The sequence below is a fragment of the Erysipelatoclostridium sp. An15 genome (genome assembly GCF_002160675.1).
In the GTDB taxonomy this organism is placed as follows: domain Bacteria; phylum Bacillota_I; class Bacilli_A; order Erysipelotrichales; family Coprobacillaceae; genus Thomasclavelia; species Thomasclavelia merdavium.
In genome coordinates this window covers 1-42,601 of the sequence record NZ_NFLA01000024.1, presented here as the reverse complement: position 1 = coordinate 42,601, position 42,601 = coordinate 1, and the positions used below count along the sequence as shown (strand labels likewise).

The 42,601-nt window shown below is 27.6% G+C and carries 42 protein-coding genes; 3 read left to right on the top strand and 39 right to left on the bottom strand.

All coding sequences use genetic code 11. The features are described from left to right. Positions 1 to 256 precede the first annotated feature (256 nt). Positions 257 to 574 (bottom strand): PTS sugar transporter subunit IIB, encoded by a 318-nt coding sequence (locus B5E92_RS08895; protein ID WP_087301396.1) that lies wholly within the window; start codon positions 572 to 574, stop codon positions 257 to 259. Between the two features lie 156 nt (positions 575 to 730). Here B5E92_RS08895 and B5E92_RS08890 point away from each other — a divergent pair, with 156 nt between their 5' ends. Continuing rightward, a complete protein-coding gene (locus B5E92_RS08890; RefSeq protein WP_087301394.1) occupies positions 731 to 1,018 on the top strand; it encodes a hypothetical protein in 288 nt (95 codons plus the stop codon). A gap of 497 nt (positions 1,019 to 1,515) precedes the next feature. Here the strand turns inward: B5E92_RS08890 and B5E92_RS08885 are convergent, their stop codons facing one another. Next, a complete protein-coding gene (locus tag B5E92_RS08885; protein ID WP_087301392.1) occupies positions 1,516 to 2,397 on the bottom strand; it encodes an Abi family protein in 882 nt (293 codons plus the stop codon). A 140-nt stretch (positions 2,398 to 2,537) separates the two neighbouring features. Here B5E92_RS08885 and B5E92_RS15915 point away from each other — a divergent pair, with 140 nt between their 5' ends. After that, positions 2,538 to 2,669, top strand: a complete 132-nt coding sequence (locus tag B5E92_RS15915; RefSeq protein ID WP_255375794.1) for a hypothetical protein — start codon at positions 2,538 to 2,540, stop codon at positions 2,667 to 2,669. Here B5E92_RS15915 and atpC read toward each other — a convergent pair. The 36 genes from atpC to B5E92_RS08705 form a co-directional block, all read right to left on the bottom strand. Next, positions 2,661 to 3,062, bottom strand: a complete 402-nt coding sequence (atpC, locus tag B5E92_RS08880; RefSeq protein ID WP_087301390.1) for an ATP synthase F1 subunit epsilon — start codon at positions 3,060 to 3,062, stop codon at positions 2,661 to 2,663. The two genes, B5E92_RS15915 and atpC, sit on opposite strands and share 9 nt — an antisense overlap. Beyond that, the gene (gene atpD, locus B5E92_RS08875) at positions 3,055 to 4,461 is read right to left on the bottom strand and encodes a F0F1 ATP synthase subunit beta (protein ID WP_087301388.1); all 1,407 of its coding nucleotides are present in this window, start codon (positions 4,459 to 4,461) and stop codon (positions 3,055 to 3,057) included. The genes atpC and atpD overlap by 8 nt, the downstream gene beginning before the upstream one ends. Before the next feature lie 11 nt (positions 4,462 to 4,472). After that, positions 4,473 to 5,330: an ATP synthase F1 subunit gamma gene (gene atpG / locus B5E92_RS08870; RefSeq protein WP_087301387.1), complete on the bottom strand. Its 858-nt coding sequence runs from the start codon at positions 5,328 to 5,330 to the stop codon at positions 4,473 to 4,475. A gap of 6 nt (positions 5,331 to 5,336) precedes the next feature. After that, positions 5,337 to 6,860, bottom strand: coding sequence for a F0F1 ATP synthase subunit alpha (gene atpA / locus B5E92_RS08865; protein WP_087301385.1), 1,524 nt, complete (start codon positions 6,858 to 6,860; stop codon positions 5,337 to 5,339). Positions 6,861 to 6,869: 9 nt separating this feature from the next. After that, positions 6,870 to 7,403, bottom strand: a complete 534-nt coding sequence (locus B5E92_RS08860; protein ID WP_087301383.1) for a F0F1 ATP synthase subunit delta — start codon at positions 7,401 to 7,403, stop codon at positions 6,870 to 6,872. Continuing rightward, positions 7,403 to 7,906 carry a F0F1 ATP synthase subunit B gene (atpF, locus tag B5E92_RS08855; protein WP_087301381.1) on the bottom strand — a complete coding sequence of 168 codons (504 nt, stop codon included), beginning with the start codon at positions 7,904 to 7,906 and terminating at the stop codon, positions 7,403 to 7,405. Before atpF ends, B5E92_RS08860 begins: the two co-directional genes overlap by 1 nt. Before the next feature lie 30 nt (positions 7,907 to 7,936). Beyond that, on the bottom strand, positions 7,937 to 8,170 hold the full coding sequence (gene atpE, locus B5E92_RS08850) for an ATP synthase F0 subunit C (RefSeq protein WP_004610792.1): 234 nt from the start codon (positions 8,168 to 8,170) through the stop codon (positions 7,937 to 7,939). Positions 8,171 to 8,220: 50 nt separating this feature from the next. Then, entirely contained in the window at positions 8,221 to 8,892 is a 672-nt protein-coding gene (locus tag B5E92_RS08845) for a F0F1 ATP synthase subunit A (protein WP_087301379.1), read from the bottom strand. Between the two features lie 24 nt (positions 8,893 to 8,916). Continuing rightward, positions 8,917 to 9,294, bottom strand: coding sequence for a hypothetical protein (locus B5E92_RS08840; protein ID WP_087301377.1), 378 nt, complete (start codon positions 9,292 to 9,294; stop codon positions 8,917 to 8,919). Continuing rightward, the gene (locus tag B5E92_RS08835; RefSeq protein ID WP_087301375.1) at positions 9,287 to 9,496 is read right to left on the bottom strand and encodes an AtpZ/AtpI family protein; all 210 of its coding nucleotides are present in this window, start codon (positions 9,494 to 9,496) and stop codon (positions 9,287 to 9,289) included. The genes B5E92_RS08840 and B5E92_RS08835 overlap by 8 nt, the downstream gene beginning before the upstream one ends. Positions 9,497 to 9,504: 8 nt before the next feature. Next, positions 9,505 to 10,128: a uracil phosphoribosyltransferase gene (gene upp, locus B5E92_RS08830; protein ID WP_087301373.1), complete on the bottom strand. Its 624-nt coding sequence runs from the start codon at positions 10,126 to 10,128 to the stop codon at positions 9,505 to 9,507. Between the two features lie 11 nt (positions 10,129 to 10,139). After that, a complete protein-coding gene (gene glyA, locus B5E92_RS08825; protein WP_087301371.1) occupies positions 10,140 to 11,378 on the bottom strand; it encodes a serine hydroxymethyltransferase in 1,239 nt (412 codons plus the stop codon). Between the two features lies 1 nt (position 11,379). Further along, positions 11,380 to 11,823: a ribose 5-phosphate isomerase B gene (gene rpiB, locus B5E92_RS08820; protein WP_087301369.1), complete on the bottom strand. Its 444-nt coding sequence runs from the start codon at positions 11,821 to 11,823 to the stop codon at positions 11,380 to 11,382. Further along, the gene (locus B5E92_RS08815) at positions 11,820 to 12,425 is read right to left on the bottom strand and encodes an L-threonylcarbamoyladenylate synthase (RefSeq protein WP_087301367.1); all 606 of its coding nucleotides are present in this window, start codon (positions 12,423 to 12,425) and stop codon (positions 11,820 to 11,822) included. Before B5E92_RS08815 ends, rpiB begins: the two co-directional genes overlap by 4 nt. Before the next feature lie 130 nt (positions 12,426 to 12,555). Further along, on the bottom strand, positions 12,556 to 12,855 hold the full coding sequence (locus B5E92_RS08810) for an MGMT family protein (RefSeq protein ID WP_087301365.1): 300 nt from the start codon (positions 12,853 to 12,855) through the stop codon (positions 12,556 to 12,558). Between the two features lie 84 nt (positions 12,856 to 12,939). Further along, a complete protein-coding gene (locus B5E92_RS08805) occupies positions 12,940 to 13,641 on the bottom strand; it encodes a hypothetical protein (RefSeq protein WP_087301363.1) in 702 nt (233 codons plus the stop codon). Between the two features lie 83 nt (positions 13,642 to 13,724). Next, positions 13,725 to 14,507, bottom strand: coding sequence for a glycosyltransferase (locus B5E92_RS08800; RefSeq protein WP_087301361.1), 783 nt, complete (start codon positions 14,505 to 14,507; stop codon positions 13,725 to 13,727). Positions 14,508 to 14,515: 8 nt separating this feature from the next. Continuing rightward, a complete protein-coding gene (gene pssE, locus B5E92_RS08795; RefSeq protein ID WP_087301359.1) occupies positions 14,516 to 14,992 on the bottom strand; it encodes a PssE/Cps14G family polysaccharide biosynthesis glycosyltransferase in 477 nt (158 codons plus the stop codon). Continuing rightward, complete coding sequence (gene pssD, locus B5E92_RS08790; protein ID WP_087301357.1) at positions 14,992 to 17,457, bottom strand: PssD/Cps14F family polysaccharide biosynthesis glycosyltransferase; 2,466 nt, start codon at positions 17,455 to 17,457, stop codon at positions 14,992 to 14,994. The genes pssE and pssD overlap by 1 nt, the downstream gene beginning before the upstream one ends. Before the next feature lie 14 nt (positions 17,458 to 17,471). Then, complete coding sequence (locus B5E92_RS08785) at positions 17,472 to 18,968, bottom strand: LTA synthase family protein (protein WP_239406436.1); 1,497 nt, start codon at positions 18,966 to 18,968, stop codon at positions 17,472 to 17,474. Positions 18,969 to 19,065: 97 nt separating this feature from the next. Next, positions 19,066 to 20,649 (bottom strand): DUF2142 domain-containing protein, encoded by a 1,584-nt coding sequence (locus tag B5E92_RS08780; protein ID WP_087301354.1) that lies wholly within the window; start codon positions 20,647 to 20,649, stop codon positions 19,066 to 19,068. A 59-nt stretch (positions 20,650 to 20,708) separates the two neighbouring features. Further along, a complete protein-coding gene (gene rfbD / locus B5E92_RS08775) occupies positions 20,709 to 21,551 on the bottom strand; it encodes a dTDP-4-dehydrorhamnose reductase (protein WP_087301352.1) in 843 nt (280 codons plus the stop codon). Positions 21,552 to 21,614: 63 nt separating this feature from the next. Continuing rightward, complete coding sequence (locus B5E92_RS08770) at positions 21,615 to 23,072, bottom strand: flippase (protein ID WP_087301351.1); 1,458 nt, start codon at positions 23,070 to 23,072, stop codon at positions 21,615 to 21,617. Then, positions 23,062 to 24,231: a glycosyltransferase family 1 protein gene (locus B5E92_RS08765; RefSeq protein WP_239406435.1), complete on the bottom strand. Its 1,170-nt coding sequence runs from the start codon at positions 24,229 to 24,231 to the stop codon at positions 23,062 to 23,064. The genes B5E92_RS08770 and B5E92_RS08765 overlap by 11 nt, the downstream gene beginning before the upstream one ends. Then, positions 24,228 to 25,205 (bottom strand): glycosyltransferase family 2 protein, encoded by a 978-nt coding sequence (locus tag B5E92_RS08760; protein ID WP_087301349.1) that lies wholly within the window; start codon positions 25,203 to 25,205, stop codon positions 24,228 to 24,230. The genes B5E92_RS08765 and B5E92_RS08760 overlap by 4 nt, the downstream gene beginning before the upstream one ends. A gap of 52 nt (positions 25,206 to 25,257) precedes the next feature. Further along, positions 25,258 to 26,037 carry a glycosyltransferase gene (locus B5E92_RS08755; RefSeq protein WP_087301347.1) on the bottom strand — a complete coding sequence of 260 codons (780 nt, stop codon included), beginning with the start codon at positions 26,035 to 26,037 and terminating at the stop codon, positions 25,258 to 25,260. Between the two features lie 13 nt (positions 26,038 to 26,050). Then, positions 26,051 to 27,037, bottom strand: coding sequence for a glycosyltransferase (locus tag B5E92_RS08750; protein ID WP_158095210.1), 987 nt, complete (start codon positions 27,035 to 27,037; stop codon positions 26,051 to 26,053). Continuing rightward, positions 27,027 to 27,395, bottom strand: coding sequence for a DUF2304 domain-containing protein (locus B5E92_RS08745; RefSeq protein ID WP_087301343.1), 369 nt, complete (start codon positions 27,393 to 27,395; stop codon positions 27,027 to 27,029). Before B5E92_RS08745 ends, B5E92_RS08750 begins: the two co-directional genes overlap by 11 nt. Beyond that, on the bottom strand, positions 27,385 to 28,113 hold the full coding sequence (locus B5E92_RS08740; protein ID WP_087301341.1) for a glycosyltransferase family 2 protein: 729 nt from the start codon (positions 28,111 to 28,113) through the stop codon (positions 27,385 to 27,387). Before B5E92_RS08740 ends, B5E92_RS08745 begins: the two co-directional genes overlap by 11 nt. Before the next feature lie 542 nt (positions 28,114 to 28,655). Continuing rightward, the gene (locus B5E92_RS08735; protein ID WP_087301339.1) at positions 28,656 to 30,599 is read right to left on the bottom strand and encodes a DUF2142 domain-containing protein; all 1,944 of its coding nucleotides are present in this window, start codon (positions 30,597 to 30,599) and stop codon (positions 28,656 to 28,658) included. 64 nt (positions 30,600 to 30,663) lie between these two features. Next, complete coding sequence (locus B5E92_RS08730; RefSeq protein WP_087301337.1) at positions 30,664 to 31,533, bottom strand: glycosyltransferase family 2 protein; 870 nt, start codon at positions 31,531 to 31,533, stop codon at positions 30,664 to 30,666. A 17-nt stretch (positions 31,534 to 31,550) separates the two neighbouring features. Continuing rightward, entirely contained in the window at positions 31,551 to 33,734 is a 2,184-nt protein-coding gene (locus B5E92_RS08725; RefSeq protein WP_087301335.1) for a glycosyltransferase, read from the bottom strand. A gap of 20 nt (positions 33,735 to 33,754) precedes the next feature. Further along, on the bottom strand, positions 33,755 to 34,528 hold the full coding sequence (locus B5E92_RS08720; protein ID WP_087301333.1) for an ABC transporter permease: 774 nt from the start codon (positions 34,526 to 34,528) through the stop codon (positions 33,755 to 33,757). Between the two features lie 14 nt (positions 34,529 to 34,542). Beyond that, positions 34,543 to 35,658 (bottom strand): ABC transporter ATP-binding protein, encoded by a 1,116-nt coding sequence (locus B5E92_RS08715; protein ID WP_204245253.1) that lies wholly within the window; start codon positions 35,656 to 35,658, stop codon positions 34,543 to 34,545. Between the two features lie 118 nt (positions 35,659 to 35,776). Then, the gene (locus B5E92_RS08710) at positions 35,777 to 38,518 is read right to left on the bottom strand and encodes a glycosyltransferase (RefSeq protein WP_087301331.1); all 2,742 of its coding nucleotides are present in this window, start codon (positions 38,516 to 38,518) and stop codon (positions 35,777 to 35,779) included. A gap of 16 nt (positions 38,519 to 38,534) precedes the next feature. Then, entirely contained in the window at positions 38,535 to 39,899 is a 1,365-nt protein-coding gene (locus tag B5E92_RS08705; protein ID WP_087301329.1) for an exopolysaccharide biosynthesis polyprenyl glycosylphosphotransferase, read from the bottom strand. Positions 39,900 to 40,192: 293 nt separating this feature from the next. Between B5E92_RS08705 and B5E92_RS08700 the strand changes: the two genes are divergently transcribed. Further along, a complete protein-coding gene (locus B5E92_RS08700; protein WP_239406434.1) occupies positions 40,193 to 40,516 on the top strand; it encodes a phosphatase PAP2 family protein in 324 nt (107 codons plus the stop codon). Between the two features lie 661 nt (positions 40,517 to 41,177). Here B5E92_RS08700 and B5E92_RS08695 read toward each other — a convergent pair. Further along, positions 41,178 to 42,601, bottom strand: a 1,424-nt coding sequence (locus tag B5E92_RS08695; protein ID WP_204245252.1) for a GBS Bsp-like repeat-containing protein, incomplete at its 5' end; no start/stop codon positions are given.

Sequence of the window (42,601 nt, the reverse complement as noted above, 5' to 3'; positions counted from 1 at the left end):
TTCATATTTATTTAATATCACAGGTCCATCTTATCGAATCAAAGATAAATTAAATCCTAAAAAAACTGAGAACACTTAATTGCAACAAATTGGTCAAATTATCTTGACTTTTATATCTTTAGAGTTCATTGATAAGACTTGTTGAGGGTGCTGTAAAATATACTTGGCTATTATTTGTTCATAATTAGATAACTTATCTAAGTTATTTTGTAATTCTACAAAGATATTGATCATTTTATTTTTCTACAACAACTGCTTATTTACTATTAAACTGTTCAATTGTATCGAGAGCATCTTGTAATACCTTTTCACCATTCATCAAACCATAATCACGCATATCAATCACTTTTACTGGTAATTTATTTTCTGCATGATCAGTTAACATTTTAATATGATGACGCACTTGCGGTCCTAATAAAACAATATTCCAATCCTGAAGAATTCGTTCTGCCTCAGTAACCCCCACTGCTTTAATTTCTACTTCTAAATCTTTTTCTTGAGCTGCTTTTTCCATTCTAGTAACTAATAAGCTAGTTGACATTCCAGCATTACACGCTAACAAAATTTTAATCATAATATTTTCCTCCTTTTATTTTCAAGAAAATATTATCATTTTTTATAAAATAAATATGTTTTTAAAAATAAATCGGAAAAAATTATATTATTTTTTTTAATATTAATAAAAATATTGAGAAAATATTTCTTTTATTAAAAATAACTAGCTTTTTGGGTGAAAAAAATACATTATGATTTAACAAATAATTGTTTTCAAACAACATGGATAGAGGTTAAAAACGATTTAATTCTTGCTGATATTTCTAAAGATAGAGAAAATATAAAAAAATCTATTGAAATACTTGAAGCAGTAGAACAAAAGCAATTTTTAGGTCTGCACACAGTTTATACAAGAGATAAAGTAAATTTTATAACAAAGGAATTTATTTTAACCCTAGACCAATTAAAAAGCAGCTGTTTAAAATTGCTAATAAAAGCAAGATATATTAAATTACTTCTTTAAATTTTAACGAGCTATATATATTCATCCAGATAAACATGAACAAGAAAAAATTGAATTACTAATGATGTTAGACTCGCATACCGGTTATACAATTATGTTTATTCCAAAAAATTATTTATCAATTGTACCTTTTCTGACTTTTACTAAATTTAATTTTTAAATATTGTTCTAAAGAGCAAATAGTATATTTATTGTGAAATTCTTTAAATTTCAAATTAGGAACATACTTTTAAAACATAAAATATTTATCTATTATATGGATTAATCACAAAATATAATTTATTCATGAAAATTAACTGTGCTTAGCATTTTATATTTGAAATAAACATTTTAATTTTACTCTTTAATATTTAGTATTAATAAAATATATAGTGTATATTAATTCTTAATAATAACTACTAAATAATTTAATTGTTATTAATTAATTTTCATATAGAAAAAGTAGAGCAACGCAGGCGTTGCTCTACATAAAACTTTCGTTTTTGTCCTTCATCATATTATATGTATTTTTCGCATAAATAGTCAACAATTTTTTTAACAAATTCATAATTTGATGTAAATATATTATCGTTAATAAAATATTCACTATGTTTAACAAATCTTACATTTATTAAATCTTGTAAGATGTGCAATTGTTTTTCTTTTAATATAGGACTGCTACAAACTTCATTAAATAAAAATAAAGTTGCTATAAAATCATGTATAATTGGATTAGCAATTTTTTTCTTTCTCGTATTTTTACTAATATTAGGAATTTCTGTTAATAAAGATACTAGTTTTTTATTAGGTTCTATAATATTTTTCTTACCGTTAAATAAGTGTGTATGCGTATATGCTTTTCTTAAGGTATTTAATAAGCAATTATTATGAGCTGAAGCATTTCTAATAAATTTTAATGGCCATAGTAGATTATTTATTGTTTGAGATTTATTTTCTGGATAAAGTTCATAATATAATTCAAATAATTTAATAAAATCGCCAAAAGATAACACTTCTACAATGTTCCACACAGCCCAATTATTTTCATACTTATGAATTAGATCAGCACAAGTAGAATCATTCTTTTTGAAATCAATATTGCGTTTAATATAAGGATATTTTTGAAAAAACTGACTAATAATATTATATCCATCTTCTTTATCATTATTTGTTAAATCATTGATTAATTTTACCTTTAAAAAATGCTCTGTATCTAACGATAATTTAATAATATACTCTCTTAAGTACATATCAAGTTTAGATAATTCTACTAAGTATTCAAAATCTAAATGAATATATTGCTTTTTTGATTCATTATATTCAAAAGATTTAGCAAAAGATTTTATCTTAAAATAATATGTATTATATGTTAAATATTGCAATGCTGAATGCTCATCCATAATTTCTAATTTAATGTTTTATTTTTTAAATTTTCTATTTGTTGGTAAACTGAATACTTTTTTCGCAATGAAATCACCTCTAAAATATTTTATCACTATTTTGTCAAATAAAGCAGATGAATTTGAGATTTTCTTTACTCATGATAAAATATTATGTTTTTGCTTTATTAGAAGCCTATTCAACTAATTCATTATCTTTGAATCAATTATCTAATGTAAAAAAAGAGCAACAACATAGTGCTCTTTTTAAAGATAATATCAACTTAGTTTAGTTCTTTAACTCTAATTCGATTAATTGCTTTCTTTAGTGCAACTTCAGCTCGCATTAAATCAGTATGTTCAGTTGGATGATGGATTCTTTCTTCAGCACGAGCTTTAGCTTCTTTAGCTCGATTTAAATCAATTTCTTCTTTTGATTCGATTGAATCTACTATTAATTTGGTTTCATTATCATTTACATAAATAAAACCATTTCCAACAGCAAATTCATAACGCTGATTATCAATAATATAACTCATCATTGAAATTTCAACACCAGTTGCAAGCGGAATATGATGAGCTAGTATTCCAATCTGACCACCAGTTGAGCGAAGATTTAACTGATTGACTTCCACTTCTTGATAAACTCCTTTAGGAGTTATGATTTTAAGCTTAAATTTACTCATTTTCTAATGTCTTCGCTTTTTCAATTGCTTCTTCAATAGTACCAACGTTGTGGAAAGCCTGTTCTGGTAAATCATCATATTTACCTTCAAGAATTTCTTTAAATCCTTTTATTGTATCACTAACGCGAACATATTTTCCATCCATTCCTGTAAACTGACTTGCTACAGTAAATGGTTGTGATAAGTAATTACGCACTCTACGAGCTCTTGCTACTGTTAACTTATCTTCTTCACCTAATTCGTCCATACCTAAAATTGCAATAATATCTTGTAATTCTTGGAAACGTTGTAAAATTTGTTGCACACCATGAGCAACTTCATAATGTTCTTTACCAACAACTAATGGATCAAGAGCTCTTGATGAAGAATTTAATGGATCTACTGCTGGATAAATTCCTAATGCTGCAATAGAACGATCTAATACAACTTTAGCATCTAAGTGAGCGAAAGTTGTTGCTGGTGCAGGGTCAGTTAAGTCATCTGCTGGTACATATACAGCTTGAACAGATGTAATTGAACCATTTTTTGTTGAAGTAATTCTTTCTTGCAAAGCTCCCATTTCTGTTGCCAAAGTTGGCTGATATCCAGCTTGAGATGGGACACGACCTAACAAGGCAGAAACTTCAGAACCTGCTTGAGTGAAACGGAAAATATTATCAATGAACAATAAGACATCTTGTCCTTGGCTATCACGGAATTCTTCAGCCATTGTAAGACCTGTTAATCCTACTCTTAAACGAGCTCCAGGTGGTTCGTTCATTTGACCAAAAACAAGTGTTGTTTTTGAAAGTACACCACTTTCTTTCATTTCATAATATAAATCATTTCCTTCACGACTACGTTCTCCAACTCCAGCGAAAACAGATAGACCGCCATGTTCAGTAGCGATATTATTAATAAATTCTTGAATTAATACTGTTTTTCCTACTCCGGCTCCACCGAATAAACCGATTTTTCCCCCTTTAATGAAAGGACAAATTAAATCGACAACTTTAATTCCGGTTTCCAAAATTTCAGTTTCAGTTCTTTGTTCAGAATATGATGGGGCACTACGATGAATTGGCATTTTTTTAACGTCATCACCTAATGCTTCTTTTCCATCAATTGGTTGTCCTAAAACATTAAACATTCTTCCTAATGTTTGATTTCCTACTGGTACAGTAATTGGGTGTTTAGTATCAACTGCATCCATACCTCTTCTGACACCATCAGTTGGTCCCATAGCAATACAACGAACAATATCATCTCCGATATGTTGCGCTACCTCAACTACTAGTAGTTCATCTCCATTTTGAATTTCAATCGCCGTATTTAAAGCTGGTAGATTACTATCACCATTAAATTGGATATCGATTACTGGCCCTTTAGCACTAATTATTTTACCAATATTTTGTGACATACGGCACCTCCTTATTGTGCATTAGCCCCTGCCACGATTTCACTAATTTCATTAGTAATCGCAGTTTGTCGAGCTTGATTATATTTTAATAATAACTGTTCTGTAAGTTCATCGGCATTATCAGTAGCATTTTCCATTGAAGTTCTTCTAGATGCATTTTCACTAGTTACTGATTCAATAATATAACCATAAATAACTGCTTGTAAATACATTGGAATTAAGCTATTTAAAACTTCTTCAGGACCTGGTTCAAATAATGTTTCTTTTTTAGAAAGCTCAATATCTTCAAAACTATCAGCATCAATTGGTAATAAAGTAACAATTCTAGGTTTGAAAGTTAAATTGTTTATAAATTCAGTATAAACAATTTTAATTTTACTAATTTCTTGATTACAATACATATTTGTTAGTTCTGTTACTAATCTAGTAACATCTTTAAAATTAAATGTAGTATTTAAATCTTCGAATTTAGTATCTGTTATACCTTGATGATTCTTTTTTAAGTAACTTGATGCTTTAGAACCAATACTATAAACATAATCATCAGCTTTAATTACATCTTTGATTTCTTTAAATACGTTTGCATTATAACCACCACATAATCCTAGACTTGAAGCAATAACGATATATGCTTCTTTAGTTACATCTTTGTTTTCTTTTAAATAAGCACTATCATTATTTCCTTTACAATTAGCTAATAGCTCAGCTACTGTTTTAGCTACTTCACTATAGTATGGTTTTGATTGTTCCAATTGATTTCTTGTTTTTCTAAGTTTTGAAGTAGCTACTAGTTCCATTGCCTTAGTAATTTTTTTGGTTGATTCAACCGATTTAATTCTTCGCTTGATTTCTTGCATTCCTCCAGGCATAGCTAACTACCCCTTTGCTTGAGTTTTTTCAAATTGATTTACAAATGCACCGATAACATCTTTCATATGTTTTTCTAAATCAGGCGAAATTTCTTTTTTATCATTGATTTCATCAATAATTTCTTTTTGAGTCATTTCAATATGTTCTACTAATTGATCCATGAAGCTAGAAACTTGTTCAACTTCTAATGATTTAGTAAATCCATATTTTAAAGCAAATAAAGTAATTACTTGAGTTGCAACAGAACGTGGTGAATATTGAGCTTGTTTCAATACTTCACGAACTTTAGCACCATGGTCTAATGTTGCTTTAGTTGCTGCATCTAAGTCAGATCCAAATTGAGCAAATGCTTGCATTTCAGTATATTGCGCCAATTCTAATTTTAAAGATCCTGATACTTGTTTCATTGCTTTAATTTGCGCTGATGAACCAACACGGCTTACTGAAAGTCCAGTATCGATTGCTGGTCTAAATCCTGAGTTGAATAAATCTAACTGCAAGAAAATTTGTCCATCAGTAATTGAAATTACGTTAGTTGGGATATATGCAGAAATATCCCCAGCTTGAGTTTCAATGATTGGTAAAGCAGTGATTGATCCACCACCATTTTCTTCATTTAAACGACAAGCTCTCTCTAATAATCTTGAATGTAGATAGAAGACATCACCTGGATATGCTTCACGTCCTGGTGGTCTTTTTAACAATAAAGAGACAGTACGATATGCTACTGCATGTTTTGATAAATCATCATAAACAATTAATACGTCTTTCCCTTGTTCTAACCATTCTTCTCCAATAGCGCATCCAGCATATGGAGCAATATATTGCACTGGTGCTAATTCACTAGCAGAAGCACAAACAACTGTTGTATATTCCATTGCGCCACCTTGGCGTAATTTTTCTACGATTTGTGCAACTGTTGAATTCTTTTGTCCAATTGCAACATAAATACAATAAATATCTTGTCCTTTTTGATTTAAAATTGTATCAATAGCGATTGCTGTTTTACCAGTTTGACGGTCACCAATGATCAACTCACGTTGTCCTCGTCCAATTGGGATGATTGCATCAATTGAAGTAATTCCTGTTTGTAAAGGCTGATCAACTGATTTTCTAGTCATAACACCGCTGGCAACTCTTTCGATTGGACGTGTTTTAGTTGTTTTAATTTCACCATTACCATCAATTGGTTGTCCTAATGGGTTTACAACTCGTCCTAATAATTCATCACCTACTGGAACTTCCATAATTCTACCAGTACGTTTAACTTCATCGCCTTCTTTAATTTCATCTTCAGAACCAAGTAAAACAGCACCTACGCTATCTTCATCTAAGTTCATCACCATTCCATAGACATCGTTTGGGAAGGCTAAAAGTTCACCTAACATGGCATCATCTAAGCCATGGATTACACTTACACCATCTCCAACAGTCATAACGGTTCCTACATCTTTTTGTTCAATCACTTCATCAAAGTTTTTAATTTGTTCTTTGATCAAAGTGCTAATCTCATCTGGTCTAAGCCCCACTATTTTCACCTACTTTCTTAATAGTTCTTTTTTCAATAATGAAACTTTATTTTTGATTGTTCCATCAAAAACCCGATTATTTACTTCAACTTTAATTCCACCAATTAAAGCTGGGTCTTTAACAACTTTTAATTTAATTATTTTATTGGTTGCTTTTCCTACTGCTTGTTCAACTTGTTTTAAAGACTCTGGTGAAATATCAAAAGCAGTATATAAAATACCCTCTTCTATTCCAAAATAATCATTACATAATTTTTTAAATTCTTTAATTATTTCTTGAAGATAGCGAATTCTTCTTTTTTTGACCAATAATTTCAAAAAATTAACAATATATGTATTAACTGTTCCTTTAAAACTTTGATCTATTAAATCACATTTAACTTTATCATCAATCAAAACATGACTAAAAAAAGTTAAGAATTTAGGCTCTTTACTGAAGATATCATCAATCAATAGCATATCTTTTTGATAACTATCAACCGCATTTTCTTCTTTAGCTAAAGAAAATAATGAAACAGCATAACAATGTGCTACAGATTCCATTATTTATCAATTTCCTTAATAAATTCATCAACTAATTTTTCATTAGCTTTTTGATCCATTTCCTGATTCATTATTTTACTAGCCACGTCAATTGCAATATTTACAATTTCATTCTTTACTTCAGCTTTCGCTGCAATTTTTTCTGCTTCGATTTCTTTTGATGCACGTTCAAGTTTTTCTTTCGCTTCTTCATTTGCTTTTTCAATGATACTATCTCTTGTCTTACCAGCATCAACCTTTGCTTTTTCAACAATATTACGATATTCTTTGGCAGCAGCACGAGACTGTTCTTCACTTTCTTCCATTAAAGCTTTAGCCTTTTGCTGCATATTTTTAGCATCATTTACAGTTCCTTCAATGTAATCAGCACGTTTAGCAAAATAGTCTTGTACTGGTTTCCATAAAAACTTTTTAAAAATGCATAACATTACTCCTGTTGCCAGTAACTGAACTATTAAAGTCGTAATATTGGGGAATAATTTTGAGGCAATATCAATATCCATTCTTATTCCTCCTCTTGATTAAATTTGATTTTATCCACCGTATACGAATAATAATAGGAATGAAATCAATAAACCATAAATTGCAACTGTTTCTGTTAAGGCAATACCTAAAATCATTGTTGTACGGATTTTTCCTTCCGCTTCTGGATTTCTACCAATAGCTTCTACTGCTTTACTAGCACAAATTCCTTCTCCAATACCAGTTCCTAAACCGGCACACACTGCAATACCTGCTGCAATAGCAATTAATCCTACGTCTGTCATATTTCTTTCCTCCAATTTTTTTACTTAAAATTAATATATCTTTAACTAGCTTAATCTTCATTTACTTCCAAAGCGATTAAAATACTAGATAAAGTCACGAATACTAGGGTTTGAATAAATCCTGCAAAAACATCAAAATAAGCGTGGAATATTGGGGCAATAAGTGGTCCCAAAAAGTTAAAATTGATAACATACTCTGATAAGTATCCCGTAAAACTATATATCAAAGACAACAAAATTGACCCTGCTACAATATTTCCAAAAAGACGCATTGACAAAGAAATAAGTGGTGCCAATGTTCCTAAAATGTTAGTTGGTGGCCAAATAATATCTTTAATATAGGTAAATACTCCTTTTGTTTTTAAAGCGTTGTACTGAATTAACGTAAAAGTGATTATAGTAATCGCTAACGTAATTGAATAATTTGAAGTTGGTGCTTCAAAACCAAATAATCCACTTATATTTGATATAAATATATATATAAACATCATTGCAAAATAAGGATAATAATTCTTAGAAAACTGTGCTGGCATTAATGTTGCCATGTAATCTTGAATCATTTTTACTCCTGTTTCACAAACAAGAACAATCCCAGTGGGTCGCTTAGTCGGATCTGCTGCTTTGATTTTCCTTCCAGCCAAAATGAAAAAGATTGATAAAACTGTAATAATAATCAACGAAAAAATCAGTTCTGGCTGAATTACGATATGTATATCTCCCATCACTTTCACCTCCTTTTTTCTAGATTAGCTATTTTGAGTTTTTTCCAACCTATCATTTCGATAAGCATCAATATAAATAGTAGCCTGAATAATAAAATAACCAAGAAAAACCGTTATAATATTGATCCAGGATACTTTTATAGCAATAAAAAATCCTGCTCCATATACAAACAATTTTGCAAAAAACAGAACAACAACTAAGCTGATTGTACTTGTTGATAAAGCTAAAATAAGATCACTTATTTTAATTATCATCTTAAATACAATCAAACTAACTATATATCCAACGATCATTCCTATCAAATAAGAAATGTCAGATACAATCAAACTAACTACACCAGCTATTGCCAGAGCTACTAAAAATACATATTTAGAATGGCTCATTACTGTCTTTTCATTCATCTTTTCCTACTCCTAACAATAACTTTATTACATAAATAAAAGCCACTATTAATAAGACTAATATCCAGCATGGTTTAGAATTGAAGTAATCATCAAGCCATAAACCAGCTATTACAGCTAGTAAAAACACGCCAATTACTTCAAAACCTAACCATAAACAAAAGACAATATCTTTTAATAACTTTCTTTTATTCTCTTTCATATTTAAAACTAATCTGTCCCAAACAAACGATCACCGGCATCGCCTAATCCAGGAACAATATAGCCTTTGCTATTTAGCTTATCATCTAGCGCTGCTAACGTCAAATTAACATCAGGGTGTTCTTTTTCAATAACCGCCACCCCTTCAGGTGCTGCTAACAAACATACTAAATGAATGTTTTTAGCACCTCGTTTTTTTAGACTGGTTATTGTTGCACTAGCACTACCTCCGGTTGCTAGCATAGGATCAACGACAATAACAATAGCATCTTCTATACCTTTAGGAAATTTAGCGTAATATTCGATTGGCTGTAATGTTTCTTCATCACGTTGTAAGCCAATATGACCAACTTTAGCACTAGGAATAATTCTTCTAAAACCATCTACCAAACCAATACCAGCTCTTAATATTGGTACTAAAATTATTTGTTTAGCCAATTTTTTGCCAACGGTCTTACAAATCGGTGTTTCAATTGGATATTCTACTAATGGTAAATCTTTAGTAACCTCATACGCCATTAACATAGCGATTTCATCAAGATTTTCTTTGAATACTATTGTATTTGTATTTTTATCACGCATAATAGATAATTTATGGTTTATTAATGCATGATCAAGTACTGTCGTTGCCATTTTTTCACCTCTTAAATATATTTAATATCATTATACATTTCAACTTTATCAGTTAAAGCTTTAACTCTTTTAATACATTCTTCTTTAATTTGATCTGTTTCTTCATTTTTTAAACGATAAGCAATTATTTTTCCGACTTCTTCGAAATCTTCTTCTTTAAATCCTTTAGTTGTCATAGCAGGTGTTCCTACACGAATGCCGCTAGCTTTAAATGGTTTTTCTGTGTCAAAAGGAATCGCATTTTTATTAGCAGTAATATTAATTTCATCTAATAAACGTTCTGCTTTTTTACCAGAAATTCCACAACTAGATTTAACATCTATTAAGATCAAATGATTATCAGTACCACCAGCTACTAATCTAAATCCTTCTTCTTTTAAAGATTTTTCAAGAGCTTTGGCATTTTTAATAATTTGTTTTGCATATTCTTTAAACTCTGGTTGCATTACCTCATAGAAGCAAGCAGCCTTAGCAGCAATTATGTGCATTAAAGGTCCACCTTGCATTCCTGGGAATACCGCACGATCGATAGCTGGCGCTAATTCTTTTTTACACATAATAGCACCACCTCGTGGTCCCCTTAAGGTTTTATGAGTTGTTGTTGTAACAACATCAGCATAAGGAAATGGTGATGGATGTTCACCTGCTGCAACTAAACCAGCAATATGAGCCATATCGACCATAAATAAAGCTCCTACTTCATGCGCACATTTAGCCATATATTCAAAATCAATAATTCTTGAATATGCGCTTGCTCCAGCTACTACTAGTTTAGGTTTAATTTCCTGACACTTCTTTTTAAATTCTTCATAATCAATAGTTTCAGTTTCTTTAGAGACACCATAACTATAAAAATCATAATTAATTCCAGAATAGTTTAATGGATGTCCATGTGTTAAATGTCCACCATCTGCTAAAGACATTCCTAAAACTTTATCACCGTGCTCTAATAAAGCCATATATACTGCTGTATTAGCTTGAGCACCACTATGAGGTTGAACATTTGCATGCTGGGCACCAAAGATTTTACATAATCTTTCTTTAGCTAAAGTTTCTACCTCATCAACAAACTGACAACCACCATAATATCTTTTTCCCGGATATCCTTCAGCATATTTATTAGTAAGAACACTTCCAGCCAACTGCATAATTTCTGGAGAAACAAAGTTTTCAGAAGCGATTAGCTCAATGTTATTTCTTTGCCGATTTAATTCCCGTTCAACACTTTCAAATACAGCAACGTCTTTCATTTTATTCTTCTCCTTCATAAGCCATCATTTTTTCAATTCTTTGAACGTGACGTCCACCTTCAAATTCTGTTGATAGCCATGCTTTTAAGATTTCTAATGCTAAACCTTCACCAATAACTCTTTGTCCCATTGCAATCATATTACTATCATTATGAGCACGTGTAGCTTTAGCACTAAATACATCATGACATAATGCACATCTAATACCATTTACTTTATTAGCAGTAATACTTACACCAATTCCAGTACCGCATACAACTACCCCCTTGTCGCACGCACCACTAGCTACTGCTTTAGCGGCTTTACCAGCATAGTCTGGATAATCGCAGCTATCTTCACTATTTGTTCCAAAATCTTCTACTTCATAACCATTATCTAATAAATATTCTTTTAACACATTTTTTAATCTTAATCCACCATGGTCACATGCCATTGCAATTTTCATTTCAATACCTCCATTATTTCTTCTTTAGAAATATCTCCTAATCTTAATATCTCAACATTACCCTTACTTAAATCAACAATTGTACTAGCCTTTTTACTGATACTTTCTCCTTTTACAATTAAAGGAATTTTTCCTTTAAATACCTCCATAACTGCTTGATCATCAACCAGACTTTCTTTACCTGATAGATTAGCACTTGTTACTAACATTGGTCCTGTTTTATCTAGTAATGATAAAACAAATTTATCATCAGGTATTCTAATTCCGATTGTATCAAGTGAGGCTGTAAAATATTTATCAATATGTGGCTTTTTTTTCAAAATGATAGTAATCATACCAGGCATAAAAGCTTTGATTATCTTTTTAGCATTTTCATTAACATATGCATATTTTTCTATATCTTCAGGTTTGCTTATCATCATTGAGATTGCTTTAACCTTATCACGTTTTTTTATTTGATATAGTGCATCTAAAGCCTCTTTTGATCCAAACTTTACCCCTAAACCAAAAACAGTTTCAGTAGGAAAAGCTACTACCTTATTATTACCCACTAATTCAGCGGCTAAATCAAGAGCATCTTTTTCAACTAAAACTGTATTCATACAATCACCTCATTTGACCTATATTATACAATAAAAGATATAAAATTTGTAGCATTTTAGTGATATTTTAACACATGCTTCATATCTGTAGAAAAATAAACAATAACTGACTTTTGGTCTACAATCATCATTACAATATTTGCCATTGGCATTTTTTCATATCTACGTTACCGTTACTTTTAAAAACCACACCTTCTTGACATAACAATTCCCTTTGCTCTATCCAGCCAGGTACTAAACGTCCTGCACTATTAACAACCCGATGGCAAGGATAGTTACCATATTGTTCACTATGACTTAAAATTTTTCCTACTAAACGAGCATTTTGGCTTCTACCTGCTAAAATTGCAATTTGTTTATAGCTAGCAACTTTCCCTTTAGGTATTTCAGCTACTATTTCTAATATTTGATACGCTAAATCATCATTCATCAATTTTCACCCTTATTATTTGAAAGTAATTTAATATTATAAAAAGAGATATCATTTCATTTTGATATCTCTTTATTTCTAAAATTAATTGCTTTCAGGATAAGTAATTACTACTCTTGTTAAAATTCCTTTTTTATTTTCTGTAACCATTTCGTATTCATATCCTTGATCATCTGAATAATGCCAATGACCATCAGTATTTTGATAAGGGTCACCGATATAATCTAATAAATCTGAACTAGTAGTATCTCCATCCATAGCGATTTCTTGATCATCTTGTGTAATAAATACAAATGAATCTAAGCAATGATGATTAGTTTCTTCAGTAATTGTATCATAATCTAAAGTAATTTGAGTAACTTTACAATCTGCAATTGGTAAACTTTCGTCAGTATCATTTTCATAACGAATACCAAACCATTGCCATTCATCACTAGCACCGTCGATATAAACCTTCAAAAACGCTACCATTGATGATACTCCACCTGCATCTAATTCACCAGCTTCATCTACTGTATTTCCTGTATCACCAAGTTCTACTTTCGTACCAATTTTTTCTAAATATCTAACATATTCACCAACTGTTTCTGGTAAACAAACATTTTCTCCTTCAATAGTAAAATACTTAATTAATCCTTTTGATTCAGTAAATGGTCTTTCTTCAGTAGTATTATTATCTGATCCACCAGATGATGAACTACCACTATTTGAATCATCACCACCACATGCTGTAAGAGTAATTACCATCATTAATGATAACCCTATTGTTAATAATTTTTTTAACATAGTATTTCTCCTTTTTTTTGTTATCCAAAAAACATTATAATTAATTTTTAGGATTTTATCTACATTTTTACTGAAATTTGTACTTAATTATTACTATCTTCAGCTTTAACATAAAATTTATTGATAAATTTTGAAATTGATTTTGGCCAAAATTTTTGAAACATTACAAAATCTTCTTTAGTTCTTACACGTTCATTAATGATTTCAGTTGTGGTTGATTCTTCATGAACACGATGTCCCATTAACAAATCTTTTACAAAAGTAAACCGTCCTTTTTTTAAAGATAATTTTTCCCAAGCATACCAGTCTACATCACAAACAAAATCACATTTAAAAATATCATCAGTTTTAATATTGTCTTTTACAAAAGTTACGGCTGGACAACTAATAGCATTACCAAATCGTAATGATAAGCGTTTCCCAAACTTTGTTTTAGCAAGACTTTTTATTCTCATCGGTAACAATAATATTCGCTTTATTTTTAAATTAGTATTACTATGCACTTTACCTGTATCTCTTATTTCATAATAATCACTAAATACAATTAATGAATCCGGATATTTTTGATATGCTTTAACGATTTTATCTGAATAATCATAATCATAGATATCATCTTGATGAGCAATAGTAGTCAATTTTGTTTTTCCACAAGATACTGCAAAATCAAAATCATACCCAATTCCTTTACCTGGATTAGGATTTATCATTACTTCTAATGAGTATTTATCAGCCATATTTTGAATATAGTCATTAGGAGTTGAAGTAGCGATAACTACTTTACTAGGATATTTTTGATTTAAAACTGATTTAATACATTCTTCTAAATATGAAGACTCTTTATATGCTAAAACAACATATGTATGCATAATACCTCCTATAAATTATTGATAAAATTAGTTATTTCATCAATAATTCCTTGCTTTTCACTTTTATAATCTTTGGGTTCAAAATTATGAGCATTTTCCACTAACTCATCAAGTTTAGATAAATCAGTACATGGGATAATATAATCTTTTTTGACAAATCTTTCCATGATCTGAACTTGATGATCATTATTTTGCTCTTTATACTTTCCCAAACGCGGTACTACTATTGTTCTCTTTTTTAACTTTAGTGCTGAAACAATAGCGGCAACACCAGCATGTGTAATTATCAAATCGGCAATCTCAATTTGATGTAACAATTCTTCTTCACTGTAATATTCTTGACAATGAATTTTATCATAAGTTCCTTTTGTATATCCTAACTGGACATAGACATCATTTTCATTTACAAATTTTGAATCTAAAATAGCATTTAACAAGCGATCAAATCGTTTATCTTGAGTTCCAAACATAACAAAGATTCTCATTATTTTAGCCCTCCTCGATATTTTGCCTTAGGATATAATTTAAGCATATCTTCCCATTGTACTAAAAATAAGTCAGCAATTGGATATACTAATTTACCTGATAATGTCTTAGTAGTAATATTTGCAAATGTTTCTATAAAAATAACCTTTTTACCAAATAACTTAGCTATATAACAGATTGGCACCGTTGTATGGGCTCCTGTTGCAATAACAACATCAGGTCGCACTTTTAAAAATGCTTTAAAACTTTTAAAAATATTGATTGGAAAATTACATAGAAACTTAAATAAATGTTCTTTAGTTCCAGCCGGCATATACCAGCTTCTTGATTTATTTACTTTTTTATACTCTTGCATCATTTCATGATCTTCGGTAATTAAAAATGAATTATAACGCTCCATTAATTCCTTTAACTCGCATAACTCACTATAATGTCCACCAGCCGATGATGTAAAAATTACTCGTGTTTTTAGATCATGTATATTAAAATTTTTAAAAGCATCTAACCATTGTTTTTTTACACTTTCATATGAATACATTTGAGCTTTAGCAATAGCATTTTTAGATAATTCATCTTGTGGAGTATTCAAGATTTCTACGATTTTATCAGCCATTTTATCTAAATCGCGATTTTTTATAATATAGCCATCTTTTCCATCATCAATAATATCTAATGATCCTTTGGCACTATCAAATGAAATACATGGTATTCCATAACTCATCGCTTCTAATAAAACTAAGCCAAAACTTTCATAGTGCGATGTTGTAACAAAAACTGATGTATCTAATAAAATTTGTTCTTTTTCTTTACCAACTGTATTACCATGGAAATCTACTGATTTACTAACTTCTAATTGATCAGCTAATAAACTTAAATTTGCTCTTTCCTCACCATCACCTAATATTTTTAACTTAGCTTCTGGCTCTTGTTTTAAAACTTTTTTAAATACCTTTAACATATCATCGTATGCTTTTTCTTTTGATAATCTTCCCATTACAGTAATTTGTTTTGTACTAAGATTTGCTTTTTGTTCAGGCATACTATCAATACATAATGGTAAATATAAACATTGTGGTCCTGTTAAGTATTCTTTATAAAAATCATATATTGATTTTGAAGCCGGTATAAATAAGTCGAATTTTTTTACTGCCCGATATACTTTTTTTGGATAATTCTTTGCACATTCTGGATGACAATGTTCCCAAGCAATTAATAGTTTATTTTTTTGATACTTAGCAAATAATTTATCAAAAGCTAGTGTTGAAGAGACAATAATATCACCATCGTTATCTTTAGCACATAGTTTTATTAATTGATGTTTTTTTATTAATACCCTAACTGCTTTTATTCCTTCAATAAAAATACTAAATATTTTTTTATTTTTTAATGCAAATTTAAACTCTTCTTTATTAGGTTTAAGATTTGTCGATAAGTAAGTAACTTTTACTCTAGGATCAATATAAAATGATGGCTCACACAACTTATATACATTTACAATTTCAACATCAAAATCATCAATTAACATATTAGCTAAAGAGCAAATAGCTTTTTCAATCCCACCAACACGAAGATGTAATGATAATATCGTTACTTTTTTCTTTTTACGATTATTATTAGTGTTTACAATTTTTTTATTAGTTCTTAAATATGCAAACTTACATGCCCATAATGCTGTACGTTTTAAGCGTTTAATATGTTTTTCTTTATGATCAAAACATGTTAAATGATAATGTAACTGCGACTCTTTTAAAATTCTTAATTTACGATAATGATTAATATTTTTATTAATTGTCACTGAATGATTATGGATAACATTAACATTGTTTAAAACACATACATGCAAACCTGCTTGTCTAGCTTTAGTGCATAAAATATCTTCTTCATAGAAAAGAAATGTTCCTTCATCTAAAAAGCCAATTTTATCAATAACTTCTTTTTTCATACCAAAGAAGCACCCAGAAATACAATCAACCGGACTAACTGGTCCATGGTAATGAAATTTTGAATATTTATTACTTTTTTTAAACAATCGATTAATTATTGGATAGTTATCATGGATATCATATTTAATCGTTCTTTCTTTCCAACCACGATTAATTGTTCCATGTTCTTCAATTGTAGGTCCAAAAATTTGATAATTATTTTCAGAATTCATATGTGCGATAAAATCCAACAAATTATGTTGATCAACTATAATATCAGGATTAGCAATAATATAATTATCAAATTCTTGTTCATATAAATATTTTAATCCTGCATTATTCCCTGCAGCATAACCTCGATTTTCTGTTAGAGGTATTAATTTAACATCTGTTAAAGTTTGCAATAATTCTAATGAATTATCATTTGATCCATTATCAACAACGCATATCTCATCAATTATTTTGAAATTTTTTATTTGATTAACAAAATCTACCGTCTCTTTAGCGTCATTATAATTCAAGACAACTATTCCTGTTTTCATTTTTACCTCCTAACCTAGTCCTTCTCTTCAAGTATTTTTTGATTATAATAATTAGATGTTTTTTGTAATTCGTTATCTAATGTTTTAAATCCTAACTCTTCCATAAGAGTTTGTTTATCTGAAAACAAATTTGTTCCTAATCCTAAACGATCTCCTTCAATTTTAGCACCCATTGCCGCTAAAATAGTTGGATACATATCCATTGTACTAAATGATCTATTTTTATTATTTTTTGCTTCTACTGCGCTATTGATAATACAGTTATATGGTGTTCTTACATAGTTACTATCAATATTATCAAAAAACTTTTCTGACATACTTTTATGATCTCCAGTAATTACAATTGTCGTATTATCATACCATGGTTGTTGTTTACACCAGTTAATGAAATTATTAACTTGCCGTGATTGACATTCAATTACATTAGCGTATTGATTTTTATGATTCTTTTGACATTGACTACACAAATAACCATCAGGAGTATGAGTGTCAATTGTAGTAATAGAAATATTAAACGGCTGACTTCCATTAGCTAAATTGGTTATATCTTTTTTAGCAAACTCAAATAATTTTGCATCTTCAATTCCCCAAAATACAAAATAGTCTTTTGGAATCTCTCCGCTTTCAACAAAACTTTTATAATCACGAATTATATAATTACCATGCTGTTTATAAAAATTAGAGGTACCTCCAAAATCAACATCAGAACCACAAATAAACTCATTAACATATCCATTATCTTCTAATATTTCTCCTAATGAATATCCTCCTGGTAAAAATGCAGTAGAAGTATCATATTTACTACTTGTAATAGGCAATGATAAAGGAATTCCCATATCTTGAGAAACCTGCGAAGCAATCGTCCATTGTGTTCCATCGATAGTTAGGCTTCCACCAATACTATCATTATTTGAAAAATTAATATTTTCTTTAGCTAAATTGCTTAATTCCGGGATATAGTTGATATTTTCACCGCCACCATTAGCACTATCGGCATATGTATTTTCAACTGATTCTAAATATAAATGAATTAAGTTTCTTTTTTCACCATCAAAACTGATATTAGCACTGCTTGGATCAACATAATAATTTTCATATAAATCTGTTTTTTTAAATGAGTTACTTATATATCCATAGATATTATAGTTATAAACTGTAAAAATCAAAGAACAAACAAGACAACAGATACCCCACTTAACAAAATTTCTTTTTATAAAATTACTGATATTTTTATTATTTCGCTTTAATATTTTTTGAATACCAAAAAGTACTAAATTAAAAATAACTACTATTAATAAACTAATCGGTACTGAAAATAAAAACCAATCAAGATATACTCCACTATCAGTACCGTCCATTGGTACTTTTAAATGGAAAATAATCTGATTTAATGTTTTCACAGAAAATGTTCGATTTCCCCAAATAACAGAAGTTATTATTAACACACCAATAAAAACTAATACTGTTCCTATAATGTATTTTTTTTCTAATTTTTTTAATTTCTCTATCATCATTATTCCTCTTAATCCAAATTCCTTACTATTCTACCATATAATTAACAAATATTAAACAAAAGAAAAGAATGAAATAATCAAGACTATTTCATTCTTATAAAACTAATGGTATTAAATTATAAATAGAAATCATTGCCATAATTGGAATAATTATTGTGACAATTTTTACTATTTTATCATGTAAATAAATTTTAGTATTTTGTAACCAAATCAATAATAAATAAATTATTGGGATATAATATCTACCTTGAACTCCTTCTATCCACTGATATCCAGCTGGTGTCCAAGCTAATGCCATCGCCAGCATAACAACTAATATAACTGCTGCTGCAATTAAAAAATATAGTAATTTATGTTCATAAGTAAAAACTTCGTTGTTTGATTTTTCACTAAAAGAACTAATAATTAATAATCCAATCCAAACATTAATTATCCATGTTGGCATTAATATATTTAGCCATCCTAGCTCACTCCCGATAGCAGTATTTATATACCAAACTCCTTTTTCAATAAACGTATTAATAAATAACATTATCGTTCCCGGTATATCCGTCAACAGTGACGATAATGTATATGAAGGAGTTCCTGACCAAGGAACTAAATTTTCACCAGAAACCGTTCCTAATGAAGAAGTAGTACCAGTACTAATAAATGATCTAAAATTCAATAATACAATACACGTAATCACAATTATAAAAATTATTATCTTCGTTCTTTTAGCAATCTCATAACCGTTAGGATTAAAATATTTAGCCAATATTGGGATAACTAATATAAAAGCATACGCTGATCCTTTAATAGTTAGAAGGAGTAATCCTGCCAAAGCATATAATACAATATCTTTTTTCTCAACTTTATCCGATTGATAAACAAAAAACATACCATAAGCAATACAAAAAAACGATGTAGCATTTAACACAGCATCATATGATAATGAAAACATCTGATGACAAGTCATTGGTAACATTGTAATTGCAAACAATAACAATTTTCCAAATGGAATCTTTTTTAAAGCAAAATAAGTAACAATTGTATAATAAACAAAATTAAAAAGACGTCCCATATATACAGTGGTAACCCCACCTAGATTAAATAATCTAGCAATAGTGATACCTATTGCAGTTGGAAAATACGCAAAAATTTGTCCAAGACTAACTGATTCAACTTCTATATTCACATATTCATTATTTTCGCTTATACTAAAAACATTATTATAAACATAATCATAATATCCATTATCTGGTATGCTCACCTGTCTCGAATACAATTCATGTTCTTCAACTCTCATTGTAACCTTACCATTTGTTTCTTTTTGCATAATTTGACTTGATAATGAAAGAGCACTATGCATATGTACCCATTCATCTGGAACAATACCTGGTGGAATTAATAGCGTATAAATTAAACCAATTGGGATAATTATCATCAAAAATAACCGGTCTATTTCATAGTTATTTTTTAAAATTGATATAATCAATATAACAGCAATTGCTGCAAATAATCCATAAATAATACTGTGAACATTTTTGATAGAATTTACTTTGTCTATTAAGATATTACGTTGATTAAAATAAAATAATAAAATAACTAAAATAGCTGCTATTATAGAAATGTATTTCAATATTTTTCGATCACCAACATTTATATTTTCAACAATTTCAACCTTACTATGTCGCATTGTTTTTCTCCTTTAAAAAAAGCTAGTATTAGATAATATTAATACTAGCATTTTTATGATTAATATTCAATTTCTTTTAAATATCTTCCTAAAGCATCTTGCCATGTAGGTAAACGATCAAAACCATTTTTATCTAACATTTCTTTAGACATTCTACTATTATTTGGTCGCTTAGCTTTAGCTGGGAACGCATTTGAATCAACTGGTGTTACTTCAACATCCATACCTGCTTGTTTAAAGATTTCGCAAGCAAATTCATACCATGAACATAGACCTTCATTTGTTGCATGATAAATTCCATATTTATCAGTTTGAATCATATCAACAACTAATTTAGATAAATCATATGTATATGTTGGTGAACCGATTTGATCATTTACGACACTAACAGCACCTCGTTCCTTACCTAAACGAAGCATTGTTTTAATAAAATTATTTCCATTAACACCAAATACCCAAGCAATTCTTACAATAAAAAATTTATCTAGTTCTTCAACTGCTAATTCACCTTCGTATTTAGTTTGCCCATAAACATTTAAAGGATGTCTTTCATCATATTCATGCCATGGCTCTTCACCTTGACCATCAAATACATAATCTGTAGAGAAATACATCATTGGAATATCTAATTCTTTACACACATTAGCAATGTTTTTTGTTCCATCTACATTTACTTTAGTACATGCCTCAACTTCATCTTCAGCTTTATCAACAGCAGTCCAAGCTGCACAATGTACTACAGCATCATAATTTCCATCTTTTATTACTTCTTCTACTTTTTTAGCGTCAGTGATATCCATTTCTTCAACATCAACACCAACTGCTTCAATATTTCTTTTTTTACATTCATTTACAATATCATAACCTAATTGACCTTTAACACCTGTGACTAATAATCTCATATTATCATGTTCTCCTTTCTAATTATCTCTTATAGCTACATATAGAATTTTTCTATTTCTTCTTTATTTTTTGAACATTTTTATAATATTATTAATTATATTCCTAATAATAGAAATATTTAACATATAAGCAAGTGCTACATAAATTGCCCCACCCAATACAACATATAATAATATTATTAAGAGTAGATTTGCAGTTCTATTTATAATCAATAAATACACTATAATCAGTGGAGCGACCGCAAGTAAGCCTTTAATTATAAGCTTTACCATTTTTCTTAAATCAAACAATTTAATATTTTTTCTTTTTATTACAATCAAACTTATTATAGTTACAGTTAATTCTGCAATCATAGTAGTAAAAGCTGCTGCATTTATTCCAAAATTTGGTAATAAGAAAAAATTAAAAATAATATTTATTAACGCTGCCGCTAAAGTAGACAACAATGCATAATTCTCTAAATTTAATGGTATTAAATAAAATGTGGTTAATATAGTAGCACTTATTGAAAAAATCAATGCCAAATTCAGTATAATTAGTGAAGTATATCCTGATAAATATGAAGCACTACTAGTTAATATAATCAATTCTTTACTTAAAATAATTGTAGAAATGATGATGGGTATAAAAATAACTATTAATAGTTCAATTGTATCATCTATTACCCTATTCTTTTTATCACTATAACAATCTAAAGAATATCTTGATATATTTGGCAAAACAGACATCACAACAGCTGACATAATAGTTTTAAACATTGTATAAATGCGCACCGATACCGAATATACCCCAACCGCACTCATTCCTATAATACTACCAATCATTGTTGTATCAGAATTCACATAAATTACTACAGCTATGTTATTTACAAATAAAACTAATATTGGTTTCAAGTGTTTTTTTATAACTTTACTTATAGTAATTTTCAAAGATAATTTTCTTTTTACATGTATATAATTTACAATAAAAGCACCACTTGAAGAAATTACTTGTATAGCTGCAAAAATTATATAATCTCCTTCTTTTTTTACAAAAAGGAACATTAGTATTAATGATAATATTTGCAATATGAAATTTCTTAACGCGATATATCCATAATCTTCATAAAGAGAATATACCCATTCGACTGATAAAGTTGTAAATAATATCAAAGAACTTTGAACTACTAATAAAATTAAAATTTCTCTTAAACTATCTATATAAAATATACAAATAAACAAAATAATATATGATAATATTGTAGAAATAATATTAATAGTAAAAACTTCACTTGAAAATGCACTTATCTTATTTTTATCATCACGAATTTTTGATCCCTCGCGTATTGCATATGTAGAAATTCCTAACCCCGCTAAAAGAACAAAATAATTAATGATAGAATTTCCATAATTTACTAATCCTAAATTTTCTTGTCCTAGAACTATGGCTGCATATTTAAAAGATATGAATGGAAAAATTATTTTTAAAACACTATTAATTGTGTTTAATACAATATTCGAATATACTTTTTTACTTTCCATTTTCTCGTTCTTGTTCAATGATAGAAATAAATTTTTTAGTCGATTTTTCCCAACTTAAATCTTTTATTTGGTTATATGCTCTATTGACCATATTTGATATTTTATCTGGCGATGAAATATAGTTTTCCATCTCATTATAAAGATGTTTATAACTTAAATCACACATTATTGATGAACCTTCTTCAAAATATGTATCAAAAGATCCATCCAAAAATTCTATTAGAGGTAATCCTGAGGCTACCATTTCATATGGTATTAAAGAAACATTAGTCAGTGATGCAACCATACCAAAATCACATGTTTGATATAATTCTGCTAGTTGTTTTTTTGATAATTTACCTAATTCATGACCATTTTTAACACTTATTTTCATGGCATTTCCAAAGTAAAATATTTCTAATTTTTTTCCATTCTTCTCAAATTCATTTTTTAAGTTATCTAAAATAAGTGGTATCACAACTGGCAATCTTTTATTCTCTTCTTTTACATAAACTGCTAATTTTATTTCTTTTTTATCCTTTAAATAACTAAAATCTCTTTGTTTAAATTGGTATTCCGTTTTTTCATATGGAAAAGGTATATAATCTACTTTTCCTATATAATTACAATTCTTTTTAATCATATCAGCATTCCATTTTCCTAAACTAACCATATGGAATCCCATCGAATATGTTTTTTTAGCTAACAAATATCTATCACCAGCATCATAAAAAATCGGCTCGTAATCTTGAACAAAATACATTTTATAACCTTTAAACTTTTTGGCTTCATAAACAGTTTTCCACCAAGTTGCTACTACTATATCATATCCATCGCGATCAATTTTTTCTATTGGAATAAATTCACCTTTATAATTTGCTAAATTAAATTTAGCAATCTCTTGTGCTTCTGATGAATCTCCTCCAATAACATATGTATACGTTACATCATATCCTTGTTTGCATAAATTTGTACCTAATCGCAAAATAGATGTAATACCTCCTGAAGCTTTAGCCATTGATGGTAAAATGATACATATTTTTTTTGTTTCGTTTATTTTGTTATCCTCTACATCAAAATTTTCATATTTTAATATATCAGATAATTCTTTTTTACATAAATAATATTCTGTTTTTTGTATCATATTGACATAAAGCTTAGATAATTTTTCTCTAATCATACATTTCTCCTTACTATGTTCCATATATATAATACATTATCTAATAATGATATACTATAAAAACCTTGTTTAAATATAATAAACAATCGCTTTAATCTAGATTTGTTGTTATATAACTCTAAGAAATCAGTTAATATATCTTCATTTTCATTATTAAATAAACTTTTCTTCTGTTCATAAAATGCCTTAACCATTTCTTTTTGTTTCAACTGTAGTTCATTTGTTTGATTACTTAATCTTTTTAAAGTATTCAAAATAGTATTATTTTTTATAAAATTTATTATTCCATTTTTATTTCTAATAAGCCCTGCTCCGTAAACATTATTACTATGTTGACGATATTCATACAATTGTTCATCCATAAATTCAATATTTCCAAAGTATACAGCATTTAATAATACCCACCAATCATGAATATGAGCTTCACGAGGCATATTTTTTACTAATTCATATAATTCAGCATCAAAAATCATGGCTGCTCCAGGTGCAAAACTTGATACTAGAATTGTTTTTCTGTTCTCTTTTCTCATCTTAAATTTAGAATTTTTCAAGAACGATTTTGCAATAATTTGCTCGTTTTCATCCACTAATTCTGCATCACAGTATACGAGACAATTACTTTTACCATCCATTTTCATTGACCTTATTCTATTTATAGACTTAATCACTTTATCTTCACACCAAATATCATCTTGATCACTAAACATATAATAATCTGCATTTATAGAATTCTTTAACAAAAATGAAAAATTTTCAACTGCCCCACCTTTTTTATCATTCCCTAAATAATATATCTTATCTGGAAACTCTTCCATATATTTTCGAATGATATTAGCTGTATTATCTTGAGAAGCATCATCACTTATTAAAACAACAAAATTTTTATAAGTTTGATTTAAAATAGATTCAAGTTGCTCTTTTAAATATTTTTCTCCATTATATGTGGCTAATAAAATACAAACTTTATCCTCCATAAATTGCCTCCATATTTCTTTAAATATCCTTTACTGTATAAATTTTTATCGTTTATATAAAAATAAATTTTATACTCTTATGTATTAAGCATAGATGTATTTTTTTCTTAAAAACTGTCCAATAATAGTATCTTTTTTGGTTCCGATAAAAATATTTTAAATCTTTTTTTAAAATCTTCAATCTTATAATAGACGATTCTTTAGTATCAGTATTTAAAGAAAAATTTTGTCTTATTTTAACTCTATACATAATCTTAAACTTCTTTTTTTTCTTTTTCATATCGTTAAAAAAAGCATGGTCTATATAATCGAGAAACATATTTTCATCGTATCTATAATCTTCAAAAACTTTTGATTTTATTACCAGTCCACTATTAATTGCCGAAAAATCATTATCTATTTCATGAATATCATTGTATCTAAAAAAACAATTATTTCTATTTTTACAAGGTGATAAAATTCCATTTCCATCTTCTACTATTGGAATATAAATATCTGCATTAGTTTGAGACACTTCGTCTAAAATACTATCAAAAAAGTTTTCTGGTAAAACACTATCATCGTCTAATAAAATTATTAATTTGTCATGTGGTATTATATTTACGGCCTTATTATATGCTTTTGCCAAACCCTTATTACCACCCATATTAATGTATTTTACATTACTATACTTTTCTAACTCAATATTTCCATAATCTTTAGTACTATTGTCACAAACATATATCTTAATCTTATTTTTTATTAATAACTTTGATAATGGTAATGAGTCTTTATAATTAATGTTATATAATACTAATACAACGCATATATCTTCTAATTCATATTTTTTCATTGTATTCACCCACTTACAGCTTAGAATATACGTATAAAAATAATTTTATTAATTTATACTTATAAAGTTTAACAAATACATAAACAGCTACCCTATTTAACAAAATTTCGCCTCTTGGCTTATTTATACTCAATAATTTATTCTTGTTATAATTTGGAAATTTATCCCCAAGCCATGAAAAATATTTATTTAATGAATCTAATATTATTTTATAGTTAGAACCTTTTGATGCATATAAAAAATACCAAACAATCAATTTTATAAAATAATACTCTATATACACATTATTAAGATTAACCTTTTTTTCTATACTCTCATAAGTCTTATTAAGTAATAAATCAAATTCCAAATTATTATCCATATTTTTATGAGTCGTATTAGAGACACTTTGATCATTATAATACCAATTATAACCAATGTAATCTATTATTCTAATTTTATCTGTTAATAAGACTGCTTGAATTGTAAAATGTATATCCTCTCCTATATTTGATGGTAAAAATTCTATTTTATTATTTTTTATATACGATAATTTATAAATTTTTGCCCATGCTGCGACTATTTTATACTTTGAATATTCACAATTTTCTAATTTTATTTCTTCTATAACTTCTCCCTTACTATTTGGTCGCCTATATCCCCCGATAACAACGTCATCGTCATGTTCTACAATTACATTTACAAACTGCTCAATATAATCATCATCAATATAATCATCATTATCCATTAACATTAAATAATCGCCTGTAGCTAATTGTATTCCTTTATTTCTAGTCTTTGAAACTCCCATGTTTTCTTGATGAACTGCATTTATAACATCTGGATATTTTTCCTTATACTTTGATAAAATTTGCCAAGAAGAATCTGTAGACCCATCATCTAGTGCTATTATCTCCCAATTTTTATACGTTTGATCAATAATACTATTTAAACACCTAGATATATAGTTTTCTGCATTGTAAACAGGTATAATTATTGACACTTTAACATTATCTCTCATTGTAAGCTCCATTTTTTTCAATTTCTATTATGCGTTTTTTCAAAATTGAGATTTCCTGTATTAATAAATTTATCTTAGTTGTTTGACCAGCAATTATTACTGTTAAAGCAATTATTATTAAAAATAATACAACAAACAAAAAGCCAACAACTAAATTTGATATTGTTTTAAATCCAAAAATAGAAGCAAATACTTCGAATATTCCTGGAAAAAGTGCTAGAATAATTATTGCTAAAGAAGGAACAAACCAAACCAAAGCAAACTTCATAGGGATTCGCCCTTTTCGTAATATTGCAGTAACTATTACTAATAAAGAAATACCAACAATTAATAAACCAATAGTTAAACTATTTGACATGCTTAAACCTCCTCATTCCTACTACAAGTATAGAAAGAATAACATTAATCATAAAATATACTGTCTTCCAAGAATTTATAGAAGAAATTCCTCCCTCTCGTTCATTCATTGATACAGCCACTTCTTTAATAGTATAATTTTTTTTCAATAACTCGGTATTAGTTATTGGTTCGGGGTAATCAATTGGATATGATTTTGAAAAATCTTCGATTACAGCTTTTCCAGCTGCTCTAAAACCTGAAGTTACATCGTAAATTTTTTTTCCGGTAACTACTTTAATAAAAAATGAAATAATTTTTATTCCAAGTTGTCTTGCTTTTGATGATTTAAATTCACTACTAGTTTTGTCTATAAAACGTGAACCAATTGTTAAATCTGCTTCTCCATTTAGAATCGGTTCTATAATATTCTTTACATAACTTATATCATGTTGTCCATCACCATCATATTGCAGTGCAATATCATAATTATTATCAAAAGCGTATTTATATCCAGTTTGAACTGCACCACCAATTCCTAAATTATGTATTAAGGGTACTACAGGTATGTTATTGTTTTCACAAATTTTTAATGTATTATCTGTTGAACAGTCATTTATCACTATTACATCATAATTTGTATTATGCTTATTGTTATAATCTACTATCTTATTATATGCTTTCAATATATTATCCTCTTCATTATATGCTGGAATAATAATTAATATTTTTTTAGTCATTTGATCACTCCTCATCCTTAAACACTTAACATTATATCAAATGATATCTACCAATTAAAGAATAAAACTCATTTGTTAAACTAGTTTAAATACTATGATTGTTTAAAGTTAATCCTTTTTTACAATATTTAATGATTACTGCTTTATCTAAAACAATGAAAATTCTAAAAACTATAAAATTTAAATACTAAGAATACGTTCTATTTTAATATTACACATTATCAAATATTCTTTTAAAAATATAATAAAATATCAAAATTAGTTATATAAAAAGATTTATATAACTTCTAATAAACAAATTACTTTAATATATAAATAATCACTCTAATACAATTAATATAATCACTAGAAATATTTTAATGATATAAGTAATACATTGGTATATAACTTTAAATAAAGAAGGAGGATTGCTCATGTTATTGCATCATATCCTCCTTACAAAGTTTTAATGATATACTTTTATATGCCTATATATCTAGCAGCTATTTAAAAAATTTAATATATCTTTAATCTATTAAGTATACGTAATTAATAATTGTTTATTATACTATTAAAATCTGACCCATTATATTTATAATAGTAATCCCTTGTAATAATATTACCCAAAGAATAAAGTAATCATTCCATTGTCTTTTTAATATAATTTTTTTATTCCGTACTATAACTATTAAGAGTATTAATACCGGTAAAAAATACCTACCTTGTACCCCTTCAATTGTAGGCCAACCTACAGGCGTAAACGCAAACGCCATAGCTAGCATAGTAGCACCACATACTGCAAAAAAAGCAAGAATATATAATATTTTATGAACCATAGAGATATCCTTTTTATCATCATAATTCTTAAAACATGCTGCAAATATTGTAACCAACCAGCCAACAAAAATTTTTCTAGATAATATTAAATTTAAAGAACCTAGATATTGACCTAGTGTGGTAAAGATATAGTGATCAAATTTTTTTACTATAGTTCTTAAAAAGAGCATAACAGCTTCAAGTTTATTTGATAAAAAATATGACATACTATATCCCTCTTTATTGGCCCATGCAATGACATTTGCATTAGAAACAGATTTTTTGATGCGATTATTATTGGTTATTATCGGTAACCCGAACATTGTTATAATCCACGGAAAAGTAAGTACTAATTTTAAAATTATCCTTTCTTTCCTTTCTTTTATTCTATTTTTATTGATAAGTAGTGGTATTAAATTTAGTACAAAGTATATACCTGTTTTTTGAGTAACTAAAATACAAGATGCAATTATATAAATGCATATATCTTTTTTCTTTATTTCAGTATCACCATAAACAAAATAAAAACCATATCCTATTACAAGCCATGCGGCAGATAAAATAATTGTATCATATGATAATGAGATTGTTTGATGAATCACCATAGGCAAAAGAGACAGAGTAAATAAGGCATTTTTACAAATTGGAATCTTTTTGATTGCAAAATAAGCAGACAATAAATATAAAACAAAATTACTAAATCTTGCCAAATAAATTGTTAAAATCCCACCAACAGATAACAATCTACAAATTGTTACTGTAAGTATACCTGGTAAATATGATATAACACTAAAATCACTTGATAATATTTCTCCTGTCTTTATGTACTTATTTGAATCTTGATTTTCTAATAACATATTTCTATATGTGTTTAGTGTCTTTACCGAAGGCTGCGTATCTCCAACGAATTGCTCACATTCTCGAATTACAATATCCTCATTCGTTCCTTTAGATAAAAGAATTGAAGAATATCCTAATGTATTTCTTATATGTGTCGATTCATCAGGTATAGTGCCTGGTGTAAAAAGTAGTGTATAACATACCCCACATAATAATGCAATTATTAAAAATATTCTTTCTATACTAATCTTTTTTATGAAAATAAAATAAAATCCTAAAATTACTATCAAGTCTACTATTGCTAATAGTATAATCATAAAATATATAATAAAACTTGGCATTGTGCTATATATTCTATATGCTAAATTCACACTATTTATATCTTCGCTATCTGCTATTCGTGTTTTAATATTTTGATTTTCACTAATATTTTCCAATTCTATTATTACTTGTTCTTCATTCTTTTTCTCACTTAGTTCAACCTTAAAGTCTAATGATTGTTCATTTTGTGAAATTGTTATCTTTTCAGTTGCTAAAACAGAATGATTTTTATCATAAATAGTTGCCTTGACTATTCCGTTTTGTTGATTATCTAAATTTTGTATCACTAAAACAATAGCAGATAATTTAGAATTATCACTAGAAAAAGAATATTCATTACTGACTATTTTATCTTTTTCTAGCGAAATCCAACGATCTTTCAAAATACTACTCTGATCAAATAATGCATCTCCATTTGCTTTTGGATATACATATACATACGCTATAATAGAACTTATTATAATTACGAATATTGAAAAAATTATTAATGCTTTTTTATTCTTTACAATATTACATATTTTATGTTTCATTTCTACCTCCAATGCATTGACATTAATTTACACATAGTGATTATACAAATATTTATATAACCAGCTATTTTATTCTTAATTTATTAACACTTCCAACTAGATTTTTCTTATAATCACGATATCCTTTATACATATACCAAAGTTTTTTTATCTTACCTTTTTCAAATAATAAAATTCGTTTAACTTCTGCTCTAGTACATCTAATTTCAGCTCTACAATAATCCGGAAAATCCTTATTGTACTCATCATATATATAATGTCTATTTCTTACAATATAGTAACGTCTAATATAATTATGATTATCACAAAAATATGTTTTTCCAAATAATTTTTTCTTTACAGTATCACCCAATTCATGATGTAAAATAACTTTATTTACTTGATGAATTTCATATCCACTACGAATTAAGTTTAAACAAAAATCAAAATCAACACAATCAATAAAATACCATTCTTTAAAACCATTGATATTTGTATAAGCATCTAAATTAATTAGATTTCCAGAAGTCATAACAATTATTGGTTTATCAACCGATTCGGGATCTGGATAATTCCCATCACTTAAAACTGTTTCATGAAATGGTGATACTATCGCTAATTTAGGATTTTTTTCAAAGTATTTTTCTATATAATTTTCTAAATATAATAGTGTTTCATCCTTAAAACTACTATCTTGATCCATTGTTAGTAACCAAGTATAGTTATCATTAATTGCTTTTTTAGCAGCTATATTTAACGCTGCTGCAATTCCTAAATTGTCTCCATTCCAAATATATTCTATTTTTGAATCTATGTTTTCAAATAAATTACTATTATCTTTTAACGAGTTATCTACAAGATATAGTCTATCAACATATTTAATATAAGTACTTATATTTTTTAAAACTTCACTTTTATTTGGATTATATAGAACTACTGTACCAGCATATCCCATTTAAAATAACCTCCAATTTATTTTATAATTTTTCTAACGACTTTTTTTATTGGATCTGGTAACTGAATTCTTGAAACAAGCTTCCATCTCCGTGAATTTAATATTTCATCAAGATTGGCAGAATATGCATTATTTTCTTCATTAGTTTGTGCTGATATTAAATAACCAATTTTCTTATTATTATGCATATTATTAACTTCATATATATGCTTATATTCTAAAATCATATCATCAATTGTTTTTATTTTATAAGCATTTAAATTATCAATTACTTTCTTATATCCAATTTTATCATTCTTCAAATCTATTATATACTTTTCCAAATCTTTATTTGTATAATCAAGTGGCACAGTCCATCCAAATCCATTTTTTTCAATTCTTTCAGCAACCGCACCAATATTATAACTTAAAACAGGTACACCACAGGAAATTGTTTCAGTTAAAGTATAAGAATATGTTTCAGGCCATATAGATAAATTACAAACAAGATGTATATTATTTTCTTTCAACAATTTTGGTAAATTTTCTCTTTTATATCGTCCATGATATTTGTAATTTTTCGTATCTTTTTTTAATGAAGGGTATTCAGAATCTCCAAATAAATGAAAAGTAATATTATCATCTTTAATATTTTTAATTAAGTTTTGAACAACTTCAGCGCCTTTATGTTTTGCCATTACTCCAACAAAAGCTATATTCATATTATCATCATAATTTAAATTGCTATTAACTTTACTTATATTTATACCATGTTCTATAGCTAAACAGTCAACATCTGAATATACATTTTCAATAATTTCTTTTGTAGATTTAGAAGGTGTTAGCACAACATCCATATCTTGTAAAAATTTTTTCCATCTCATTTGCCAAGTATTAATAATATTATTATTTATTCCTAATTTATTATATAAACATTCTTTACAATTTTTATTATCTATATATAAACAACATTTTTCCATATTATAAAGCATATTTATACTTGGACATAAACAATAAAAATCATGAATTGTATAGATAATTTTTAATTTTTTTTCTTTAGCAACATCTACAATATCAAAATAATGCCCTATCATATGATGAATATGAATAATATCAATATTTAAACCATCTATAATCTTTTCTACTAACTTACCATAATCTTTATCATACAAATTAGTTAGTCCTGCATTATTATGAATTCTATTAAATTTTAATATTTCCTCATCATTTTCAAAATAAGAATGTACTTTATATATGTTGCCCTCCGGTGCTAATACATGAACGTTATATTCTGTTCTTAGTGCTTGAATTAAATCAAGACAATGTAATGTTGTTCCACCAACATTATCATCAATATTAGACCAATCATGTACTATAAAAAGAATATTTTTTCTTTCATATAAGTTTATAGAATAAGTCACATTTTGACAAATATCTTTTATAGGAAATCTTTTAAGCCATAAATCAGTTTTACTTACATATGATGGATATCTTTTTTGCAAAATTTTCAAATTATTTTCTATCAAATCTTTTTTTGATTCCGTAAATGATTGACTTTCTTTATGATATACAATAACATCATCGCATAATAAATGCTTATATCCAAAATCCATACATCTATAAGAAAAATCATTCTCTTCACCATATCCCTTACCAAAAGTTGCTGCATCAAAACAACCTACATTTTCAATTGCTTCACGTCTTATATACATGCAAAATCCATGAGCTGTTGGCAATTGAGGATATCTTCTAATGGAATTTTCTGCAACTACTTTTGCATATGTATCGAACGACATGTTTTTAGGAAGTTCATTTGCTTGCAATCCCACAGGAACTGATGCAAGTGTTGCATTATTTGAAAGTGCTGTTACTGTTGCAACATTCTTTTCGCTATATGCACATCTCTTCATTCTTTCTAACCAATTTTCAGAAACTTCAGTATCGCTATTTAAAAGTAACACATCGCTATTTGAATATTGCATTCCTTTATTAACAGTTCCAACAAAGCCTAAGTTTTCTTCATTATAAAGTATAATTATATTTTCACTACTAATCTCTGCTTTTAATTGATTTAGATATTCTTTTACTTTAGTATCTGGACTCTTATCATCTATTAATATTAATCTATTTTCTTTTAAATCAGTATTCTTTCTAACACTATCAATACACTTTTTTACATAATCTAATGCATTATAAATAGGTATAATAACATCACAGCGCATAAACTGTTCTCCTCTCAAATTTAGATTTGCTCAGCAAATTTCTTTTCTAATTTTTTAAATATTTTATATCCTATAAAACATACCAAAACTGAAATTATTGTTAAAATAACCATTGTTTTCAAACCAGGTAACGTATGATACATAAATGCATCCCTATAAGCTACTAAAATATGTGTCATAGGATTTAAATTTAAAATCTGTTGAAACAATGAAGGTAATACTGACGGTAAATATAATATTGGTGTAGCGTAAAAAGCCATATTCAAAATAAATTGCACTATATATTCAGTATCTTGAATATATACATTAATTGCACTTAACGCAAAGACCAAACCTAGAGTAAACAAAAATTGGAGTATCGCAACAAACGGTACAATAATTATATGCCATGAAATTCCTACACCTGAAAAAATACAAAATAGTATTATAATTATACATGAAATAAAGAAATTTACTAACCCACTTAAAACTACTGAAATTGGTAAAATTTCTCTTGGAAAATATACTTTTTTTATTATTCCAGCATTTGCTTTTACAGTTGTCATTCCTTGAACCATAGTTGTTAAAAAGAAGTTCCATGGAATAATCCCTGTAACTACATATATTAAATAATTTTCCATTGTACTTTTCATAATTATAGAAAAGACAATAGTATAAACTATAGTTTGTAACAATGGATTTATAAATGACCATAAAATTCCTAAAAATGATCCCTTATATTTTCCTCGTATTTCTTTTTTAACATTAGACTTTAACAACTCTCGATAATTGTATAAATCATGAAATAATTTCATCTCAATTTCTCCATTTATTTTTTGGAGAAATTCACCTCCTTCTTAGCAATTTCTATACCGTCTTCATCTTTTAAAAGTGCAGTAATTCGGTGTTCTCCACAACTTATATCATCGATAGCTGCATACCACCCAATATCATCATTTTTTAAATCAGGATAATCATTTCTATAGGCTTCATATACATCATTTCGTCCTCTATACTCAACATCTTCAATCAACCTACCATCTAAATATAATTCAAATGTTACTTCATTTACATCAGTAACTTTCCAACCTTCAACTTTTAATGATTCTGCAGATATACTTTCAAATCCTTTTGGCTTGTCTATAAAAATTATAGATTTACTTTGAATATCTAAATCTTCGTGCTTAATTTCGCCTTTTTTGTAAGCCTCTCTTTGTTGTTTTAAATATTCATTTATTACATATGCAGGATCGCCATCTAAACGAAATTCACCTTTATAAAGCCAAATAGCTCTAGTACACAAATCTTTTATAGTGTTTAAACTATGTGATACTATTACAATTGTCCTATCAGTATTTCGTAATTCTTTTAACTTTGCAAAACATTTTTCCTGGAAATGCTGATCTCCAACAGCTAAAATTTCATCTATCAATAATATATCAGCATCTACATTTATTGCAATTGAAAAAGCTAATCTCATATACATACCAGAAGAATATGTTCTAACTGGATTATCTATAAATTCTGAAAGTTCAGAAAACTCTATTATATCATCTATCCTTTTTTCAATTTCTCTTTTGCTTAAACCAAATATTGAAGCGTTAAAATATATATTTTCACGTCCTGTAAAATCAGGATGGAAACCAGCTCCTAATTCTAATAATGATGTAAGCTTACCATTTGTTTCTAAAGTTCCTTTATCTGGATATAATATCTGTGTCATTAATTTTAATAATGTTGACTTCCCGCTACCATTTGTTCCAATTAAAGCAACTGTTTCACCTTTTTTTATATCGATATTTATATTTTTCAATACTTCGTGATATTCAATATTATTCTTTTTAAATAAACTAACCAATCTTTCCTTTAATGTAGTTGGTTTATCATATTGTACTTTAAATTTTTTATATAAATTTCTGACTTCTATTGCATTTTCAGATTTCATAATTCCTCCTATTTTACACCACTTTACAAACAATTGTATAATATCATGGATATAATTTATATTCAATATCAGTATATATTTGAAAAACACTAAAAATATTTAACATAAAATCTACTATCTAGATTTTAAAGTTCGCAATAATCTTTTTAAATTTACTATCATGCAAAGATTTTTGATTAAATTGATTTATCCATTTATTAATAGCATCCATTGGTAAATTAATATTTGTTTCATGCGTAGAATTGATCCAATTAGCTAAATTTTCTTCTATTTCATATCTCTCCATTATTGGTAAATTAGTATCATTATGTATAGCTCTTGCACGATTGTCTACAGCAATAATTAAACTTCTTTTTAAGAAATTTAAACTTCGAATTCCAGCATGCAATCTTGTTCCTATATAATCAATATCCTCATTTTTTAAAATTTTATCTAATTCCTCTAATGAAGGAGGAATAATTATAAAATCCTTTAAATCTGTAAGTGATTGTAAATATTCATAATCATATTGACCTTGAACCCATATATATACCTTTGAATAATTATTTTTTAAAATTTCCAGCATTTTAACATCAATTTCACTATCTTGCATATAATCAGTCACAGTTGTTAAAACAGCCTCAGCTTTTTTCACTGGTATCTTTTTACAATGTTCTGGTGTCAAAGCCCACATAGTCGGACAGCTTGTATTTAAGACATTAGTAATTCCTATGTTTTCTAATTGTATCTTAGTTTCATTATCTCTCACTGAATGAATAACATCTGAAGATAAAATAAAATTTAACAATTGTTTACTGTAAGTACTCATATCTTCTTCTAATCCAATTTGTTGCATTCCTACCCCTAGTAAACAAATATTTTTCATTGATTCTAAGTTATTAGGAATTGACAATTGTCTTGACTCTTCCATTTTCTTATAAATCAAATTTGTCCCACATAATATTTTAAAATTATTACTGATATTTTCCGATTTATCATCATAAATATGTGTTGGAATATGCAAAAAGTTAGAATTTTTGAAAATGTCTTTACATATTTTTTCACAATATGACATAATAATTTCATCTCCAACATTATCTGACCCGATAGCAGTGTCTAGTAAAACTATATCATTTGCATATTTTATTCTTCTTTTCTTATTGTTTTTAATTACATATTGCAATTGAGCTTCTTTTTCTTCATAAGTTTTATTTGGTAGTTGTAATTCATAATAATGTAGTTTACTACTTTTTTTCCATTTAAATAAATCTAAACTTGGTTTTACTATTTCTTGATAATTAAATGTATTACTTAAAAAATCAATATAGTCTTTAAATTTTAAAGTATTTAAAAAATCATTTATACTATTATAATCTAATTCATCAGTATCTGCTTCTATTATTTGCTTTGATATCGATGCTAATTGGGCTACGTTAAAATCACTAATTAAATAACCTCTATTATTATCCAGCATCGTATTTATTCCTCCAGCATTTTTAAATCCGATAACTGTAATATTATAATTTAGAGCTTCTAAAACAACTGAAGGAAATGGATCTTCTCTAGATGTTGACCAAAAAATATTGACATTAGACAACAATGTCTTATATTCATCTTGATTTTCAATAAAAGGAATGATATGAAAATTAGATTCCAAATTTGATTTTTTTATCTGATTTCTAATCCATCCCTCTAATTCTCTATTCCCCCCAAAATTACCAGTCCATACGTAATGTATATTTCTATCACAAATGTTTTTCAATATAGTTGCACTTTCAAGAAATAAATCTATTCCTTTTCTAAGCTCACAAGTTCCTGAGTTCATTATTATATAATCATCTAAACTAAATCCATAATTAGAAAAATCAAAATTATTTTTATTACCCTCAATTTTTTTATTTAAATACACTCCTTGCGGTCTAATTAAGCATTTACCATTGATCTTTTTATATAAATTTTCAAAATCATTTTTTACTGTCTCATCTGGAAAAACTATATAGTCAGAGTAAATAGATATATCTTTTCCATAGTTATAAAAACCATATAATTCTATTGTTGTTTTCATTTCATGAATAAGGGAAATTATCTTAAAATTATAATTTTTGAGATTTTTAACAAACTTACCACCTACTACTGTATTTGTTATCACATTAGAAAAACCTTCGTTTCTTAACATTTCTAATATAATATTTACATATTCATCTCCAGTATACTCTTTTATCCTATTATAATTTAAACAAACATGTGCATTAGAATAATTGTATCTATTATCGTCTAGAAAAATTACTGGTATGTTACTTTCTCTGTATTTTTTTAGTAAAAAGCTCACAGTACTTTGTCCAACTAAAACAACAACATCTTTATTTAACTGTTGCAAACTTTTAGCTATATTATATGCTAATATAGGCGCTCCAGTTCCTGACAAATCATGACTCAGCAAAACTATTTTTTCTTCATTATTACTAATATTTATATTTTTTTTCAAGCATGTCATAACATTATCATGATCATCTAAAACTTCAATTGTAATATCTTTAACTTTAATAATTTCATCTGCATCATGTATATCTAATCTAATTTCACAAACATCTTCAAAAAAATATATTTCATGATTAGTGCGCTGTTTAGTATTTAACTGAAAAAAGACTTTATTTTGCTCACTAAAATTATTATTTTCTGTTCTAAAATATATAACTGTATTCAAAAAATCTATATTAGCTTTTTCAATTTCAAAAGTAAATCTTGCTCCTTTTATGGGCTTTTCAAAACCAATAAAAATTTGCGGATCATTTTTTATAAATTGCCAACTATCTTCTTTTTCGATTATATTTTCAACTCTAATGAATTTACCTTCTGCTATACTTAATTTATCATTTATCATTACTATACCTCTCTTATTATAACGATCCTTTTCCGTAAATTACACTTTTAACAGTTTTATACATAATTGTAAAATCTAGCCAAATTGACCAATTATGATAATAGTAATCATCTAATTTACAACGATAACTAAACTCAACATCACTTCTCCCGTTAGCTTGCCACATACCAGTTACTCCGGGTTTTAGTTTAATAATAGAATCATAAAACTGCCCCATATCTTCCTTTTCTCGAGGTAAATATGGTCTTGGACCAATAAAACTCATCTCACCTTTTAATACATTATAAAACTGTGGCCATTCATCTAATGATGTTTTTCTTAAAAAATCTCCTACTGGTGTAATTCTAGGATCATGCTTTAGCTTTTTATTAGTCAAATATTCCTCTTTTATCGCTGGATCTTCTTCCATTAAGCGTTCAAGCACTTCTTCTGCATTAGGAACCATTGATCTAAATTTATAAATCTTTATTAATTTCCCATCTTTTCCTATTCTTTCTTGAGAAAAAAAGATACTATCATGATCGCCACTTTTTACATATTTATATTTTATAAATATTGTTAAAGGGATTAATGTAATAACTCCTGCTAACCCTGCCATAATATCTATTATACGTTTAAAAGCACGGTCAAACACACTCATCTTATCATTAGATGTTGCAATTAATAATTGACCGTCAAAATCTTGAACTTCAGATGAAAAAGTCATTGTCCCATTTACGTCAGGTAAATATTTTACAGATTCAACTTTTCCATGAATATCACTCATAACTTTATCTATTACCTGCTGATCAGCTTCAGGAATAGCAATAATAATTTGTTCAATATTTAAAGCATCTATAGCTTTATCCATATCACAATAACCATAAACAGGACTCTTTTTTATTAGATTTTCCTGTTTAAAACCATATAACTGATCAGTATAATTAATATCAACATAACCTTTTACTTCTGTTAATGCAAAACGGTTATTATTGGAAATCTTACCTAATCGTGCAGCTTCATATCCTGTCCCAATTACTAATGTTTTTCTTGCAAACTGTTCTCTAAAAGCTATTCTTAAAAATCTAGATGCCAATAAACTGATAAAGAACATAGAAATAACCATAATAGTTAAATGCATTCTTCTTTCATAACCAGTTGATCTAGGAACTAATACTAATAAAGCAATATAAAAACAAAAACTTGATTTAGCTAGTTGTCTTATTTCATTCCATATCAAACATGTTTTTAAAGAATAATGTCCATATATAAACATAAATAAAAAATATAAAATACCTGATCCTACAATCAGCTCTATGTCCATTGCAAAATATAAACAAATAAAATAGTACATTACTACTTCAATTACAAATAACATAATTGGCATTAATTTTCGATTCATTATTCCACCTCGACAATTCTAGCCTAATTATACCTTAATACACTTATTATTTCTATCTTTTATCAGTTTAAACCCTCATTTAGATTGTTTATATCAATAAATATTGTATAATATACATATAAATCTCATTGGAGGTATTTATGAAATTCTTTTATACTAGTATAAATAAATTTATGTGGAAACACTCTTTTATAAAATCATGTGTTCATTTTGCATCAAAATTCTGTCCTTATATAGTAGCAATATTCTATTCATTATTTTTACTAAAAATTTTTCTTAATAAATCCGGAAATATGTTAGTATTAACCTCAGAACCGATAGCTGTTCTTATTGTTACTGTCATATTAAGAATTATTATTGATAGGAAACGTCCTTCAGAAAAATATGATTTAATCCCAATTGATGGTAGCAGAAAAAAAGGACGCTCTTTTCCAAGCATCCATGTTGCATTATCTGTTTCCATTGCTTTAGCTGTATTACATTACGGTCCTAATATGGGGCTTCTGCTTTCAACATTAGCCGGAACAATTACTATCGTTAGATTATTATCTGGTGTTCATTACATTACTGATGTTGCTGCTAGTATTATAATTGCTTTTGTAATAAATATGATCTGACTATAATAATTAATATATATATATATTAAATTTTAATCAATAAAAAAACTAGTGAGGATTTCCTCGCTTTTTTTATGCAATACTTATAGAAATACCTTTATGTACAAACATTAACAATTATAATAATTTTCAAACAAGTTCTTTAGTAAAACGATATTAAATAATTAATAGTATCATTTTAAGCATAGAAACAAAATATAAAAACAAATTAATTAACAAAAAATCAACTATAAAATACATTGGTCTACTAGATTTAATGAAACAATATAAATAAAGGAAAATTCTTCACTATAATAAACAAAAAAATAATATAATTTAATTTTTCTCTATAATTTAAATGGATAATTGATAAAAGGACAGATATAATATAAAAATAGGCTTTAATAACAAATACATAGAAAACATAATCAATATAGCAAAGCTATTAAAAATCAGCTTTAATTTTAGATATTTTGATAATTTAAGAAAAGAATATTGCTGCACTTAAGATGATGTAAATATGAGTTTAAGTTTAAAAAACGTAAAAAAGGAATAACTATCGCTATGCTTTAGCTATTCCTTAATTCTCCACTCTCGATATAGAACATTGGCCTTTTCTATTAAAATATTTATTTTAAATATTTTTAACAATCAATTTTATTAAAAAATGTATAAATGATTTTTAAATTACATACCAACAACTAATATCGACATTTCCACTAATTCCTGGTATAGAACCTGAGCTTGTGTATTGCCATCCAAAATTTCCTTTATAATATGGATTACTCCATCCAATTGTATTTGTATATGCCGCCATCCATGAAACATTTGCCAAAATCCTTGGATCATTTAATGTATCATTTAACATTGCACGATAGCTGTACACATGAGCAGTATATCCACTAGCGTTCATTGTAGAAATAAAAGCATTCATATTAGCTATATTTTGTTCTTTAGATATTTGTGTTCTTTCTAAATCGTAATATACTGGGTAACTTAATTCACTAGGAGATACATTATATTTTCTTAATATATTAATAACAAAATTTGCTTCATATACTGCATCATTAGTATTATTTGCATAATCATAGATATATACACCAAACGGAATATTTAATCTACGACATTCTGCTAAGTTCCGTGCAAATTGTGTATCTTCAATATAATATCCATTTGGATGTGCTGTAATTCTTAAAATAGCACCATCAATATCTCCATATTGTTTTACTGTATCCCAATCAATATTTCCATTATAAGAACTAACATCTATAATCTTTTTAGCTGGCATATTTCCAGCAATATTTCCTGCATTATCAAAGAAATATTTTTGACCATTTATATAAGCCCATCCCTGTCTCACTGTTGTATTAACAATATTATGAATTGGTAATGGTATTCCCTTTACTTGACCATCAGCAGTATATGCGTATATATGCGTTATATATGCTCCAAATTCGTAATTATGATCACTTCTATTTACCCTATATGAATAAACATTTCCATTTTTTTGACCTGTTTCACGTATCAAATCATCTTGATCATTCTTATATGTCCAAGTCGGAAACTCTACTTTTGTTATTTCAGAATTACTCAAAACTGTAACATTTACTGTATAGCCATCGTCATTAGCATCCGTAATCTTTACATCTTTCAAAATTATTCCTACTTCTGAAAGATCTGGTTCTTCTAAATTAATAGTTGTTGTATAAACATTTGCTAATCCCTCATCATCATAAGCATAAATATGCGTATTATATTTACTATATTCAAAATTGTGGTTTTCGCGATTTATAATAACAGAAGCTGTATTCCCTTCTACAGTTCCTTCATGCCAAACTAAATCATCTTGCCCATTTTTTTCTGTCCAAGTTGGAAATTGAACTTTACTAATATCACTAAAATCATTTACATAACATGTTACTTTATAAGAATCAGTATCTATAACTTCTATTTCAACATCGGAAATTTCAGGTTTATCATTTACTATTGTTGTCTGTGGTGCCTGTACTCCATATTTTTTTCCGCTTTTTGTATATGCGTAGATATGCGTATTGTATACTCCGCTTTCTCCGTTATGGTCTTTTGTATTGACACGATATGTCACTG

Coding starts and splice junctions, on each gene's coding strand:
- pssE (WP_087301359.1), bottom strand. CDS start 14,992: ATGAGAATCTTTGTTATGTTTGGAACTCAAGATAAACGATTTGATCGC.
- B5E92_RS08845 (WP_087301379.1), bottom strand. CDS start 8,892: ATGGGAGATATACATATCGTAATTCAGCCAGAACTGATTTTTTCGTTG.
- B5E92_RS08760 (WP_087301349.1), bottom strand. CDS start 25,205: ATGGAGGATAAAGTTTGTATTTTATTAGCCACATATAATGGAGAAAAA.
- glyA (WP_087301371.1), bottom strand. CDS start 11,378: ATGAAAGACGTTGCTGTATTTGAAAGTGTTGAACGGGAATTAAATCGG.
- B5E92_RS08770 (WP_087301351.1), bottom strand. CDS start 23,072: ATGGAAAGTAAAAAAGTATATTCGAATATTGTATTAAACACAATTAAT.
- B5E92_RS08725 (WP_087301335.1), bottom strand. CDS start 33,734: ATGCGCTGTGATGTTATTATACCTATTTATAATGCATTAGATTATGTA.
- B5E92_RS08815 (WP_087301367.1), bottom strand. CDS start 12,425: ATGAATACAGTTTTAGTTGAAAAAGATGCTCTTGATTTAGCCGCTGAA.
- B5E92_RS08740 (WP_087301341.1), bottom strand. CDS start 28,113: ATGACTAAAAAAATATTAATTATTATTCCAGCATATAATGAAGAGGAT.
- pssD (WP_087301357.1), bottom strand. CDS start 17,457: ATGAAAACAGGAATAGTTGTCTTGAATTATAATGACGCTAAAGAGACG.
- B5E92_RS08745 (WP_087301343.1), bottom strand. CDS start 27,395: ATGTCAAATAGTTTAACTATTGGTTTATTAATTGTTGGTATTTCTTTA.
- rpiB (WP_087301369.1), bottom strand. CDS start 11,823: ATGAAAATTGCAATGGCATGTGACCATGGTGGATTAAGATTAAAAAAT.
- B5E92_RS08715 (WP_204245253.1), bottom strand. CDS start 35,658: ATGAAATCTGAAAATGCAATAGAAGTCAGAAATTTATATAAAAAATTT.
- B5E92_RS08750 (WP_158095210.1), bottom strand. CDS start 27,037: ATGAGAGATAATGTTAAAGTGTCAATAATTATACCTGTTTACAATGCA.
- B5E92_RS08810 (WP_087301365.1), bottom strand. CDS start 12,855: ATGAATGATGATTTAGCGTATCAAATATTAGAAATAGTAGCTGAAATA.
- B5E92_RS08800 (WP_087301361.1), bottom strand. CDS start 14,507: ATGCATACATATGTTGTTTTAGCATATAAAGAGTCTTCATATTTAGAA.
- B5E92_RS08840 (WP_087301377.1), bottom strand. CDS start 9,294: ATGAATGAAAAGACAGTAATGAGCCATTCTAAATATGTATTTTTAGTA.
- B5E92_RS08860 (WP_087301383.1), bottom strand. CDS start 7,403: ATGGAATCTGTAGCACATTGTTATGCTGTTTCATTATTTTCTTTAGCT.
- B5E92_RS08780 (WP_087301354.1), bottom strand. CDS start 20,649: ATGCGACATAGTAAGGTTGAAATTGTTGAAAATATAAATGTTGGTGAT.
- atpE (WP_004610792.1), bottom strand. CDS start 8,170: ATGACAGACGTAGGATTAATTGCTATTGCAGCAGGTATTGCAGTGTGT.
- B5E92_RS08735 (WP_087301339.1), bottom strand. CDS start 30,599: ATGAAACATAAAATATGTAATATTGTAAAGAATAAAAAAGCATTAATA.
- B5E92_RS08835 (WP_087301375.1), bottom strand. CDS start 9,496: ATGAAAGAGAATAAAAGAAAGTTATTAAAAGATATTGTCTTTTGTTTA.
- B5E92_RS08805 (WP_087301363.1), bottom strand. CDS start 13,641: ATGTTAAAAAAATTATTAACAATAGGGTTATCATTAATGATGGTAATT.
- B5E92_RS08710 (WP_087301331.1), bottom strand. CDS start 38,518: ATGATAAATGATAAATTAAGTATAGCAGAAGGTAAATTCATTAGAGTT.
- atpG (WP_087301387.1), bottom strand. CDS start 5,330: ATGCCTGGAGGAATGCAAGAAATCAAGCGAAGAATTAAATCGGTTGAA.
- B5E92_RS08785 (WP_239406436.1), bottom strand. CDS start 18,968: ATGATAGAGAAATTAAAAAAATTAGAAAAAAAATACATTATAGGAACA.
- B5E92_RS08705 (WP_087301329.1), bottom strand. CDS start 39,899: ATGAATCGAAAATTAATGCCAATTATGTTATTTGTAATTGAAGTAGTA.
- atpD (WP_087301388.1), bottom strand. CDS start 4,461: ATGTCACAAAATATTGGTAAAATAATTAGTGCTAAAGGGCCAGTAATC.
- atpF (WP_087301381.1), bottom strand. CDS start 7,906: ATGGATATTGATATTGCCTCAAAATTATTCCCCAATATTACGACTTTA.
- B5E92_RS08730 (WP_087301337.1), bottom strand. CDS start 31,533: ATGGGATATGCTGGTACAGTAGTTCTATATAATCCAAATAAAAGTGAA.
- upp (WP_087301373.1), bottom strand. CDS start 10,128: ATGGCAACGACAGTACTTGATCATGCATTAATAAACCATAAATTATCT.
- B5E92_RS15915 (WP_255375794.1), top strand. CDS start 2,538: ATGATAAAATATTATGTTTTTGCTTTATTAGAAGCCTATTCAACTAAT.
- B5E92_RS08720 (WP_087301333.1), bottom strand. CDS start 34,528: ATGAAATTATTTCATGATTTATACAATTATCGAGAGTTGTTAAAGTCT.
- B5E92_RS08755 (WP_087301347.1), bottom strand. CDS start 26,037: ATGAAAAAATATGAATTAGAAGATATATGCGTTGTATTAGTATTATAT.
- rfbD (WP_087301352.1), bottom strand. CDS start 21,551: ATGAGATTATTAGTCACAGGTGTTAAAGGTCAATTAGGTTATGATATT.
- B5E92_RS08895 (WP_087301396.1), bottom strand. CDS start 574: ATGATTAAAATTTTGTTAGCGTGTAATGCTGGAATGTCAACTAGCTTA.
- atpC (WP_087301390.1), bottom strand. CDS start 3,062: ATGAGTAAATTTAAGCTTAAAATCATAACTCCTAAAGGAGTTTATCAA.
- B5E92_RS08700 (WP_239406434.1), top strand. CDS start 40,193: ATGTTAGTATTAACCTCAGAACCGATAGCTGTTCTTATTGTTACTGTC.
- B5E92_RS08885 (WP_087301392.1), bottom strand. CDS start 2,397: ATGGATGAGCATTCAGCATTGCAATATTTAACATATAATACATATTAT.
- B5E92_RS08765 (WP_239406435.1), bottom strand. CDS start 24,231: ATGATTAGAGAAAAATTATCTAAGCTTTATGTCAATATGATACAAAAA.